Origin of the sequence: Pseudomonas medicaginis (genome assembly GCF_965119365.1) — a bacterium.
Taxonomy (GTDB): Bacteria; Pseudomonadota; Gammaproteobacteria; order Pseudomonadales; family Pseudomonadaceae; genus Aquipseudomonas.
In genome coordinates this window covers 5829031-5884834 of sequence record NZ_OZ221631.1, presented here as the reverse complement: position 1 = coordinate 5884834, position 55804 = coordinate 5829031, and the positions used below count along the sequence as shown (strand labels likewise).

General features: G+C 61.1%; 54 protein-coding genes and 1 pseudogene (1 of these 55 cut by a window edge). 19 read left to right on the top strand and 36 right to left on the bottom strand.

The genetic code is table 11. The annotated features are described in order from the left end of the window. The 10 genes from aauR to ACMTA2_RS25815 all read right to left on the bottom strand — a co-directional run. On the bottom strand, window positions 1-136 hold the start of the coding sequence (aauR, locus tag ACMTA2_RS25860) for a two-component response regulator AauR (protein WP_413792345.1). The gene continues 1193 nt to the left of window position 1, outside the view; only the first 136 of its 1329 coding nucleotides appear in the window; its start codon is at window positions 134-136; its stop codon lies beyond the left edge, outside the window. After that, entirely contained in the window at window positions 133-2034 is a 1902-nt protein-coding gene (gene aauS / locus ACMTA2_RS25855) for a two-component sensor histidine kinase AauS (RefSeq protein ID WP_413792344.1), read from the bottom strand. Before aauS ends, aauR begins: the two co-directional genes overlap by 4 nt. 161 nt (window positions 2035-2195) lie before the next feature. Then, window positions 2196-2930, bottom strand: a complete 735-nt coding sequence (locus ACMTA2_RS25850; protein WP_003204983.1) for an amino acid ABC transporter ATP-binding protein — start codon at window positions 2928-2930, stop codon at window positions 2196-2198. Further along, window positions 2927-3598: an amino acid ABC transporter permease gene (locus ACMTA2_RS25845; protein WP_413792343.1), complete on the bottom strand. Its 672-nt coding sequence runs from the start codon at window positions 3596-3598 to the stop codon at window positions 2927-2929. Before ACMTA2_RS25845 ends, ACMTA2_RS25850 begins: the two co-directional genes overlap by 4 nt. After that, window positions 3598-4344 carry an amino acid ABC transporter permease gene (locus ACMTA2_RS25840; protein ID WP_413792342.1) on the bottom strand — a complete coding sequence of 249 codons (747 nt, stop codon included), beginning with the start codon at window positions 4342-4344 and terminating at the stop codon, window positions 3598-3600. Before ACMTA2_RS25840 ends, ACMTA2_RS25845 begins: the two co-directional genes overlap by 1 nt. 190 nt (window positions 4345-4534) lie before the next feature. Further along, window positions 4535-5449, bottom strand: coding sequence for a glutamate/aspartate ABC transporter substrate-binding protein (locus ACMTA2_RS25835; protein WP_413792341.1), 915 nt, complete (start codon window positions 5447-5449; stop codon window positions 4535-4537). A gap of 449 nt (window positions 5450-5898) precedes the next feature. After that, window positions 5899-7437: a glycerol-3-phosphate dehydrogenase gene (glpD, locus tag ACMTA2_RS25830; protein WP_413792340.1), complete on the bottom strand. Its 1539-nt coding sequence runs from the start codon at window positions 7435-7437 to the stop codon at window positions 5899-5901. A gap of 323 nt (window positions 7438-7760) precedes the next feature. Next, window positions 7761-8516: a DeoR/GlpR family transcriptional regulator gene (locus ACMTA2_RS25825; RefSeq protein WP_413792339.1), complete on the bottom strand. Its 756-nt coding sequence runs from the start codon at window positions 8514-8516 to the stop codon at window positions 7761-7763. Window positions 8517-8601: 85 nt separating this feature from the next. Beyond that, entirely contained in the window at window positions 8602-10107 is a 1506-nt protein-coding gene (gene glpK, locus ACMTA2_RS25820) for a glycerol kinase GlpK (protein ID WP_413792338.1), read from the bottom strand. A gap of 73 nt (window positions 10108-10180) precedes the next feature. Further along, a complete protein-coding gene (locus ACMTA2_RS25815) occupies window positions 10181-11032 on the bottom strand; it encodes an MIP/aquaporin family protein (protein ID WP_413792337.1) in 852 nt (283 codons plus the stop codon). Window positions 11033-11353: 321 nt separating this feature from the next. Between ACMTA2_RS25815 and ybaK the strand changes: the two genes are divergently transcribed. Continuing rightward, complete coding sequence (ybaK, locus tag ACMTA2_RS25810) at window positions 11354-11824, top strand: Cys-tRNA(Pro) deacylase (RefSeq protein WP_413792336.1); 471 nt, start codon at window positions 11354-11356, stop codon at window positions 11822-11824. A 184-nt stretch (window positions 11825-12008) separates the two neighbouring features. Next, a complete protein-coding gene (locus ACMTA2_RS25805; RefSeq protein WP_413792335.1) occupies window positions 12009-12800 on the top strand; it encodes a PhzF family phenazine biosynthesis protein in 792 nt (263 codons plus the stop codon). Window positions 12801-13014: 214 nt separating this feature from the next. Here ACMTA2_RS25805 and ACMTA2_RS25800 read toward each other — a convergent pair whose 3' ends face one another. Together ACMTA2_RS25800 and argF are read right to left on the bottom strand one after the other, a co-directional pair. Then, complete coding sequence (locus ACMTA2_RS25800; RefSeq protein ID WP_413792334.1) at window positions 13015-14124, bottom strand: ABC transporter ATP-binding protein; 1110 nt, start codon at window positions 14122-14124, stop codon at window positions 13015-13017. Then, complete coding sequence (argF, locus tag ACMTA2_RS25795) at window positions 14121-15041, bottom strand: ornithine carbamoyltransferase (protein WP_413792333.1); 921 nt, start codon at window positions 15039-15041, stop codon at window positions 14121-14123. The genes ACMTA2_RS25800 and argF overlap by 4 nt, the downstream gene beginning before the upstream one ends. Window positions 15042-15445: 404 nt before the next feature. Here argF and ACMTA2_RS25790 point away from each other — a divergent pair, with 404 nt between their 5' ends. From ACMTA2_RS25790 to grxD, 3 genes are all read left to right on the top strand, one after another. After that, window positions 15446-15733 carry a hypothetical protein gene (locus tag ACMTA2_RS25790; RefSeq protein WP_413792332.1) on the top strand — a complete coding sequence of 96 codons (288 nt, stop codon included), beginning with the start codon at window positions 15446-15448 and terminating at the stop codon, window positions 15731-15733. A 130-nt stretch (window positions 15734-15863) separates the two neighbouring features. Continuing rightward, window positions 15864-17972 carry a molybdopterin oxidoreductase family protein gene (locus tag ACMTA2_RS25785; protein ID WP_413792331.1) on the top strand — a complete coding sequence of 703 codons (2109 nt, stop codon included), beginning with the start codon at window positions 15864-15866 and terminating at the stop codon, window positions 17970-17972. Between the two features lie 89 nt (window positions 17973-18061). Next, window positions 18062-18403 (top strand): Grx4 family monothiol glutaredoxin, encoded by a 342-nt coding sequence (grxD, locus tag ACMTA2_RS25780; RefSeq protein ID WP_413792330.1) that lies wholly within the window; start codon window positions 18062-18064, stop codon window positions 18401-18403. A 229-nt stretch (window positions 18404-18632) separates the two neighbouring features. Here the strand turns inward: grxD and bfr are convergent, their stop codons facing one another. Both bfr and ACMTA2_RS25770 read right to left on the bottom strand, forming a co-directional pair. Next, a complete protein-coding gene (bfr, locus tag ACMTA2_RS25775; RefSeq protein WP_053124544.1) occupies window positions 18633-19106 on the bottom strand; it encodes a bacterioferritin in 474 nt (157 codons plus the stop codon). Window positions 19107-19304: 198 nt separating this feature from the next. Further along, entirely contained in the window at window positions 19305-19523 is a 219-nt protein-coding gene (locus ACMTA2_RS25770; RefSeq protein ID WP_003178704.1) for a bacterioferritin-associated ferredoxin, read from the bottom strand. 306 nt (window positions 19524-19829) lie between these two features. Here ACMTA2_RS25770 and ACMTA2_RS25765 point away from each other — a divergent pair, with 306 nt between their 5' ends. Then, window positions 19830-20432 (top strand): peroxiredoxin, encoded by a 603-nt coding sequence (locus tag ACMTA2_RS25765; protein ID WP_042729349.1) that lies wholly within the window; start codon window positions 19830-19832, stop codon window positions 20430-20432. Between the two features lie 228 nt (window positions 20433-20660). Here the strand turns inward: ACMTA2_RS25765 and rnt are convergent, their stop codons facing one another. Both rnt and pyrC read right to left on the bottom strand, forming a co-directional pair. Then, complete coding sequence (rnt, locus tag ACMTA2_RS25760) at window positions 20661-21338, bottom strand: ribonuclease T (protein WP_003204947.1); 678 nt, start codon at window positions 21336-21338, stop codon at window positions 20661-20663. Beyond that, complete coding sequence (gene pyrC, locus ACMTA2_RS25755; RefSeq protein WP_413792329.1) at window positions 21335-22381, bottom strand: dihydroorotase; 1047 nt, start codon at window positions 22379-22381, stop codon at window positions 21335-21337. Before pyrC ends, rnt begins: the two co-directional genes overlap by 4 nt. Window positions 22382-22571: 190 nt before the next feature. Here pyrC and ACMTA2_RS25750 point away from each other — a divergent pair, with 190 nt between their 5' ends. Then, window positions 22572-23570 carry a flagellar protein MotY gene (locus ACMTA2_RS25750; protein WP_413792328.1) on the top strand — a complete coding sequence of 333 codons (999 nt, stop codon included), beginning with the start codon at window positions 22572-22574 and terminating at the stop codon, window positions 23568-23570. Between the two features lie 127 nt (window positions 23571-23697). After that, window positions 23698-24915: an argininosuccinate synthase gene (locus ACMTA2_RS25745; protein WP_134925528.1), complete on the top strand. Its 1218-nt coding sequence runs from the start codon at window positions 23698-23700 to the stop codon at window positions 24913-24915. 319 nt (window positions 24916-25234) lie between these two features. On the opposite strand, the pseudogene ACMTA2_RS25740 reads toward ACMTA2_RS25745, so the two are convergent. Further along, window positions 25235-25492: pseudogene (locus tag ACMTA2_RS25740) on the bottom strand (hypothetical protein); the annotation flags it as partial. A gap of 469 nt (window positions 25493-25961) precedes the next feature. Between ACMTA2_RS25740 and ACMTA2_RS25735 the strand changes: the two are divergent. Next, window positions 25962-26588, top strand: a complete 627-nt coding sequence (locus ACMTA2_RS25735; protein WP_413792327.1) for a response regulator — start codon at window positions 25962-25964, stop codon at window positions 26586-26588. 55 nt (window positions 26589-26643) lie between these two features. Here ACMTA2_RS25735 and ACMTA2_RS25730 read toward each other — a convergent pair whose 3' ends face one another. The 8 genes from ACMTA2_RS25730 to metG form a co-directional block, all read right to left on the bottom strand. Next, the gene (locus ACMTA2_RS25730; RefSeq protein WP_003178717.1) at window positions 26644-26826 is read right to left on the bottom strand and encodes a PA3496 family putative envelope integrity protein; all 183 of its coding nucleotides are present in this window, start codon (window positions 26824-26826) and stop codon (window positions 26644-26646) included. A gap of 107 nt (window positions 26827-26933) precedes the next feature. Further along, a complete protein-coding gene (nth, locus tag ACMTA2_RS25725; RefSeq protein WP_413792326.1) occupies window positions 26934-27572 on the bottom strand; it encodes an endonuclease III in 639 nt (212 codons plus the stop codon). After that, on the bottom strand, window positions 27569-28096 hold the full coding sequence (locus tag ACMTA2_RS25720) for an Rnf-Nqr domain containing protein (protein ID WP_413792325.1): 528 nt from the start codon (window positions 28094-28096) through the stop codon (window positions 27569-27571). The genes nth and ACMTA2_RS25720 overlap by 4 nt, the downstream gene beginning before the upstream one ends. Beyond that, a complete protein-coding gene (locus ACMTA2_RS25715) occupies window positions 28089-28700 on the bottom strand; it encodes an RnfABCDGE type electron transport complex subunit G (RefSeq protein ID WP_413792324.1) in 612 nt (203 codons plus the stop codon). The genes ACMTA2_RS25720 and ACMTA2_RS25715 overlap by 8 nt, the downstream gene beginning before the upstream one ends. Continuing rightward, window positions 28697-29683 (bottom strand): RnfABCDGE type electron transport complex subunit D, encoded by a 987-nt coding sequence (locus tag ACMTA2_RS25710; protein WP_413792323.1) that lies wholly within the window; start codon window positions 29681-29683, stop codon window positions 28697-28699. The genes ACMTA2_RS25715 and ACMTA2_RS25710 overlap by 4 nt, the downstream gene beginning before the upstream one ends. Then, window positions 29670-30683 carry an electron transport complex subunit RsxB gene (gene rsxB, locus ACMTA2_RS25705; protein ID WP_413792322.1) on the bottom strand — a complete coding sequence of 338 codons (1014 nt, stop codon included), beginning with the start codon at window positions 30681-30683 and terminating at the stop codon, window positions 29670-29672. Before rsxB ends, ACMTA2_RS25710 begins: the two co-directional genes overlap by 14 nt. Beyond that, on the bottom strand, window positions 30680-31252 hold the full coding sequence (locus tag ACMTA2_RS25700; RefSeq protein WP_413792321.1) for an Rnf-Nqr domain containing protein: 573 nt from the start codon (window positions 31250-31252) through the stop codon (window positions 30680-30682). Before ACMTA2_RS25700 ends, rsxB begins: the two co-directional genes overlap by 4 nt. A gap of 131 nt (window positions 31253-31383) precedes the next feature. Continuing rightward, entirely contained in the window at window positions 31384-33429 is a 2046-nt protein-coding gene (gene metG / locus ACMTA2_RS25695) for a methionine--tRNA ligase (protein ID WP_413792320.1), read from the bottom strand. Between the two features lie 352 nt (window positions 33430-33781). Between metG and apbC the strand changes: the two genes are divergently transcribed. Then, the gene (apbC, locus tag ACMTA2_RS25690) at window positions 33782-34876 is read left to right on the top strand and encodes an iron-sulfur cluster carrier protein ApbC (RefSeq protein ID WP_413792319.1); all 1095 of its coding nucleotides are present in this window, start codon (window positions 33782-33784) and stop codon (window positions 34874-34876) included. A gap of 126 nt (window positions 34877-35002) precedes the next feature. Here the strand turns inward: apbC and ACMTA2_RS25685 are convergent, their stop codons facing one another. Further along, window positions 35003-35761, bottom strand: a complete 759-nt coding sequence (locus tag ACMTA2_RS25685; protein WP_413792318.1) for an SDR family oxidoreductase — start codon at window positions 35759-35761, stop codon at window positions 35003-35005. Between the two features lie 165 nt (window positions 35762-35926). On the opposite strand from ACMTA2_RS25685, the gene ACMTA2_RS25680 reads away from it, so the two are divergent. From ACMTA2_RS25680 to groL, 4 genes are all read left to right on the top strand, one after another. Beyond that, window positions 35927-36658, top strand: a complete 732-nt coding sequence (locus ACMTA2_RS25680) for a HugZ family pyridoxamine 5'-phosphate oxidase (protein WP_413792317.1) — start codon at window positions 35927-35929, stop codon at window positions 36656-36658. Between the two features lie 66 nt (window positions 36659-36724). After that, on the top strand, window positions 36725-37201 hold the full coding sequence (locus ACMTA2_RS25675; protein ID WP_413792316.1) for an FxsA family protein: 477 nt from the start codon (window positions 36725-36727) through the stop codon (window positions 37199-37201). A gap of 243 nt (window positions 37202-37444) precedes the next feature. Further along, window positions 37445-37738: a co-chaperone GroES gene (locus ACMTA2_RS25670; RefSeq protein ID WP_003204913.1), complete on the top strand. Its 294-nt coding sequence runs from the start codon at window positions 37445-37447 to the stop codon at window positions 37736-37738. 50 nt (window positions 37739-37788) lie between these two features. Next, window positions 37789-39432 (top strand): chaperonin GroEL, encoded by a 1644-nt coding sequence (groL, locus tag ACMTA2_RS25665; protein ID WP_053124505.1) that lies wholly within the window; start codon window positions 37789-37791, stop codon window positions 39430-39432. Window positions 39433-39628: 196 nt separating this feature from the next. Here groL and ACMTA2_RS25660 read toward each other — a convergent pair whose 3' ends face one another. Next, window positions 39629-40372 carry a phosphatase PAP2 family protein gene (locus tag ACMTA2_RS25660; protein ID WP_413792315.1) on the bottom strand — a complete coding sequence of 248 codons (744 nt, stop codon included), beginning with the start codon at window positions 40370-40372 and terminating at the stop codon, window positions 39629-39631. Between the two features lie 219 nt (window positions 40373-40591). On the opposite strand from ACMTA2_RS25660, the gene colR reads away from it, so the two are divergent. The 5 genes from colR to ACMTA2_RS25635 all read left to right on the top strand — a co-directional run bounded on the left by colR (window position 40592) and on the right by ACMTA2_RS25635 (window position 44271). After that, window positions 40592-41275: a two-component system response regulator ColR gene (colR, locus tag ACMTA2_RS25655; protein WP_024779529.1), complete on the top strand. Its 684-nt coding sequence runs from the start codon at window positions 40592-40594 to the stop codon at window positions 41273-41275. Further along, window positions 41265-42542 (top strand): sensor histidine kinase, encoded by a 1278-nt coding sequence (locus ACMTA2_RS25650; RefSeq protein WP_413792314.1) that lies wholly within the window; start codon window positions 41265-41267, stop codon window positions 42540-42542. The genes colR and ACMTA2_RS25650 overlap by 11 nt, the downstream gene beginning before the upstream one ends. Window positions 42543-42657: 115 nt before the next feature. Then, a complete protein-coding gene (locus ACMTA2_RS25645) occupies window positions 42658-43326 on the top strand; it encodes a class I SAM-dependent methyltransferase (RefSeq protein WP_413792313.1) in 669 nt (222 codons plus the stop codon). 4 nt (window positions 43327-43330) lie between these two features. Beyond that, window positions 43331-44041 (top strand): lipopolysaccharide kinase InaA family protein, encoded by a 711-nt coding sequence (locus ACMTA2_RS25640; RefSeq protein ID WP_413792312.1) that lies wholly within the window; start codon window positions 43331-43333, stop codon window positions 44039-44041. 2 nt (window positions 44042-44043) lie between these two features. Continuing rightward, entirely contained in the window at window positions 44044-44271 is a 228-nt protein-coding gene (locus ACMTA2_RS25635) for a hypothetical protein (protein ID WP_413792311.1), read from the top strand. A 122-nt stretch (window positions 44272-44393) separates the two neighbouring features. On the opposite strand, the gene ACMTA2_RS25630 is transcribed toward ACMTA2_RS25635, so the two are convergent. The 9 genes from ACMTA2_RS25630 to ACMTA2_RS25590 form a co-directional block, all read right to left on the bottom strand. Then, complete coding sequence (locus ACMTA2_RS25630) at window positions 44394-47420, bottom strand: multidrug efflux RND transporter permease subunit (RefSeq protein WP_413792310.1); 3027 nt, start codon at window positions 47418-47420, stop codon at window positions 44394-44396. A 13-nt stretch (window positions 47421-47433) separates the two neighbouring features. Next, a complete protein-coding gene (locus ACMTA2_RS25625) occupies window positions 47434-48582 on the bottom strand; it encodes an efflux RND transporter periplasmic adaptor subunit (protein WP_413792309.1) in 1149 nt (382 codons plus the stop codon). A gap of 155 nt (window positions 48583-48737) precedes the next feature. Further along, on the bottom strand, window positions 48738-49835 hold the full coding sequence (locus ACMTA2_RS25620; RefSeq protein WP_413792308.1) for a DUF1513 domain-containing protein: 1098 nt from the start codon (window positions 49833-49835) through the stop codon (window positions 48738-48740). Window positions 49836-49837: 2 nt separating this feature from the next. Further along, window positions 49838-50902 (bottom strand): imelysin family protein, encoded by a 1065-nt coding sequence (locus ACMTA2_RS25615; protein WP_413792307.1) that lies wholly within the window; start codon window positions 50900-50902, stop codon window positions 49838-49840. Between the two features lie 28 nt (window positions 50903-50930). After that, complete coding sequence (locus ACMTA2_RS25610; protein WP_413792306.1) at window positions 50931-52358, bottom strand: di-heme oxidoreductase family protein; 1428 nt, start codon at window positions 52356-52358, stop codon at window positions 50931-50933. Between the two features lie 182 nt (window positions 52359-52540). Next, window positions 52541-53881 carry a sensor histidine kinase gene (locus tag ACMTA2_RS25605; protein ID WP_413792305.1) on the bottom strand — a complete coding sequence of 447 codons (1341 nt, stop codon included), beginning with the start codon at window positions 53879-53881 and terminating at the stop codon, window positions 52541-52543. Window positions 53882-53948: 67 nt separating this feature from the next. Then, window positions 53949-54386 carry a Spy/CpxP family protein refolding chaperone gene (locus ACMTA2_RS25600; protein ID WP_413792304.1) on the bottom strand — a complete coding sequence of 146 codons (438 nt, stop codon included), beginning with the start codon at window positions 54384-54386 and terminating at the stop codon, window positions 53949-53951. A gap of 272 nt (window positions 54387-54658) precedes the next feature. Continuing rightward, window positions 54659-55336 (bottom strand): response regulator transcription factor, encoded by a 678-nt coding sequence (locus ACMTA2_RS25595; RefSeq protein WP_413792303.1) that lies wholly within the window; start codon window positions 55334-55336, stop codon window positions 54659-54661. Window positions 55337-55343: 7 nt separating this feature from the next. Next, window positions 55344-55754 carry an SH3 domain-containing protein gene (locus ACMTA2_RS25590; protein WP_060740967.1) on the bottom strand — a complete coding sequence of 137 codons (411 nt, stop codon included), beginning with the start codon at window positions 55752-55754 and terminating at the stop codon, window positions 55344-55346. Window positions 55755-55804 lie beyond the last annotated feature (50 nt).

Sequence of the window (55804 nt, the reverse complement as noted above, 5' to 3'; positions counted from 1 at the left end):
CGTCGACTCGCTCCAGGGCTTCTTCGGCGCTGCCCACGCCGATGCAGGGAATGTCTTCCAGGCTCAAGGCCTGCTGGCAGCCCAGCAGGACGTGGGGATCGTCTTCGACGATCAGTACGCTCAGGTCGTGGTTCATAGCGGCTCGGCAGGTGAAAGGCGGACCAACGGTAGATTGAGGACAAACGTGGTGCCACGTTCAGGCGGGTACTCGACACCCAGGTGTCCACCCGCGGCGGCGGCCAGGCTTGCCGAAAGCGTCAGGCCCAGGCCCAGGCCCTGTTCGCCAGGCTTGGTGGTGAAGAACGGTTCGAACAAATGCTTGCGGGCTTCAGGATCGATGCCGTGACCATTGTCCCGCACCCGCAGGCGATATTTACCATCGGCGGCCTGGCCTTCGAGCCACAGTTTCGGCTCGGGTTGTGTCTGCATGGCGTCCAGGGCATTGCCGATCAGGTTCACCAGGATCTGCTCCAGGCGGGTCTGGTCGATGTGCAACTGCACGTCCTCGAAACCGCTATGGATCTGGATGTCGAGGTTCTCCAGGCGGGCGCCCAGCAATTGCAGCGCGGCCTCGACGGCCTTGCCCAGGCTCGCCTGGCCCTGGTCATCGCCGCGTCGGGCAAAGGCACGCAGGCTGGCGGTGATCCGGCCCATGCGGTCGATCAATTCGTTGATGGTCTTGAGGTTGGTGCTGGCGATGTCCAGTTGGCCGCGCTCCAGGAAACGCACGGTGTTGCCCGACAAGGTGCGCAGCGCCGCCAGCGGCTGGTTGAGTTCATGGGCGATGCTGGTGGACATCTGGCCGATGGCCGCCAGTTTGCCGGCCTGGACCAGTTCGTCCTGGGCCCGGCGCAAGGTCTCTTCGGCCTGGCGTCGCTCGCGGATCTGACCCTTGAGTCGTTCGTTGCTGGCGCGCAGGTCGGTGGTGCGTTCGGTAATCCGACGCTCGAGCTGGTTGTTGGCTTCCTGCAAGGCTTCCCGGGCCGCAAGGCGGGTGGCGATGACCTTGCGCCGTTCGTTCCAGGCGATCAGCAGGAACGCCACCAGGGCGAAAGCCACGGCCACCAGGATGCCTTGGTTGATCGCCTGGCGACGCAGGTCTTCAAGGGGGGTCAGCAGGGTGAAATTCCACGGGGTATCGCTCAAGGGCCGGGTCTGGGACAAGTAGCTGATGGCGCGCTCGTCGGACACCAGTTCGGTGTTGGCCGGGAACGTCAGCTTCTCCATGCCTTCGGCCAGACGTTCCCGGGCCAGGGGCACCAGCTCATTGAGCGGGAACCAGTAATATTGCAGGCTACGGGCCAGGCGTTCCTTGGTCTCGTCGCTCAGGGGACGTACCGACTTGAGCCGTCGCGCCGGGTCGCTGGACAGGATGATGATGCCATTCTCGTCGCTGACGAACGCCTCCAGCCGCGCTCGCTGCCAGCGTTCCTCCATGGCTTCCAGACGCACCTTGACCACGGCGACGCCGATGATCTTGCCCTGTTGCTCCAGGCCATGGGCCAGGTAGTAGCCGGGTTCGCCATTGGTGCTGCCGATGCCGTAGAACCGTCCCGGCTGGCCGCGTACGGCGTTCTGGAAATAAGCACGGAAGGACAGGTCTTCGCCCAGGTAACTGTCGACATCGCGCCAGTTGCTGGTGGCCATGACCCGGCCGGTGGTGTCCATGACGTAGATGGCCCGGCTGCGGCTGCGGCGGTTCAGGCCTTCAAGGTATTCGTTGACGGTCTTGCGATGCTCGGGCGTCGGGTCGTCGAGCAGTTGCGAGACACTCGATTCAAGCTCCAGCAGGCTGGGCAGGTAGGTGTACTTGCTGATCTCGCTCTCGACCGCGCGGGCGTGCAGCTCCAACTGGCGTTCGCCATTCTCGGCGAGGCCACGCACGCCATAGTGCTCGCTGATCCAGAAGCCGAGGTAACCCAGGCCGATCATCAGGGCAATGATCAGCGGCGGCAGGAACAGATGGCGGATCAGACGGGGTTTCACGGCGAGTGATGGCGGCGCGGCGCGATAAAGGATGGGGTCGCATTTCATCACAGAAGCCTTGGGTCAACCACAACACAAATCTACAAGCCAACACTGGATCCTTGTGGGAGCGAGCTTGCTCGCGATGACTGCTTACCGGCCGACAATAATGTTGGCTGACAGTCTGCTATCGCGAGCAAGCTCGCTCCCACAGGATTGGAGCGGTGTTTTTAGTGCTGCAGGATTTTCTCGAGGAAATGCTGCGCGCGTTCGGAGCGGGCGCTGATGTCGCCGAAGAACTCTTCTTTCTTGCAGTCTTCGATGATCTGGCCCTGGTCCATGAAGATCACCCGGTTCGCCACTTTGCGAGCGAAGCCCATTTCGTGGGTCACGCACATCATGGTCATGCCTTCGTGGGCCAGTTGCACCATCACGTCGAGTACTTCGTTGACCATTTCCGGGTCAAGGGCCGAGGTCGGTTCGTCGAACAGCATCACCACCGGGTCCATCGCCAGCGCACGGGCAATCGCCACGCGCTGTTGCTGGCCACCGGAGAGCTGGCCTGGGTGCTTGTGGGCGTGGGCCGAAAGACCGACCCGCTCAAGCAGTTGCAGGCCTTTCTTGGTGGCTTCTTCCTTGCTGCGGCCCAGCACCTTGATCTGCGCGATGGTCAGGTTCTCGGTGATGGTCAGGTGCGGGAACAGTTCGAAATGCTGGAACACCATGCCCACGCGCGAACGCAGTTTCGGCAGGTTGGTCTTCGGGTCGGCGATGGACGTGCCGTCGACCACGATGTCGCCTTTCTGGAACGGCTCCAGGGCGTTCACGCACTTGATCAGCGTGGACTTGCCCGACCCCGAGGGGCCGCACACCACCACAACCTCACCCTTGCTGACCTCGGTGCTGCAATTGGTCAGTACCTGGAAGTCCCCATACCACTTGTTGATGTTCTTGATAGAGATCATACGGCGAACCTTTTTTGCAGACGCTTGACCAGCAGCGAGGCGGCAAAGCTGATTGTGAAGTACACGAGACCTGCGATGATCAGGAACTCATTGGAGCGGCCGATGATGTCGCCATTGGCTCGCGAAGCATTGAGGAAGTCCACCAGGCCGACCGTGTAGACCAGCGAGGTGTCCTGAAACAGGATGATGCTCTGTTGCAGCAGCAGCGGGGTCATCTTGCGAAACGCCTGGGGCAGGATGATCAGGCGCATGGTCTGGCCATAATTCATGCCCAGCGCCTGTGCCGCGCCCATCTGGCCCTTGGGGATCGACTGCACGCCGGCCCGCACGATTTCGCAGAAGTACGCTGCCTCGAACATCATGAACGCCACGACGCAGGAGCCGAACGCACCGATTGGCGTGTCTTCGCCGGTGATCCAGCGCAACACGAACGGTACCGCCAGGTAGAACCAGGTGATGACCAGCAGCAGCGGAATCGAACGGAAATAGTTGACGTAGGCGCCGGCGATATTGGAGATCAGCTTGTTGTGGGACAGGCGCATCAGCGCCAGGATCGTCCCCAGGATGATCCCGCCGACGACACCCAGGGCCATCAGCTTGAGGGTCATCACCATGCCGTTCCACAAGCCGGGAATGGCCGGGATGATGCCAGTGAAGTCGAATTCCATTATTTGCCCCCCACGGAGATCAGGCCGGGCACTGCGACTTTCTTCTCGATCATGCGCATGAGCAACATCAGGCTCATGTTCAGGGTGAAGTAGATCAGCGTCGCCAGGGTAAAGGCTTCGAACAGGTTGGCGGAGAACTCGGCGGTCTGCTTGGTCTGCGCGAGCAGTTCCATCAGGCCGATCAGCGAGGCCACGGAGGAGTTCTTGAAGACGTTGAGGAATTCCGAGGTAAGCGGCGGAATGATGATCCGGTAGGCCTGGGGCAGCAGCACGTTCCAGTAGATCTGCGGCAGCTTGAAGCCCATGGCGCGGGCGGCAGATTCCTGGCCGCGCGGCAGGGCCTGGATACCGGTGCGCACCTGTTCGCAGACCCGGGCGGCGGTAAACAGGCCCAGGCACACGACGACGCTCAGGTAGGCCGAGGTGGTCGGGTTCAGGTCCTGTTTGTACCACTCCTGCATGTCGGCGGGCAGCAGGTCCGGCACCAGGAAATACCAGATGAACAGCTGAACCAGCAGCGGTACGTTACGGAAAAGCTCCACGTAGCAGGTGGCGATACCCGACACCAGTCGGTTCGGCACGGTACGCATCACACCCAGGATCGAACCCAGCAGCAGGGCAATGATCCAGGCGACGACGGCGATGGCGATGGTCCAGCCCAGGCCGGCCACGTACCAGTCGAGATAAGTCTCGCTGCCCACGCCGGTGGACTTGAAGAACACGCCCCAGTCCCAGTTGTAATTCATTAGGGTCTCCCCTCAGATCGTTCGATATACAAATGCCCGCCTGGGGAAACTCCGTTCCCGCCCGGCTTGGGGGCCAGGCACACGCGATCGGCTCGACAGCCACCGGTTCGAGTGTTTCCAGATTTGCCAGCAGGGAGTGACCATCCCCTGAAAGGGTCGGGCCCCTTCAGGAGATAAGGTTAGTCAGAAATCAGGATTTCTTTTCGTCAGCCGCTTTGTCGGTCGGTGTGGCGATCAACTTCTTGAGCTCTTCGCTCATCGGGAAGTTGAGGTTCAGGCCTTTTGGCGGGATAGGCTGCATGAACCACTTTTCGTAGATCTTGTTGATCTCGCCCGAAGCGTAGGTGGCCTTGATGGCGTCATCGACAGCCTTTTTGAATGGCTCGTCGCCCTTGCGCATCATGCAGCCATAGATTTCGTAGGACTGTGGGGTGCCGGTCACGGCCCAGTCATCGGCTTTCTTGGCCTTGGCGGCTTCGCCGGCCAGCAGGGCGTCGTCCATCATGAACGCGACGGCACGACCCGACTCCAGCATCTGGAAGGATTCGCCATGGTCCTTGGCGGAGATGACGTTCATGCCCATCTGCTTGTCGGCGTTCATCGCCTTGAGAATGCGCTCGGACGTGGTGCCGGCGGTGGTCACGACGTTCTTGCCCTTGAGGTCGTCGAAATCCTTGTACTTGGAGTCTTTCTTGGAGAGCAGGCGGGTGCCGATCTCGAAGATGCCAACGGAGAAGTCAACCTGTTGCTGACGCTCGACGTTGTTGGTGGTGGAGCCACACTCCAGGTCCACGGTACCGTTCTGTACCAGTGGGATACGGGTCTGCGAGGTGACCAGGTTGTACTTGACCTGCAGGTTGGGCAGGTCCAGGTCTTTTTTCAGTGCTTCGACGACTTTCATCTGGATATCGTGGGAGTAGCCCACCGGTTTGCCGGAAGCGTCCGCGATGTAGGAAAACGGAATGGAAGCGTCGCGATGGCCAAGCGTGACAACGCCGGACTCTTTGATCTTTTTCAGTGTGCCGGTCAGTTCGGCTGCGAAAACCGGAGTGCTGATCAGAGCGGCAGCCATGGCTGCGCCCAGGAGATGGGGAACGATACGCATCGATGTTTCCTCGACATTGTTTTTTTTATTTCGGCCGGTTCGTCGGCCCTGAGTACTTCGAGATGCCTGGCAGCTCCTGTTGTGTCGGCGTACAGGCATTCGTCTCCAGAAGTGTAGAGCATGACTCGTGCCAGGCCAGGCGCGCGCTTGTAAGCTGTTGTTTTTAAAAGAAGTTAATGTTTTGTTTCAGGTTTTATGTGATCTGATTTGTCCGGTTAGCCGAACTGACTGGCGGGTCTTGTTCGGAAAACCGAATGCCCTGAGGCCGCATTAATCCATTGTGGGAGCGAGCTTGCTCGCGAATGCGGTGTGCCAGTCATATAGATGTTGAATGTGCAGGCGTCATCGCGAGCAAGCTCGCTCCCACAGGGGGGGGCGGTGGTGTATCGCAGAATGCAAAAAGCCCCTGAATCGAGGATTCAGGGGCTTTAGGTTCAGCGGGCTATCGTTCAGGCCGCTTCGATCTTGCGGCGGTTATGCTCGACCTTATCCAGGTACTGCTGCAGTTTCTCCTGCTCGAGCGCGGTGGTGAACAAGCCCAGCTTGCTGCGGCGCCAGAGGATGTCTTGGGCATCGATGGCCCATTCGTCGCTGCACAGATAATCGACTTCGCGGGTGTAGAGGCCTGCGCCGAGGTGGTCACCCAGGTCGCCCAAGTCATGCACGCCCTCGAGCATGCGCCAGGTACGGCTGCCATAGGTGGTGGCCCAGCGGCGGGCGATGTCGGTTGGCAGCCAGTCGAACTTGTCGCGCAACGCCGAGCACAGCGCTTGCGGGGTGGTCATGTTTTCGCCGCCGGGGAGCGCCTCTACGGCGGTCCAGCTCCCGCGCATTTGCGTGAAGTAGGGGGCCAATTGTGCCATGGCCGATTCGGCCAGTTTGCGATAAGTGGTCAGCTTTCCGCCGAACACCGACAGCAACGGGGCTTCTTCGCCGCTGCTTGACAGCGCCAGGGTGTAGTCACGGGTCACGGCCGATGGATTGTCGGACTCGTCGTTGCACAGCGGACGGACACCGGAATAGCTGTGCAGGATGTCGTCGCGGCTGATCTGTTTCTTGAAGTGAGCGTTGACCACCTTCAGCAGGTAATCGGTTTCGCCTTCGGTGATGGTTACTTTGGCCGGGTCACCGGTGTATTCACGATCGGTGGTGCCGATCAGGGTGAACTGGTTCAGGTAGGGGATAGTGAACACGATGCGCTGGTCTTCGTTTTGCAGAATGTGCGCATGCTCGCCTTCATAGAGTTTCGGCACGATCAGGTGGCTGCCCTGGATCAGACGGATGCCGTAAGGCGATTCCATCTTCAGGTCGTCGCGAATGAACTTGGCCACCCATGGACCGGCAGCGTTCACCAGCGCCTTGGCGCGAATCGAAAACAGGCTGCCGTCGGCCCGCTCCAGGTGCAGGTGCCACAGCCCCTTGCTGCGACGGGCGTTCACGCAACGGGTGCGCGTGTGGATGTGGGCGCCTTTTTCACGGGCGGCCATGGCGTTGAGCACAACCAGCCGGGCGTCATCGACCCAGCAGTCGGAGTATTCGAAGCCTTGGGTGATCTCGCTTTTCAGTGCGCTGTCGGCACCGAATTTCAGGCTCTTGGAGCCAGCGAGCTGCTCACGTTTGCCCAGGTGATCGTAGAGGAACAGGCCGGCGCGAATCATCCAGGCGGGGCGCAGGTGCGGGCGGTGGGGCAGCACGAAGCGCATTTGCTTGACGATGTGCGGGGCCTTGGTCAGCAGCACTTCGCGTTCGGCCAGCGCTTCGCGCACCAGGCGGAATTCATAATGTTCAAGGTAGCGCAGGCCGCCATGGATCAGCTTGCTGCTGGCCGACGAGGTGTGGCTGGCCAGGTCGTCCTTTTCGCAAAGGAACACCGAAAGATCGCGACCGGCAGCATCTGCGGCAATCCCCACGCCATTGATACCGCCACCAATGACAGCGACGTCATAGATCTCGGCGAGAGGGGGCGTAGGCAAGGTAGAAGTGGGCATCGGCTGGCCTCGGGCTCTTTTCGTAATATTTGAATTCGAACATAAATGTTCATTTGCGAAAATACTAGCCCATAAAGACGGCAACAGCCAGTCAACTTCGATTGAAAATACTGATCAAGGGAAGCTGAAAGGAAAATTTTCGAACATAAAAATAACGGTCAAGGCGCGGCGTGCACTTGTGGCGAGGGGATTTATCTCCGCTGGCTTGCGAAGCAAGCCTAAACCCGGCGATTCGGTGTCTCAGGCAAGCTGAATGACTGAAGGGGGCTGCTGCGCAGCCCAACGGGGATAAATCCCCTCGCCACAGGGTCTTGCAGGGAAAGTCAGACCACTTCCAGCCGAATCTTGTGCTGGTTCAGCAGTTGCACCAGGGCCGGCACGGGTTGCAGGTCGGTCACCAGGCAGTCGATCAGGCTGATGGGGCCCAGGCGGACCATGGCGTTGCGCCCGAACTTGCTGGAATCCGCCGCCAACAACACTTGTCGGGCGTTGGCGATGATGGCTTGGGAAACCCGCACTTCCTGGTAGTCGAAGTCCAGCAGGCTCCCGTCTTCGTCGATCCCGCTGATGCCTACCAAGGCGAAGTCGACCTTGAACTGGTTGATGAAGTCGACGCTGGCCTGGCCCACCACGCCGCCGTCACGCCGTACGTTGCCGCCGGCGATCAGGACTTCGAAGTCGTCCTTGGCGCTGAGGATCGAAGCCACGTGCAGGTTGTTGGTGATGACCTTCAAGTGGTTGTGATTGAGCAGCGCCCGGGCGATGGATTCGGTGGTAGTACCGATGTTGATGAACAGCGAGGCGTGGTCGGGAATCTGGGTGGCGATGGCCTCGGCAATGCGTTGCTTTTCGTCGCGCATCTGGTCGGCGCGCATGGCGTAGGCGGTGTTTTCCACGCTTGAATCGTAGGCGGCGCCGCCGTGATAGCGACGCAGCAGGTTCACTTCCGCCAGTTGATTGATGTCGCGGCGGATGGTTTGTGGGGTGACGACGAATAACTGCGCCATTTCCTCGATGCTGACATAGCCGCGTTCGCGGACCAGTTCGAGAATTTGCTGCTGGCGGGGAGGCAGATTCATGGGGCTTCCTTTGGGCTGCCATACAAAATTTGCCCATGATGCCGCAGGAATCCACTCCCGACCAGTTGCAGAACTTTATCGGGCCTTATTCGGCGTCTTCGTGGGGCTCCCAATCGCGGGTGCGGCTGACCGCCTTCTGCCAGCCGGCGTAGAGCTTTTCTTTCGCCAGCTCGTCCAGTTGCGGTTCGAATTCGCGCTCGATCACTGCTTTGCCGCGCAGTTCTTCCAGGCTGCCCCAGAAACCGCACGCCAGGCCGGCCAGGTACGCCGCCCCCAAGGCTGTGGTTTCGCGCATTTTCGGCCGCTCGACCCGGGTACCGAGGATGTCGGCCTGGAACTGCATCAGGAAGTTGTTCGCCACCGCCCCACCGTCGACGCGCAGGGCCCTGAGGCGTTCTCCCGAGTCCTGCTGCATGGCGTCGAGTACGTCGCGGGTCTGGTAGGCAATCGACTCCAGCGCTGCGCGAATGATGTGATCGACCCTTACGCCGCGGGTCAGGCCAAACAGCGCGCCACGGGCGTAGGGGTCCCAATACGGTGCCCCCAGGCCGGTGAAGGCGGGCACCAGGTACACGCCGTTGCTGTCCTTGACCTTGTTGGCAAAGTATTCGGTGTCCAGGGCGTCGTTGACGATCTTCAGTTCATCGCGCAGCCATTGGACCGTGGACCCGCCATTGAACACCGCGCCTTCGAGGGCGTAGGCGACTTCGCCGCGGGGTCCGCAACCGATGGTGGTGAGCATGCCGTGATTGGACTTGACCGCCTTGCTCCCGGTGTTCATCAACAGGAAACAACCAGTGCCGTAGGTGTTCTTCGCTTGGCCCGGCTCCACGCACATCTGACCGAAGAGGGCGGCCTGCTGGTCGCCGGCAATGCCACCGATGGCAATGCCGCTCTTGGTGCGGCCGTAGATCTCCGAGGACGACTTCACCTGCGGGAGCATTTCCCGTGGGATGTCGAGGATCTCGAGCATCTTCGCATCCCACTCCAGCGTGTGGATGTTGAAGAGCAGGGTGCGCGAGGCGTTGGTGTAGTCGGTGACATGGACCTTGCCGCCGGTGAATTTCCAGATCAACCAGCTGTCGACGGTGCCGAACAGCAGTTCACCGTTGCGCGCGCGCTCGCGGCTGCCTTCGACGTTGTCCAGGATCCATTTGAGCTTGGTGCCGGAGAAGTACGGGTCGGTGACCAGGCCGGTGGTCTGGCTGATGTATTGCTCGTGGCCGTCGCGCTTGAGCTGCTGGCAGATCTCGGTACTGCGACGGCACTGCCACACGACGGCGTTATAGATCGGCCGGCCGGTGGTCTTGTCCCAGACCACGGTGGTTTCCCGTTGGTTGGTGATGCCGATGGCGGCCACCTGGTCATGGTGCAGGCCGGCCTGGGCGAGGGCTTCGACCATGACCGCGCTCTGGGTGGCGAAGATTTCCATCGGATCGTGTTCGACCCAGCCTGCCTGTGGGTAATGCTGGGCGAATTCGCGCTGGGCGGTGCAGACCACGTTGGCGTCACGGTCGAAGATGATCGCCCGCGAGCTGGTCGTACCCTGGTCGAGGGCAATGATGTAGTTCTTGTTCTGGATATCGGTCATGTCGATTGCCTTGGGACTTGATAGGGAAGAAGCCACGGTGCAGGCTCGGTGGCAGACGCCTGCGCCGACTGTTTCAGGATGTTCTGGGCTTGCCGTCAATGGCCGGTCTTGCATCCTTTGTAGCCGTTATGGCGCTGGGCAGGTGGCGGGCAATCAACCCGCGATAGGCCGCAGCACCGAGGCATGCACCCACGATCGGCGCAAAAATCGGAACCAGGAAGTACGGGATGTCGCGTCCGCCCGTGAGGGAAATTTCACCCCAGCCTGCGAAGAAAGTCATCAGTTTAGGACCGAAGTCCCGCGCCGGGTTCATCGCAAAGCCTGTCAGCGGCCCCATGGAGCTGCCGATCACGGCAATCAGCAGGCCAATGAGCAGCGGCGCCAGCGGGCCACGGGGCAAACCATTGTTGTCATCGGTCAGGGACATGATCACCCCCATCAGGATGGCGGTGATGATCGCTTCCACGAGGAAGGCTTGGCCAGTGGACAGTGCCGCGTGCGGGTAGGTGGAGAACACCGAGGCCAGTTCGAGGCTCATCTCGGTGCCGCGAACCATGTGCCGGGATTGTTCGAAATCGAAGAATAGATTGCTGTACAGCGTGTAGACCAGGAGGGCGCCGCAGAAAGCGCCGGTCACTTGGGACGCTATATAGAAAGGCAGCTTGCGTTTCTCGAAGTCGGTGAACAGGCACAGGGCGATGCTGACGGCGGGGTTGAGGTGGGCGCCGGAAATGCCTGCGCTCAGATAGATCGCCATGCTGACGCCGACGCCCCAGATGAGGCTGATTTCCCACAAACCGAAACTCGCCCCCGCGACCTTGAGCGCCGCGACGCAACCGGTGCCGAAAAAGATCAGCAGGCCCGTTCCCAGGAATTCGGCCAGGCATTGGCTGGACAGGGACGGCTGTTGTAAAGCAATAGTCATTCAAACCTCGGTTTTTGTTGTTTTGCAGCGCATTCGGGACAACACGATTGCGCGATTTCCACCGAGGCAGGATCCCCATCCTGATCTCGGGTTGCTGTCTGAGACATGTAATGTGGCTTTCAGTTTCGAAAAAATATAGACAAGAAACGCTGGTGTCAAAGGTCGAAAGTGAACCATTGGTCACATTTCAACTATTCGTGCTGTGAATGACGCTGCCCCAGGAGGGCGACACCGGTACGGGACGTGCAGCCGCAAAGCCTTTTCACAGGCGATGGCTTAGAATCCGCTCACTCTTTTTTGATTTCCTTATCAGGAGCGGCCATGACACCCGCGTTGGATCTGCTTAAGAAAGTGCGCGCCGAACATCGTATCCACAGTTATGAACACGATCCCAAAGCGGCGTCCTACGGCCTGGAAGCGGCGGAAAAGCTCGGGCTGGATCCGGCGCAGGTGTTCAAGACGCTGTTGGCGGCCAGTGAAAAAGGTGAGCTGTTGGTGGCGGTAGTGCCTGTGGCCGGGAGCCTGGATTTGAAAGGGCTGGCCCATGCCGCCGGGGTGAAAAAAGCCGAGATGGCCGACCCGGCCGCCGCGCAGCGTTCGACTGGTTATTTGCTCGGTGGTATCAGCCCGCTGGGGCAGAAGAAGCGTTTGCGCACGTTTATCGACAGTTCCGCACAGCCGCTCGTCAGCATGTTTGTCAGTGCGGGGCGGCGAGGGTTGGAAGTCGAGTTGGCGCCTTCGGTATTGAAGGAGCACACCGGGGCGACCTTTGCTGATATTGGACGGGCTTGATAGCAGGGCGGCGGCTGCGCAGCCAAGTGGGAGCAGCACCCTCGCCATGGAGGGCAAGCTTGAACTTGAGTGGTCGTTAGAGCCTTTATCCTGAACTGTAGGATGAAAATACTGCTGATCTGTCGCTGGATAAACCGTACCGCTACACCCCATGCTGGCGTATCAAAAAATAAGGAGAAAGACCATGCAGCTTGCGTTTCATCAGGTCGATGCGTTCAGTGACCGGCCATTCGGCGGCAACCCGGCGATGGTCTATCGGCTCGACGGCTGGCTTGCCGACGACCTGATGCAGAAGATCGCCGCCGAACATAATCTGGCTGAAACTGCGTTCCTGGTGCGTGAAGGCCAGCATTGGCATATCCGCTGGTTCACCCCCACCACTGAAGTCCCGCTGTGCGGACACGCCACGTTGGCCAGCGCCTACGTGCTGTTCGAGGTCTATCACGAAACCGTCGAGCGCCTGGATTTCATCTGCCGCTCCGGTTCCTTGAGCGTGACGCGCGAGGGGGATCGGCTGTGGCTGGATTTTCCGGCCGTCGTGCCTGCCGAGTTGGGCGCGTCCCTGGCCGTGCAGAATGCTTTGGGCGTCGAAGCGGTGGATGTGCTGAGTTCCAACGAACTGTTCGTGGTGCTGGAGTCGGAGCAGGCGGTGCTCGATTGCAAACCGGACATGGCGGCCTTGGCAAAACTGCCCTGGCCCGGTGCTATCGTCACCGCGCCGGGGAGCAAGCATGATTTTGTCTCGCGCTATTTTGCTCCGGCGATCGGCATCAACGAAGACCCAGTGACCGGCTCGACCCATTGCAGCCTGATTCCATACTGGTCCAAGCGCTTGGGCAAGCACGGGCTGACGGCTTACCAATGCTCGGCCCGGGGCGGGGCGTTGTTCTGCCGATTGGAGGGTGAGCGGGTTAAGATCGGCGGACATGCGACGTTGGTGGCCAGTGGGACGTTGACTCTGCACTCAAGCCAATGAGATCAACTGTGGGAGCGCGCTTGCTCGCGAAGGCGTCGGCACATCCAACATCACCACAAACCGACCCACCGCTTCGCGAGCAAGCTCGCTCCCACATGGGATCGCGGGTGTTCACAGCATCTGCACACGACCCAAAAACCTGTGGGAGCGAGCTTGCTCGCGATAGCGATGGGGCAGCGTGCATCGGTGCTGAATGTGCCCGTTCCCACAATGGTCAGCTGGCGGTGCTATGGCGCCGCACACTGCTGTCCACCGGCGGGATATGCGCCGCGGTGCTGCCTGAAGCCTGGAACAGCACCAGGTGTTCAGCCGCCACGCGGATGCCGACATTGGCGCCGACCTGATGGTCGGCATGGCTGGGGAAGATCGATTCCAACTGCGCGCCTGTCGGTAATTGCAAGCGATACAAGGTTGAAGCGCCCAGGAAGGTCTTGCCGACGATTCTGGCGGTGAGCGGGCTGTCCGGTGCGTAGACGATATCGTCCGGGCGCAGCAGCACGTCCACCGCTCCGCCGATCGGCCAGGTGTAGGCCCGGTTGCCGCGCAGGATGCCCAACTCGGTCTGTACCGATTCCGGGCTGTCGAGTTGGCCGCGAATGAAATAGCCCTGGCCAATGAAGCTGGCGACAAATGGCGTCAGCGGTTCGTGATACAGGTTGTAGGGCGTGTCCCATTGTTCCAGGCGACCTTCCCTGAAAACGCCGACATGGTCGCTCACGGCGAAGGCTTCTTCCTGGTCGTGGGTGACCAGGATCGCGCTGGTGCCGCGGGCCTTGAGAATGTCCCGCACTTCATGGCTGAGCTTGCGGCGCAACTCGCCATCGAGGTTGGAGAACGGCTCATCGAGCAACAGCAACTGCGGTTCCGGCGCCAGCGCACGGGCCAGGGCCACGCGCTGTTGCTGGCCGCCGGACAGTTCATGGGGAAAACGCTGGCCCAGGTGTTTCAGGTTGACCAGTTCCAGCAACTCTTCGACGACGCGGTCCTTGTCCGGATGCTTGCGAATGCCAAAGGCAATGTTCTGTGCCACGCTCAGGTGGGGGAACAGGGCGTAGTCCTGGAACACCATGCCGATGCGGCGCTTTTCCGGGGCGAGGGTGAAGCCGGCACGGGAGATGGTTTGCCCGGCCAGTTGGATCTCACCCTCGTGCACCGGCTCGAAGCCGGCGATGGCGCGCAACGTCGTGGTCTTGCCGCACCCGGACGAACCGAGCAGGCAACCGATATCACCGGCATTGAGGTGCAGGTTCAGGTTCTGCACGACACGCTGGTCCTGGTAACCGCAGGCCAGGTTGTGCAGGTTCAACAGCAGGGCGTGGCTCATGCGTGGTGATACGCCGGCTCGACCAGGAACTCGAGCAAAGCCTTTTGCGCATGCAGGCGGTTCTCGGCCTGGTCCCAGGCTACCGAACGTGGGTCATCCAGCAGGTCCATGCTGATTTCCTCGCCCCGGTGGGCCGGCAGGCAGTGCATGAACAACACCTGGGCATCCGCCAGGTCGAGCAGGGCCCGGTTGACCTGCAGTGGCGCGAACAGCGCCAGGCGCTTGGCGGTTTCTTCTTCCTGGCCCATGGAGGTCCAGACGTCGGTGCTCACCAGGTGCGCACCGGCCACGGCCTGTTTCGGGTCACGGACGATGGACACCCGGTCCCCGGCCTTGGCCAGCAACTCGGCATGGGGGTCAAAACCTTCGGGACAGGCAATGCGCAGTTGGAAGTCGAATTGAATCGCCGCTTCTATATAGCTGTTGCACATGTTGTTGCCATCGCCGATCCAGGCCACGGTCTTGCCCTGGATCGAGCCTCGGTGCTCGAGAAATGTCTGCATGTCGGCCAGCAACTGGCAGGGGTGCAGGTCGTCGGACAGGCCGTTGATCACCGGTACGCGGGAATGGGCGGCGAACTCGGTCAGGTTGCTGTGGGCGAACGTGCGGATCATCACCGCGTCCAGCATGCTCGACATGACGATGGCGCAATCGCCGATGGGTTCGCCACGGCCCAGTTGGGTATCGCGAGGCGACAGGAAAATCGCCTGGCCCCCCAGTTGGATCATGCCGGCTTCGAAAGAGATGCGAGTGCGGGTCGATGACTTCTCGAAGATCATCCCCAGCACACGGTTTTTCAAGGGCTCGAACAGTACGCCGCGATTACGCAGGTCCTTGAGCTCCACGCCTCGACGGATCACGCCGAGCAACTCATCGGGCGTGAAATCCATCAGGGAGAGAAAGTGCCTTGCGCTCATGATTGACTACCTTTTTGTAACGGACCGCAGATGCTCAAAGCCTTGTTTAATGAAAAAACGGGCGAGACCTGCGGCAAAAGCCGCACGGGGCGACGAAATAGGGGAAGGCGCGATCTTATAATTAAATGTCGCGTCTTACCAATAGGGCTACGGTTTTTGGGGATTTCAGCGAGGCCATCACGCGAATGCGATGGCATGTTTGGAGCCGGTTTCCTGACAGCAGCGGTCCATTTGTACACTGGCGTTGCTCGCCTTGGCAATCAAGCGCGGCGGGCATGCCATGGTTGATGGTCGGTTTATGTCGTGTCATCCCTTCCTTGCGCCTGTCTGCTGGTGGTTGTGAAACATTTCCTAATGCAAAAGGCCTGGGTTATAAATGAGCCACAGCGGCACAGGAGCCCGAAATGGATTCGAAAGAGCAACAATTAATGGAATTGCTGGGGCTGACCGCACGCTCGCTGACACACCTGACGGCTTCTGTGACCTCCATGTCATTCGAATTGCTGCGCAGCGATGATGAAGTGACCAAGGCCGCCGGCCGTCGGATGATCGACCGCATGGCCACGATCAGCAGCGGCCTCGACGAGCATTGGCGCTTGATTGGCGAGCTGACCGGCGTACCCATCGCCCAGGAACAGGTAGAAACCGTCGAGGAAATCCAACTGCTGGCACCGCCTCCCGAGCAGCCCTGACGCCAGTCATCGGTGGGCCTGATGCCCGGCGATTCACAGGACGAACGTCGCTGGCGCTGCCGGGAATCGCGCGCCATAGTTTTGTTCCCGCGGCCGAAAGTGCCCGCCACGAATAAAACAGAGACTGGCCATGACCAAGACTCTCCACCACCGTGCGTGCCACCTGTGTGAAGCCATCTGTGGCTTGACCCTCGAAACCACCGAAACCGAAGGCCAGGGCCTGGCGATCACCTCGATCAAGGGCGATGCGCTGGACACCTTCAGCCGCGGTCACATCTGCCCCAAGGCAGTGGCCCTGCAAGATATCCAGAATGATCCGGACCGCCTGCGCCACCCCATGCAGCGCATCGGCAACGAATGGCAACCCATCGCCTGGGACGATGCCTTCGCGTTGGTGGCCGAGCGCCTGGCGGATATCCAGGCGCGCCACGGCCAGAACGCGGTGGCGGTCTACCAGGGCAACCCCAGCGTGCATAACTATGGGCTGATGACCCACAGCAACTACTTCCTGGGCCTGTTGAAGACCCGCAGCCGTTTCTCGGCGACCTCGGTGGACCAACTGCCCCATCATTTGACCAGTCACCTGATGTACGGCCACGGCCTGCTGCTGCCGATTCCGGACATCGACCACACCGACTTCATGCTGATCCTGGGCGGTAATCCACTGGCTTCCAACGGCAGCATCATGACCGTGCCTGATGTGGAAAAGCGCCTCAAGGCGATCCAGGCCCGTGGCGGCAAAGTGGTGGTGGTCGATCCGCGCCGCAGCGAAACGGCGGCCATTGCCGACCAGCATGTCTTTGTCCGCCCGGGTGGCGATGCCGCGCTGCTGTTTGGCTTGCTCAACACCCTGTTCAGCGAAGGCCTGACCCGTGACAGCCATCTGCCGGTGGACGGCCTGGACGAGGTGCGCGCGGCTGTTTGCTCCTTCACCGCTGAAGCGATGAGCCCGCTCTGTTCGGTGCCGGCCGTGCAGATCCGCCAATTGGCCCGGGACTTTGCCGCCGCGCCGTCAGCGGTGTGCTATGGACGGATGGGGGTGTCGACCCAGGCCTTCGGCACGCTGTGCCACTGGCTGATCCAGGTGATCAACCTGGTGACCGGCAATCTTGATCGGGTGGGCGGCGCGCTGTGCACCGAGCCGGCGGTGGACTTGGTGGCCACCACCTCAGGTGGGCATTTCAATCGTTGGCAGAGCCGGGTATCCGGGCGTCCCGAGTACGCCGGGGAACTGCCGGTGTCGGCCCTGGCCGAGGAGATGCTCACCGAGGGCGAAGGCCAGATTCGTGCGCTGGTCACCGTGGCCGGCAACCCCGTATTGTCCACCCCCAATGGGCGGCAATTGGAGCAGGCCCTGGACGGCCTGGAGTTCATGGTCAGTGTCGATTTGTACATCAACGAAACCACGCGTTACGCCGACCTGATCCTGCCCTCGACGTCGGCCCTGGAAAACGATCACTACGACACTACGTTCAACCTGTTCGCGGTGCGCAACGTGACCCGTTTCAACCGGGCGATCCTGCCCAAGCCCGAGGGCGCGCTGCACGACTGGGAAATCTTCGTCGGCCTGGCCAAGGCCTTCGCCGCCCGGACCGGCAAAGCGCTCAAACCGACCATGCCGCCCGCGCAGATGATCGATTTCGGCCTGCGCAGCGGTGCGTATGGCGATGCCTCGCCGCACAAGCTGTCCCTGGCGACCCTGTTCGACCATCCCCATGGCATCGACCTTGGAGCACTCAAGCCCAACCTGGCCCCGCGGTTGAAAACCGAAAACCAACGGGTGCAGGCCGCGCCGGCGGTGGTTCTTGCCGACCTTGCGCGCTTTGCCGCGTTGCAGGCGCCAAAGCCGGATGAGCTGCTGATGATTGGCCGCCGCCATGTGCGCAGCAATAACTCCTGGATGCATAACTTCCATCGACTGGTGAAGGGCAAGCCGCGCCATCAATTGCTGATGCACCCGGACGACCTCGCCTCTCGCGGCCTCGTCGACGGGCAGCGGGTGACCGTCAGTTCGCGGGTAGGGGCCATTGAAGTCGAGGTGCTGGGCAGCCTGGACATGATGAAAGGCGTGGTCAGCCTGCCCCACGGCTGGGGCCATGCCCGACCGGGCGTGCAGATGACCATTGCCAGCGGGCAGCCAGGCTCCAGCGCCAATGACCTGACCGATGATTGTCAACTCGATGAGCTATCCGGTAACGCGGCGCTCAACGGTGTACCGGTCAAGGTGGCGGCTGCGTAGAATTGTCTCTGAGCAGCACGTTCTGCTTTCCGTTACAATGCGCCACCGTGTCGACAACTGACGTCGCAAAGTTTAAGCCGAGGTGCTCCGTGGATATCATCGAAACGATTAAAGACCAGATTGCCAACAACACCATCCTGCTTTACATGAAAGGCTCGCCGAACGCGCCACAGTGCGGCTTCTCGGCCAAGGCTGCTCAGGCTGTGATGGCGTGTGGCGAGAAGTTCGCCTACGTGGACATCCTGCAGAACCCGGAAATCCGCGCCAACCTGCCCAAGTACGCCAACTGGCCAACCTTCCCGCAATTGTGGGTGGGTGGTGAGTTGATCGGTGGTAGCGACATCATGACCGAGATGGCCGCTGATGGCTCCCTGCAAACCACGATCAAGGCAGCGGTAGAAAAGGCGGCGGCGAACAAGGCCGAAGCCTGATCCGCGATGATCTGTGTTTGCCACGCATGATGGGGTGAACGCGGACGTGTGGGAGCGGGCTTGCTCGCGAATGCGATGGATCAGTTGGCACTTCTTTACCTGACTCACCGCATTCGCGAGCAAGCCCGCTCCCACAGTGGTTTTGGGTAGGACCTGGGAATCCAGGCAATAAAAAGCCCCGCCTCTCGAAAGAGGGCGGGGCTTTTTAGTGGCTTGCTGTCGGGGAAGGTTACTCTTCGCCCATCTGCGATTGCAGGTAGTTCTCAAGACCGATTTTGTCGATCAGACCCAGTTGGGTTTCCAGCCAGTCGATGTGCTCTTCCTCGGATTCGAGGATATCTTCCAGCAGTTCACGGCTACCGAAGTCGCCAACGCTTTCGCAATGAGCGATAGCGGCCTTCAGGTCGGCATGGCCGGTGCGCTCGATGCGCAAGTCGCATTCCAGCATTTCCCGGGTGTGCTCGCCGATGTGCAGCTTGCCCAGGTCCTGGACGTTTGGCAGGCCCTCGAGGAACAGGATGCGCTTGATCAGCTTGTCCGCGTGCTTCATCTCGTCGATGGACTCGTGGTACTCGTGCTTGCCCAGCTTGTTCAGGCCCCAATCCTCGTACATGCGTGCATGCAGGAAGTATTGATTGATCGCGACCAGCTCATTGGCAAGGATCTTGTTGAGATGCTGGATGACTGTAATGTCGCCTTTCATGATGAGGCCTGCCCTGTAATAGCTGTGTATAGGGCGGAGTTTGAGCCGCGCATTTATCAGTGTCAAACCTAAGTTATTGAATAATAAATGAAAATTAATCGGAATAAGAATGTTTGTGTTCCGCGTCTGGACGCTAACCATTTGATTTACAGACATAAAAAAACCGGACATTGAGTCCGGTTCCTTGAAAAGCTGTCTTTACGCGGCAGTAAATTCTACCGGGTAGGGGATCGAGGCCTGTGCCGTCTGCACCTTGGCGAGGGTTTCACGCACCACTTCCTTGGCCAGGCAGGCACATTTGCCGCATTGACTGGCTACGCCGGTGGCCTGGCGGACTTCACGATAGCTGCAGCAACCTTCATAGATCGCTTCGCGGATTTGTCCGTCGGTGACGCCAGTGCAGAGGCATACATACATAAGTGAGAACCGTCGCTGGTTGTGACTCAATTGAGACGGATCTTAATGTTAACGAGAATGATTGTCAAAGTGGTTTCTCAAGGTCTTGCGTCAGGGCGAGGTCAGGCTGACGAACGGTTTTATCCAGGAGGGTGACGGGGAGGGACAGCGATTTTTCGATGCCACCGAAAAACCGTTGAAGACAGTCCAAATGCGCGGTGTATGATGGTCGGCCCTTGCAAGCGGGTTCGTGTCACAGGGCTGTCGCCTGAGGGTGGCAGGCTGGCCCGGACCGTGTTTTCACGCTATTACATCAGGAGATATCCAATGAGCGTACTCGTAGGCAAACAAGCCCCGGACTTTACCGTTCCAGCCGTCCTCGGCAACGGTGAGATCGTCGACAGCTTCACCCTGTCCTCGGCCATCAAAGGCAAATACGGCCTGGTGTTTTTCTATCCACTGGACTTCACCTTCGTCTGCCCGTCCGAGCTGATCGCACTGGATCACCGCATGGATGATTTCAAGGCGCGCAACGTTGAAGTGATCGCGGTTTCGATCGACTCGCACTTCACCCACAACGCCTGGCGCAACACCCCGATCAACAATGGCGGCATCGGCCAAGTGAAATACACCATGGCTGCCGACATGAAGCACGAAATCGCCAAGGCCTATGACGTTGAGTCCGAAGGCGGCGTGGCCTTCCGTGGCGCGTTCCTGATCGACGACAAGGGCGTTGTCCGTTCGCAGATCATCAACGACCTGCCGCTGGGTCGTAACATGGAAGAGCTGATCCGTCTGGTCGATGCGCTGCAATTCCACGAAGAGCACGGCGAAGTCTGCCCGGCCAACTGGAAAAAAGGTGACAAAGGCATGACCGCATCGCCTGAAGGCGTTGCCGCTTACCTGGGCGAGCACAGCGACAAGCTGTAAGCGCAAAGGCATAAAAAAACCGGCCCTCGATGGGCCGGTTTTTTTATGGGTGTTCAACCAGATCATCGGCTGAAACACAGAGCCTTGTGGCGAGGGGATTTATCCCCGCCGGGCCGCGAAGCGGCCCCAAACCTGCCAATTGAGTTTGCCTGGCTCACCTTTCTGGGACTGCCGCGCAGTCCAACGGGGATACATCCCTCGCCACAAGTGAGCCAAGCCAGGTTGATGTCAGTCGTCGAAATCCTGCCAGCCACCCATTTCTTTCCAGCGATTGACGATGCCGCAGAACAGCTCGGCGGTCTTCTCGGTGTCGTAGCGGGCCGAGTGAGCCTCGCGGCCATCGAAATCGATGTCGGCCGCCTGGCACGCTTTCGCCAGGACGGTCTGGCCGTACGCCAGGCCAGCCAGGGTCGCGGTGTCGAAGCTGGAAAACGGGTGGAACGGGTTGCGCTTCATGTCCAGGCGCGCGACGGCGGCGTTGAGGAAGCCCAGGTCGAAGCTGCTGTTGTGGCCGACCAGGATCGCTCGCTTGCACCCGTTGGCCTTCAGCGCCTTGCGCACGCCACGGAAGATGTCGGTCAGGGCCGTTTCTTCACTGACTGCCATGCGCAACGGGTGATCGAGCTTGATCCCGGTGAACTCCAGGGCCGCCGCTTCGACGTTGGCGCCTTCGAACGGCTCGACACGGAAGAAGTAGGTGTGGTCAGGGAACACAAAGCCTTTTTCGTCCATGCCGATGGTGGTCGCGGCGATTTCCAGCAAGGCGTCGGTGGCGGAGTTGAAACCACCGGTTTCTACGTCGACGACGACCGGCAGGTAGCCACGGAACCGCGCGGCCATGGGGTGACGGGCGCCGCCCGAACCACCGTTGCCGTCCAGTTCGTCGTCGAAATGATCTTCACTCACGCGTTTTCCTCCAGCAGGCGCCAGCGCAGTTTTTCACCGGCGCGCAGCGGGATGACAGCCAGATCGCCGAAAGGCAGGCTGGCGGGGGCGGTCCACTCATCGCGAACCAGGGTAATACGATCGGTGTTCACCGGCAGGCCATAGAAACGTGGGCCATGCAGGCTGGCGAAGCCTTCGAGTTTGTCCAGCGCGTTGCGCTGTTCGAAGGCTTCGGCGTACATCTCGATGGCGGCATAGGCGGTGTAGCAACCGGCGCAACCGCAGGCCGCTTCCTTGGCGTGCTGGGCGTGGGGTGCGGAGTCGGTGCCGAGGAAAAACTTGGCACTGCCGCTGGTGGCGGCGTCCAGCAAGGCTTCCTGGTGGGTATTGCGCTTGAGGATCGGCAGGCAATAGAAGTGCGGCCGGATCCCGCCCACCAGCATATGGTTGCGGTTGTACAGCAGGTGATGGGCGGTAATGGTCGCGCCGACGTTGGCCGGGGCCTCGTTGACGAACTGCACGGCATCGCCGGTGGTGATGTGTTCGAACACCACCTTGAGGGTCGGGAAGCGCTCCACGACGCGGCGCATGTGCTCGTCGATGAAGATTTTCTCGCGGTCGAATACGTCTACGTCGCCCCGGGTAACTTCACCATGGATCAACAACGGCATGCCGACTTCGGCCATGACTTCCAGCGCCGGGAAGATCTTGTCGATACTGGTGACGCCGGAATCGGAGTTGGTGGTGGCACCGGCCGGGTACAGCTTGGCGGCATGGACGAAGCCGCTGGCCTTGGCCTCGCGGATTTCTTCGGGCTGGGTGCGGTCGGTGAGGTAAAGCACCATCAACGGTTCGAAGCGGCTGCCAGCCGGGCGTGCGGCGAGGATACGCTGGCGATAGCCGTCGGCTTCGGCGGCGTTGCGCACTGGCGGAACCAGGTTAGGCATGATGATTGCGCGCCCGAAGGTGCGCGCGACATCGGCGACGGTATGGGTCAACACAGCACCATCGCGAAGATGAATATGCCAGTCGTCGGGACGCAGCAGGGTCAGGCGGTCGGACATTGGGGGGCTTCCAGGCGGGTCAAACTGTGGGAATGCTACCGGAAAAGACCGATTCAGGCACCCGCTATCAAGTTCTGGCGCAACTTACCGATAGCTCCTACAGGTGTGCCACGAATCCGTGTAGTGCGCCGGACAGGCGTCATGCCCTCGGCATGCGTCGATCTTTGTATAAAAGTCAGTGGAGCCTCCCGTGCGCCAGCGTTATCTAGCCTTGCTCAGTGTGTTTGCCAGCCTTCCCGCCATGGCGCTCACTTTCCAGACCCGTCTGGAGAGCATTGAGTGGACGGTCGAAGGCGACAAGTTCGAGTGCCGGCTGAGCCAGCCGATCACTGATTTTGGCAGTGGCGAGTTCGTGCGCCGGGCGGGCGAACAGGCCACGTTCCGTCTCAAGGCTTATAACCCGATGCTGGGCGGCGGTTCGGCCACCCTGCTGGCGGCCGCGGCGCCGTGGCAACCGGGGCGCGGCGACATCAACCTGGGTTCAGTCAGGATCGGCAGTGGCGACGTATTGTTCAACAGCTCCCAGGTCCAGGCCGGGCGCCTGATCAGTGGGCTGATGGAGGGGCGCAGCCCCGTGGTACGCCGCAACAGCGAGGACGGGCGGGTTTCGGAAGTGCGTCTGCTGCCGGTGCGCTTCAGCAAGGCGTTCAATGACTACCAAGGCTGTGTGGCGAAACTGTTGCCGAAGAATTTCGAGCAGGTGAAACAGACGCAAATCGGTTTTCCTGGCGAAGCGGTCGATCTCGATGCCCACGCCAAGGCTCAGTTGCAAGTGATGCTCGACTTCATCAAGGCCGATCCGAGCGTCAATCATGTCGAGCTTGATGGTCACTCCGATAACAGCGGCAACCGCCTGACCAATCGCGAACTGTCTCGCCGTCGGGCGCTGGCGGTCCAGGACTTCTTCAAGGCCAATGGTTTCCAGGAGTCGCAGATTACCCTGCGTTTCCACGGCGAGCGCTATCCCCTGGTGCCTAACACCAACGCTGCCAATCGCGCCAAGAACCGTCGCGTGGTCGTGCGCCTCGAGCGCGTGGCGGCTAGCCAGGCACCGGCACCCCAGGCACCCCAGGCACCCGCCGCGCAGCCGGCGCCCGCTGCCGGTCCTGCCAAGCCACCGGCGCCAACCGCGGCGCCGGCCAAGACACCGGCACCCACACCCGTCGGGGCAACGGCGCGGACCTCCTGATTGGATTTTACCGTCGCGCCGTCGACATAATCTGTCGCTTCGTCGTCATAAGCTGTCGCGCCTCTGTAAATTATCCGCGCTGGACGTTAGACTTCCCGGCTTTCCGTACAACCCGTGGAGTGATGGCATGGCGGACGTAAACAAGGTCGTTCTGGCGTATTCCGGCGGCCTGGACACTTCGGTGATCCTCAAGTGGCTGCAGGACACTTATAACTGCGAGGTGGTGACCTTCACCGCTGACCTGGGGCAGGGCGAAGAGGTCGAGCCTGCACGCGCCAAGGCCCAGGCCATGGGCGTCAAAGAGATCTACATCGATGACCTGCGCGAAGAGTTCGTCCGCGACTTCGTGTTCCCGATGTTCCGCGCCAATACCGTTTACGAAGGCGAGTACCTGCTGGGTACGTCCATCGCCCGTCCGTTGATTGCCAAGCGCTTGATCGAAATCGCCAACGAAACCGGCGCCGACGCCATTTCCCACGGCGCCACCGGCAAAGGCAACGACCAGGTGCGTTTCGAGCTGGGTGCCTATGCCCTCAAGCCGGGCGTGAAAGTCATTGCCCCGTGGCGTGAATGGGACCTGCTGTCCCGTGAAAAACTGATGGATTACGCCGAGAAGCACGCGATCCCGATCGAGCGTCACGGCAAGAAAAAATCCCCGTACTCGATGGACGCCAACCTGCTGCACATCTCCTATGAAGGCGGCGTGCTGGAAGACACCTGGACCGAGCACGAAGAAGACATGTGGCGCTGGACCGTCTCCCCGGAGAAGGCTCCCGATACTCCGCAATACCTGGAGCTGACCTATCGCAACGGCGATATCGTCGCACTGGACGGCGTGGAAATGACCCCGGCCACCGTGCTGGCGACCCTGAACCGCATCGGCGGCGAGCACGGCATCGGTCGCCTGGACATCGTCGAGAACCGCTATGTCGGCATGAAGTCCCGCGGCTGCTACGAAACCCCGGGCGGCACCATCATGCTGCGCGCCCACCGGGCGATCGAATCGATCACCCTGGACCGCGAAGTGGCTCACCTCAAGGATGAGTTGATGCCCAAGTACGCCAGCCTGATCTACACCGGCTACTGGTGGAGCCCTGAGCGTCTGATGCTGCAACAGATGATCGACGCTTCCCAGACCAACGTGAACGGTGTCGTGCGCCTGAAGCTGTACAAGGGCAATGTGATCGTGACCGGGCGCAAGTCCGACGACTCGCTGTTCGACGCCAACATCGCGACCTTCGAAGAAGACGGCGGTGCCTACAACCAGGCCGATGCGGCCGGTTTCATCAAGCTCAACGCCCTGCGCATGCGCATCGCGGCGAACAAGGGTCGCAAGCTGTTCTGACCCTGGTTATCAAAAAAAACGGCCTGCCTTGAGCAGGCCGTTTTTTTTGCCCTCTGTTCTGTACGTACGGCCTGCTGGTGGCGGCGCTGCCTCTTCATTCATCCTGCCCGTGGGCCGCGAGGTCTGCGTGGTGGTAGATGACGTACACGATGATGCTGGCGTGCTTCAAATGCACTGATCGACAGGGCTCGATCGGGCGCTGGGATTGGCGGCACAGAATGCAAAGGGTGTCTGGCGGTTCATGCCTGGATCGATGAAGGGTTGCCCGCCGCCGAGGGTCCTTGCCCGACCGGCACGGCAGTCGTTTGCGCCGACAGGTCGCGTCATCCAGGGTCTTCATGAAGTGTTTGTTCTTGCGAAAATCCGAAGGTGAATACAAGGAGCGATAATTGAAGTTGAGGGTGATGAAAAAGAGCAGCAATAGATAAAAAGGAAAGCTGATCAGGAACCAGAGGTAATACTCCCGGTCCTGATCATCCAGGAACGGCAGGGAAATGGCCGCGGAAGTTTCGGATAAAGTTGCGAATATGGCGATAAGGGTCATGGGGTTGGTAATAGTCTTCAAAGGTTTGTTCATGGTTAATGCTCATGGAGTATTCATGCTCGGTGAATTAATGGGGAATAGTGTCGATGGGTAAGTAATAAGGTATAGCCAGCCCATCCGGGGGCGCCGATATTTTTTATCGGACGCCTGAACGTCTCTTATATAGGATTCCCGCAGTTGAAGTGAGTACTGGTAGTTTTAACAGTAAATAATTCGGTTACTCTTTATGAATGAAGTGTTTCCCGGTTGCCTGTCCGCGGGTGGGGAACGCGCTGAAAGGGCGCATTATTGATAGGGGTACCGGACTGTCAAGGGCAGTCGGTCCTTCTCCGTAAAAAACGCAGGACACATTTTTCCTGCCGGGATTTGTAGGAATTTTCTGTATAGCTTGTAGGTTCTGTCTCTCGGTGCGAGCGGTCAGGGGGGGGCGGCATGCCAAGGTAGAAATGACTAGGCTATTGTGCGTGCTCTAAAAATTCGAACAGCGAAGTTGGATTTGCCCATGAATAAAGTGCTGATCGTGGATGATCATCCCGTCATTCGTCTTGCTGTACGTTTGCTGATGGAGCGTCATGGTTATGAGGTCGTTGCCGAAACCGACAACGGCGTCGATGCGTTGCAACTTGCTCGTGAACTTATGCCCGATATCGTCATTCTCGATATCGGTATTCCGAAACTGGACGGGCTGGAGGTCATTGCCCGTTTGGGGGCCATCCCTTCCTCCATGAAGGTATTGGTACTGACTTCCCAGGCGCCTGGACATTTTTCGATGCGCTGCATGCAAACGGGGGCGGCCGGGTATGTCTGCAAGCAACAGGACCTGACCGAGTTATTAAGTGCAATAAAGGCAGTACTGTCCGGCTACAGTTATTTTCCCAACCAGGCGTTGCATACGGTGCGGTCGAGCCTGGGTAATGCCAGTGAATCCGATATGGTCGATCGGTTATCGGGGCGGGAGATGATGGTCTTGCAGCAGCTGGCGCGCGGCAAGACCAACAAGGAAATCGCCGATGGAATGTTCTTGAGCAACAAGACGGTCAGTACTTACAAGACCCGTCTGTTATTGAAGCTCAATGCCCGTTCGCTGGTCGACCTGATCGAACTGGCGCAGCGTAATGGGTTGGTGTGAGGGGACCGGCCACACGTACTCAGTAAAAAGCCTCCATCAGGGAGGCTTTTACGTGTCAGAGGTCAAAGTCGTAATCGGCCAGTTGTTTCTGTAAGCGACGTTCTTCCAGCAGGTTATCGATGGTGCGGCGCTTGCTCAGGTTGGTTTTCGCCACTTCCACGACCACGGGTTCAACGTCGTCGGCCTCAACGGCGATGAATTCGTCTTCTACATCGAGTTGTTCTTTGCCAGCACTCATGGGTTCGACTCCAGGCTAAGACTGCCATTGGCGCTCCTTATATCGATAAACCACGGGCGGGTAAAAAAGATTTTTTCAATCGGTGGATCAATAAAAGCAATAGCGCCTCAATCGTCCGAGGTCTTGTGCTTGTATTCGCATAAATCTTCGATCCGGCAGCTGCCACAGCGGGGCTTGCGGGCCAGGCAGACGTAGCGCCCGTGGAGGATGAGCCAGTGATGGGAGTCCAGCAGGTATTGCTTGGGAACAAACTTCATCAACTTGTTCTCTACCTCCACCACGTTTTTGCCGGGGGCCAGTCCTGTCCGGTTGCTGACCCGGAAAATGTGGGTGTCGACTGCCATGGTCAACTGCCGAAACGCGGTGTTGAGCACGACGTTGGCGGTCTTGCGGCCCACGCCGGGAAGGGCTTCCAGTGCTTCACGGGTCTGCGGGACTTCACTGCCGTGGCGTTCGATCAGCAGACGGCAGGTTTCGATCACGTTTTTGGCCTTGCTGTTGAACAGGCCGATGGTCTTGATGTACTCGGACAACCCTTCGACGCCCAGGGCGTAGATCGCTTCCGGGGTGTTGGCGACCGGGAACAGTTTGGCCGTGGCCTTGTTGACGCCGACGTCGGTGGATTGGGCCGACAGGATCACCGCGATCAGCAACTCGAACGGCGAGCCATAGGCCAGTTCGGTTTTCGGTTCCGGGTTGTCCTCGTGAAAGCGACGGAATATCTCCAGGCGTTTTGCGGCGTTCATGGGCGCGGCGTTTCCTCGATGGTTGAAGGGGAATTGGCAGCTGTCCAGGCTTGTCGGGCCGCCAACAGCAGCCCGAGCAGAATGAACCCGCCAGGGGCGAGCAAGGCCAAGGGGAGGCCACTGCCGATCAGCTCGCGCACGGCGCCCAGGCCGATCATCAGGAGGCCGAATACACCAGCCAGCCTGAGGCGTCCAGGCAAGCGCGATTGGACGAAGACACCCGCATGTTCCAGGGCCACGCAGCTCAGGGCGATCCAACCCATGTACAGGGGACGGTACAGTTCGAGTGCCCAGGCCTGAACGACCAAGCTTGTGCAGGTGGTCAGGGAGGCGGCCAGCACAATGGCGGCGAACAGTCGTTGCCAAGCGGCCAGGCGCTGTCGGACAAGCCCCATCGCCAGGCCTTGGCAGAAGAAAATCAAGGCCCAGGCCAGCCATAGCGTCAGTGCGCCGATCAGCGAATCGCTGGCGCCAATCAACGGGACGAGCAGCAGGCCGTGCATCAGGCCCCATGGCTTATTCATTCTCAGGCACTCCCGTCAACCGAGCCTTGTGCTCGTCGAAGTAACGCAACGCGTCGTGAACCGCCTGGAGCACCGCCCGGGACGTCACTGTTGCGCCGGCCAGTTGATCGAACTGGCCCTGGTCCTTTTTCAAGGCCCAGCCGCTGTCGTCAGGCGCCTGGCGTGATTTGCCGGTGAAGGCCTGCATCCAGGCGTTTGGCCAGCCGGCAATCGCCGCGCCCAGCCCGGGTGTTTCGGTCTGGCGCAACGTCTTGACGCCCAGCAACCGGCCTTGTGGATCGATAGCGACCAGCAACTCGATGCTGCCTTCATAGCCCAGCGCCTGGCTGCGCAGCAGCACGGCGCTGGGTTGGCCGTTGCGGCTCGCCAGGTAGCCGCCCAACAGTGTGCTATGGGCCAAGGTCACCGAGGCGGTGAAAACGGGGTGCGCCAACGGCTGGTTGTCATAGCGGTCAGTGGGCAGCACGTCGAGCAACGTCCTGTTGGCCAGCGCTTGCTGCTGGGCCTCGATGCGCCCGGCCGTGCCAAGGTGCGTGAGGTAAGTGGCACCGCCACCGAGGCCGATCAACAGCATCAGGATTGCCACGCCGCCGGGATTCTTCATGGCAGTGGCCGCCGTTGTCGTGCCTCGGCAAACCGGTCCAGTGCCGGCACGCCGAGGTTCATCAGCAACACCGCGAACGCAACGCCGTCCGGATAACCGCCCCAGGTGCGGATCAGATAGACCAGCAATCCCATGCCCGCGCCAAATAGCAGGCGGGCGAGGGGGGCCTTGGCGCCCGAGACCGGTTCGGTCGCGATAAAAAACGCGCCGAGCATGGTCGCGCCACTGAACAGATGAAACAGGGGTGAGCCATGGGAGTCGGAGCCCGACCCGTTCCAGCACAGCAGGCTGACGATGAACAGGCTCGCCAGCATTCCCACCGGCGCATGCCAACTGAACACCCGCTGCTGCAACAGAAACAGACCGCCTGCCAGGAAAGCCAGGTTGACCCATTCGGCACCTCGGCCGCCGAAACGCCCGAACGCCGGATCGCTGCCGAACAGTTCATCGATGGTCAGGCTCGTGTTGGTGCGCAGGCTGTCCAACGCCGTCGCCCCGGCCCAGGCATCGGGCGCCGGATGAGTGCCGAACACCTGCTGCAAGCCTTCAAGCAGGCCCATGCCGTGGGGGGCGGGCCACTGGCTCATGTGGACAGGGAAGGCCACCAGCACCAGGGCGTACCCGAGCATCGCCGGGTTGAACGGGTTGCTGCCGACGCCGCCCCACAGGTGCTTGCCGAACAGCAAGGCGCAGGCGGCCGCCGTGACGGTCAGCCACCACGGGCAATACGCCGGCAAGGCCAGGGCCAGCAGCGTGGCACTGACCAGCGCGCTGCCATCGCTCAGTTCGGGTTTGAGCGGCCTACGGCGCAAACGCAGCGCCAACGCCTCGACTGCCAGTGCGGTGAGGCCTGACAACAGCAGGTTGAGCGCCACGCCCCAGCCCTGGAACCACAACAGCGCCAGCACGCCGGGCAACGTCGCCAGCAATACTCGGGTCATCGCGGGCCGCAGCCGTTCGTCCATTGGCTCAGGAAGCGGCATGGACGTCCACCTGGCGTTCGGCATCCTTCACCGCTTGCTCCAACGCCTGCAGTTGTTCATCCGATGCCGCTGCCGTCCGGGCTTTGCTGAGTTCGGCGCGGCGCATCGCCAGTTGGATCTTGGCCCGCTTCAGTTCGGCGCTTTGTGCCGGCGCCGGGGCTGGAGTGGCCGCTGGTGCAGCGTTTTCCAGTTGGCCCAGGGCCTGTTCGGCGGCTTCGAACTGGCGTTGCAGCACGATCAGTTGCGATTGCTGCTCGAAGGTCGGCGGATGGCCGAACGCCTTCAAGGATTTGTTCAACTGCGCCCGGCTCATGGCCAGGTCAACCTTGGCTTTTTTCAAGGCCGCATCGGCGGTGGCGGCTTTTTGCGCGCGCACGCGTTCCAGCGCGGCCTGTACGGGATCGAGTGGCTGCGCCTGTTCCACGGCCTGGGCTGCCCGTTGGGTTCGAGCCAGACGTTCGGCCTGGCGCTGTGCTTCTTCACGACGCAGGCGGGCATTGCGTTGTTCGAAGCGGTGCCGTGCGTGATTGCGTTTGGCGGTTCGCGCCTGCTGCTCGGCGGCGCTGAAGGCCAGGCCGCCGACAATCGGTAGCACGCTGGCCGTCGGTAGAGGCCGCATCTCGATGCAGTCGACCGGGCAGGGCGCCACGCACAGGTCGCAGCCGGTGCATTCATCGATGAGGACGGTGTGCATCAGCTTTGCCGCGCCGACAATCGCGTCCACCGGGCAGGCCTGTATGCATTTGGTGCAGCCGATGCATTCGGCTTCGCGGATAAAGGCGATTTGCGCCGGGGCCACGCCGCGGCTGGTGTCCAGTTCCAGTACCGGTATGTTCATCAGTTCGGCCAGGGCCGCGATGGTTTCACGCCCACCGGGCGGGCATTTGTTGATCGGCTCGCCCTGGACGATGCCCTCGGCGTAGGGCTTGCACCCGGGATGGCCGCACTTTCCGCATTGGGTCTGCGGCAGCAGGGCGTCGATACGTTGAATCAGGCTCATGTTTTGACCAGCCCGCGCAATCCGAGAAAGGCCACCGCCATCAGTCCGGCACTGATCAACTGAATCGGCAGGCCCCGAAAGGGCAAGGCAATAGCGTTATGGAAGGTACGCTGGCGCAAATCGTCGAACAGGCTCAGCACCAGCCAGAAACCGAGCCCGGCGCCCAGGCTCAGCGCCATGGCGTGGCCCAGGCCTTGGTCTTCCTGGGCGTTGAGCAGCGTGACGCCCAGGATGCCGGCATTACCGAGCAAAAGCGGCCACAACCCGTCGAACGGCATTGTTGGCAGCCAACGTGCCAGCAGGCGTAGCAAGGGCCCGATGAGCAAGATGCTCAAGGACAGCCATGCCAACAGGCGCAGGGAGGTCAGGTCTGTCGGTACGAGCAGCCCATGATCGACCAGATAACCCAGGGTACCGACGATCAGCATCAGGCACGCCGTTGCCAGGCCCAGGGCGTGTATTTGCTGTCTACCGTTGGCCGCCAGCAGCGGGTCGACGGCCAGCGGCCAATGCAACACCAGGTTGTTGATCAGGGCAGCGCTGAACAGTGTGAGGACGATTTCGGTCATGGGCGTGTGGGCGATAAAGGGCCTGTTACAAGATTAGGCATTATCCGGCACGCCGGGAGCGTGGGCCAGATATGAAAATCCCACAGCCACCCTGCAAGGCGACTGTGGGATCGGTGCAGCAGGCGGTCGCGTTACTTGATCCGCTGGCCCGGCTTGGCGCCGCTGTCAGGGCTCAACAGGTAGATTTCCTCGCCGCCGGGGCCCGCCGCCATCACCATGCCTTCGGAGACACCGAAGCGCATTTTGCGCGGCTTGAGGTTGGCGATCATCATCGTCAACCGGCCTTCGAGCCTGGCGGGGTCTGGGTAGGCACTCTTGATACCGGAGAACACGTTGCGTTGCTCGTCACCGATGTCCAGGGTCAGGCGCAGCAGCTTGTCGGCCCCTTCGACGGCTTCGGCCTTGACGATCAGCGCCACGCGCAGGTCAACGGCGGCGAAGGCATCGAAGTCGATCTCCGGCGACAACGGGTCCTTGGTCAGCTCGCCGTTGCCGGTTGGGGCGCCGGTGTCGGTCTGGCTGGCGGCCAGGTCCTCCTTGGACGCGTCGATCATGGCTTGGACCTTGGCGGGGTCGATACGGGTCATCAACGGCTTGAACGCGTTCAACTGATGATTGCTCAGCAGTGTCTGGTGATCGTTCCAGGTCAGCGGCGCGACGTTCAGGAACGCTTCGGCATCGGCGGCCAGCAACGGCAGCACCGGCTTGAGGAAGATCACCAACTGGCGGAACAGGTTGATGCCCAGGGCACAGATGGCCTGGACTTCGTCCTGCTTGCCTTCCTGCTTGGCCAGGGACCAGGGTGCCTTGTCGGCGATCCAGGCGTTTGCGCGGTCGGCCAGGGCCATGATTTCGCGCATGGCACGGGCAAAGTCGCGACTCTCATAGGCTTCGGCGATGCTTGGCGCGGCCGCCAGGAAGGCGTCGGTCAGTTCCGGCGCGGCATTACCGGCGACCAGGACGCCGGCGTTGCCCTTGTGGATGAACCCGGCGCAACGGCTGGCAATGTTGACCACCTTGCCCACCAGGTCGGAGTTGACCTTTTGTACGAAGTCTTCGAGGTTCAGGTCCAGGTCGTCTACGCCGCGGCCGAGCTTGGCCGCGTAGTAGTAGCGCAGGTACTCGGGAGACAAGTGGTCCAGGTAGGTCCGGGCCTTGATGAAGGTGCCGCGGGACTTGGACATCTTCTGGCCGTTGACGGTCAGGTAGCCATGGACATTGATGCCGGTCGGCTTGCGGAACCCGGCGCCTTCGAGCATGGCGGGCCAGAACAGCGCGTGGAAGTTGACGATGTCCTTGCCGATGAAGTGATACACCTCGGCGGTGGAATCCTTGCCCCAGAACGCGTCGAAGTCCAGCTCCGGCGTGCGGTTGCAGAGGTTCTTGAAGCTGGCCATGTAGCCGATCGGCGCATCCAGCCAGACGTAGAAATACTTGCCGGGTTCGCCGGGGATTTCGAAGCCGAAGTACGGCGCATCGCGGGAAATATCCCACTCTTGCAGGCCGGAATCGAGCCATTCGGCGAGCTTGTTGGCCACTGCGTCGTGCAGCGTGCCGCTGCGGGTCCAGGTTTGCAGCATCTGCTGGAAATCCGGCAGCTTGAAGAAGAAGTGCTGGGAGTCCCTGAGCACCGGCGTGGCGCCGGAAATCGCCGATTTCGGGTCTTTCAGGTCGGTCGGTGCGTAGGTGGCGCCGCATTTTTCGCAGTTGTCGCCGTACTGGTCCTCGGTGCCGCACTTCGGGCAGGTGCCCTTGATGAAGCGGTCGGCCAGGAACATGTTCTTTTCCGGGTCGAAATATTGGGTGACCGAACGGGTGGCGATATGCCCGGCGTCACGCAGCTTCAGGTAGATCTGGCTCGACAGCTCACGGTTTTCTTCGGCGTGAGTGGAGTGGAAGTTATCGAAGTCCACCAGGAACTCGGCAAAGTCGGCGCTGTGTTCGGCCTGGACGTTGGCGATCAGTTGTTCCGGGGTGATGCCTTCCTTTTCCGCGCGCAGCATGATGGCCGAACCGTGGGCGTCGTCGGCGCAGACATAGATGCACTGGTTGCCGCGATGTTTCTGGAAGCGCGTCCACATATCGGTCTGGATGTATTCCAGCATATGGCCGAGGTGAATCGAACCATTGGCATAGGGCAGGGCGCTGGTGACGAGGATCTTGCGTGGCTCGGACATGGGGCTCGGCTACTTGATGAAACGGAGGTCGGCCACTATAAAGCGCCGGGAAATATATTTCACCCCACTGGCCTGTTTCCGCATGCATCGGTTGGGAGCGGCAAAGGCCTGAGCCAGGCACAATCTGTGGTGAGGGGATTCATCCCCGCTGGGTTGCGCAGCAGTCCCAAAACATTCGAGCCAGACCAACCTGACTCACCGAGGCGCGAGGTTTTGGGGTTGCTTCGCAACCCAGCGGGGATGAATCCCCTCGCCACAAAAGGTGTTCGCTCTGCTGTAATCGGGTCGCCACGCGGGAGCGCGCGGCGTAGGATAGCGGCCTGTTTTTCCAGTCTTGCTATCGGAGTTGCCCATGAGCGCCGTCAACCGCGCAGCGGTGGAAACCGTCCTTCGCCAGTACACCGACCCCTATTTGAACCAGGACCCGGTCAGCGCCGGGTGCGTGCGCGCCATCGACATCCAGGACGATCGTGTGAGTGTCCAGCTGGAAATCGGCTACGCCGCCGACCTGTTCAAGGGCGGCTGGGCGCAGATGCTGCAGATGGCGCTCGAAGGCCTGGACGGCGTGACGGCCGCGACCGTCCAGATCACCAGCGTGATCGCCGCGCATAAGGCCCAGGCACAGGTCCCCGGGCTGGCGAATGTCAAGAACGTGATCGCCGTGGCGTCGGGCAAGGGCGGCGTGGGCAAATCCACCACCGCCGCCAACCTGGCCCTGGCCCTGGCCCGTGAAGGGGCGAAGGTGGGGATTCTCGACGCGGACATCTACGGCCCGAGCCAGGGCATCATGTTCGGGATCGCCGAGGGCACCCGGCCCCAGGTCAAGGACCAGAAATGGTTCGTGCCGCTGCAATCCCATGGCGTGGAAGTCATGTCCATGGCCTTCCTGACCGACGACAACACGCCGATGGTCTGGCGCGGGCCGATGGTGTCCGGGGCCTTGCTGCAACTGGTCACGCAAACCGCCTGGGGCGACCTGGATTACCTGGTGATCGACATGCCGCCGGGCACCGGCGATATCCAACTGACCCTGGCGCAGAAAGTCCCGGTGGCCGGTGCGGTGATCGTCACCACTCCCCAGGATCTGGCCCTGCTGGACGCGCGCAAGGGCGTGGAGATGTTCCGCAAGGTGAACATCCCGGTGCTGGGTGTGGTGGAGAACATGGCCGTGCACATCTGCTCCAATTGCGGACATGCCGAGCACCTGTTCGGTGAGGGGGGCGGAGAAAAACTGGCGACCCAGTACGGCGTTGAATTGCTGGCTTCGCTGCCGCTGTCGATGGTCATCCGCGAACAGGCCGACGGTGGCAAGCCCACGGTCATCGCCGAGCCGGACAGCCAGATCGCCATGGTCTACCAGGAGCTGGCCCGCCACGTGGGCGCGCGAATCGTGCTGCAGGAAGCCGCATCACCGGCGATGCCGAACATCACCGTCAGCGACGATTGATAGAGTGAAACCCTACCCACTGTGGGAGCGAGCTTGCGCGCGATAGCGGCGTATCAGTCGCATCAAGGCTGACTGAACTGACGCTATCGCGAGCAAGCTCGCTCCCACATTTGGTTTGCGGTGACCTTAGATCCGCAACCCGCCATCCATCTCCAGGATCCGACCGGTGTAGTAGTCGTTCTCGAAGATATACGCCGCCGAATGGGCGATCTCTTCGGGTTTGCCCATGCGCTTGAGCGGAATTCCCGAGGTCATTTTTTCCAGGGCCTCGGGTTTCATGCCCAGGGTCATATCGGTTTCGATGAAGCCCGGCGCGATGCCGGCGACACGGATGCCGTAACGCGCCAGTTCCTTGGCCCAGGTCACGGTGGCGGCCGCCACACCGGCCTTGGCGGCCGAGTAGTTGGTCTGGCCGACATTGCCGGCGCGGGAAATCGACGAGATATTGATGATGGCGCCGCTGTTCTTCAGCTCGACCATTTTCGCTGCCACTTCACGGGTGCACAGGAACACCCCGGTAAGGTTGACGTCGATCACGGCTTGCCACTGGGCCAGGCTCATCTTGGTCATTTCGCCATCCTTGACCTTGAGCAGCAGGCCGTCGCGCAGGATCCCGGCGTTGTTGATCAGGCCGTGGATCGCGCCAAAGTCCTCGGCCACCCGGGCAACCATATCGATCACCTGATCTTCATGGGCGACATTGCACAGGTAGGCTCGTGCCTCGACGCCCTTGGCTGCGCAGGCGGCCACCGCCTGGTCGAGTTTTTCCTGGTTGAGGTCCACCAGCGCCAGCTTCGCGCCTTTACCGGCGAAATACTCGGCCATGGAACGACCCAGGCCCTGGCAACCGCCAGTGATAATGATTACTTTGTCAGTGAGTTGCATTCTCATGTCCAGATGGCGCAGCGGTGAAGGGGGAACCTGTTGGAGGCCTCTCGATTTGCGGCGGTATGGTCCGGCTGCACACGAGCACTGTCCCCTAGGTGTATCGGAACATTACTCCAGTCGCCCGGCCGCTTTCTAGACGAATTTCATAAAAGGAGTCATAAATTGAGCGTTGAAGCTGCCAAGCATGCCCGGGAACTGCTGCTCAAGGAGTACCGTGGAATGCTCTCCACCCATTCCAAATCCATGCCCGGCTTTCCGTTCGGCTCCGTCGTGCCGTATTGCCTGGACGCACAAGGCTGGCCGCTGATTCTGATCAGCCGCATCGCCCAGCACACTCACAACCTGCAAAAAGACCCCAAGTGTTCGATGCTGGTGGGCGAGCGGGGCGCCGAGGATGTGCAGGCCGTGGGGCGTCTGACCTACCTGGCCGAGGCCCGCAAACTCCAAGACAGCGCCGCCATCGAAACGGCTGCCGAACGTTATTACCGCTATTTCCCTGACTCGCAGAACTACCACAAGGCCCATGATTTCGATTTCTGGGTGCTCGAGCCGGTGCGTCATCGCTACATCGGCGGCTTTGGCGCCATCCACTGGATTGACCAGCTCACCCTGGCCAATCCCTTCGCCGGCAAAGCCGAAGCCAGCATGGTCGAGCACATGAACGCCGATCACGCCAAGGCCATCGCCCATTACGTGGAGCTGGCCGGGTTGCCGAAAAGCGAACCGGCGCAACTGGTGGGCATCGACAGCGAGGGCATGCACCTGCGCATTGGCCAGGGCCTGCACTGGCTGGCGTTTGCGACGCCTTGCAACACGCCGACACAAGTGCGCGAAGCCTTGGTTTATCTGGCTCACGCCGAACAATGGCCGAAAAATGCCGAGGTCGACGCTTGAATTCACGAAAGGGCGACGTCATTTAAGGTTTCATAGCAAGGCATTCTTGCGTAGAGGAACCCTTTGATGCGCCCTTTTTTGTTGCTCTTTCTGCTGTTCCCGGTGTTGGAGCTGTTCGTATTCGTCAAGGTCAGTGGTGCGATCGGGTTTTTCCCGGCGCTGCTGCTGGTCATTCTCGGCTCGATGCTCGGCGTGTTCGTGCTGCGCATTGCCGGCCTCGCCACGGCGCTGCGTGCCCGTGAAAGCCTGAACCGTGGCGAGCTGCCTGCCCAGACCATGCTCGAAGGCCTGATGCTGGCCCTGGGCGGCGGCCTGTTGATCCTGCCAGGCTTTATCAGCGATGTGCTGGGCCTGGTCATGCTGTTGCCGTTCACCCGTCGGTTGCTGGCCAATAAAATGCGCCAGCGCGCCGAGGAGCAGGCGATGCGTCAGCGCGCCTTCGCCGATGACCTGCAGCCACGCGGCGGTCCTGCTCCGCGCCAGCCTGTGGGCCGCGAACCCGACGTGATCGAAGGCGAATTCGAACACCGGGATTCCAAGTAAAACCCTCGACACGGCGCCTTCGGGCGCCGTGTCCGTTCTGGCTGCGTGAAGAAAAAAATTTCTGCCCTCGCCCTTGTAATCCACTTGTACGCCCTTATGTAACGGTCACCGCAAGGTTTCCGGTGGCGACACCGGACAGACTTCCGCGGTTCGACTGACGAACCGCACCCGGCTTTGCCGGATTTGTTAAACCCGCCGGGACTACACCGGCCGATGAAAACCAAAAATTAGGAGAGATCGACAATGAAGCTTCGTCCTCTGCATGACCGCGTCGTCATCCGTCGCAGCGAAGAAGAGAAGAAAACCGCTGGCGGTATCGTCCTGCCAGGTTCGGCTGCCGAGAAAGCCAACCACGGTGAAGTTCTCGCTGTAGGTCCAGGCAAGGCACTGGAAAACGGTGAAGTACGTGCGCTGGCCGTGAAAGTGGGTGACAAGGTTGTGTTCGGCCCTTACTCCGGCAGCAACACAGTGAAAGTCGACGGCGAAGACCTGCTGGTAATGAGCGAGAACGAAATCCTCGCTGTTCTCGAAGGCTGATTCCCCCGCCCATTTTCCCGTTACTACAAAGTATTTAAGGAATATCGATCATGGCTGCTAAAGAAGTTAAATTCGGCGATTCCGCCCGCAAGAAAATGCTCGCCGGTGTCAACGTCCTGGCTGACGCAGTAAAAGCGACCCTGGGCCCGAAAGGCCGTAACGTGATCATCGAGAAGAGCTTCGGCGCTCCGACCATCACCAAGGACGGCGTTTCCGTAGCCAAAGAAATCGAGCTGAAAGACCGCTTCGAAAACATGGGCGCGCAACTGGTCAAGGACGTTGCTTCCCGTGCCAACGATGACGCCGGTGACGGCACCACCACCGCGACCGTACTGGCTCAATCGATCGTCAACGAAGGCCTGAAAGCCGTCGCTGCCGGCATGAACCCGATGGACCTCAAGCGCGGCATCGACAAGGCGACCATCGCCATCGTCAAAGAACTCAAAGCCCTGTCCAAGCCTTGCGCTGACACCAAGGCTATCGCCCAAGTCGGCACCATCTCGGCCAACTCCGACAACTCCATCGGCGACATCATTGCCGAAGCCATGGAAAAAGTCGGTAAAGAAGGCGTGATCACCGTTGAAGAAGGCTCGGGCCTGGAAAACGAACTGTCGGTCGTAGAAGGCATGCAGTTCGACCGTGGCTACCTGTCCCCGTACTTCGTCAACAAGCCAGACACCATGACCGCCGAGCTCGACGGCCCGCTGATCCTGCTGGTGGACAAGAAGATCTCCAACATCCGCGAAATGCTGCCAGTGCTGGAAGCCGTTGCCAAGGCCGGCCGCCCACTGCTGATCGTGGCTGAAGACGTTGAAGGCGAAGCCCTGGCGACCCTGGTTGTGAACAACATGCGTGGCATCGTTAAAGTCGCAGCCGTCAAGGCTCCAGGCTTCGGCGACCGTCGCAAGGCCATGCTGCAGGACATCGCCGTCCTGACCGGCGGTACCGTTATCTCCGAAGAGATCGGCCTGAGCCTGGAAAGCACCACCCTGGAACACCTGGGTAACGCCAAGCGCGTGATCCTGTCCAAGGAAAACACCACCGTGATCGACGGTGCTGGCGTCGAGGCTGACATCCAGGCTCGCGTGACTCAGATCCGCGCACAAGTGGCCGAGACTTCGTCCGACTACGACCGTGAAAAACTGCAAGAGCGTCTGGCCAAGCTGTCGGGCGGCGTTGCAGTGATCAAGGTTGGCGCTGGTTCCGAAGTTGAAATGAAAGAGAAGAAAGCCCGCGTTGAAGACGCCCTGCACGCTACCCGCGCAGCCGTCGAAGAAGGCGTGGTGCCTGGCGGCGGCGTGGCACTGGTTCGTGCCCTGCAAGCCATCAGCGAACTCAAAGGCGACAACGATGACCAGAACGTGGGCATCCAGTTGCTGCGTCGCGCTGTAGAAGCGCCGCTGCGCCAGATCGTTGCCAACTCCGGCGACGAGCCAAGCGTTGTGGTCGACAAGGTCAAGCAGGGTTCGGGTAACTACGGTTACAACGCTGCCACCGGCGAATACGGCGACATGATCGAAATGGGTATCCTGGACCCGGCCAAAGTGACTCGTTCGGCTCTGCAAGCGGCTTCGTCGATTGCCAGCCTGATGATCACCACCGAGGCGATGATCGCTGAAATCAAGGAAGACGCTCCAGCTGGCGGCGGTATGCCAGACATGGGCGGCATGGGTGGCATGGGCGGCATGATGTAAGCCAGCCTTACCCCTGTAGCGAAAGACCCCGCCTGCGAAAGCAAGCGGGGTTTTTTATTGCCTTGGATTCATGACACGGTGTCAATCCCCTGTGGGAGCGAGCTTGCTCGCGATAGCGGTGGGTCAGTGCCGAATACAAGAGCTGACACATCGTAATCGCGAGCAAGCTCGCTCCTACATTGGGATGTGGTTCAGTTCAGGCATTGGCGGGACTGGTTACAGCGACACGCTCAGCAACGGCGGCCGGGCGGTACAAGATGTAGTAGTAACACCCCAGGCCAATCAGCCAACAGAACACCGCCGTCCACACGTTGTGGGAAAAGAAGTGCGCCCCTTGCATCATCCGCCCCAGGGAAAACACCGTTCCTAGCGTAAAGGCGAGTACCAGGGCTTGGCGGGCCAGGCGTGGACGGCGGTCGCGCAGCACAAAAAACAGCGCAAACAACGTGAACCCGGTGGCGGCGTGACCGCCGGGCCAGCATCGACCGGGTTTGTCCGTGGCCGGACGTGGGCTCAGCAGTTCGCTATAGGTTTCCTTGCCACCGAATTCCTTCAGGCTCCAGGGACATTGCACCGCCGTCACCGCTTTCATCGGGGTGACGAAGGACGTCGCCAGTGCCAGGGACAGCACCAGGCAACCCAATTCCCGCTTGAACGGTTTGAGCCGGGCGATGAAAAACGCACCGATGAACCCAAGAATCGCCAGCATGGAAAATGCGATCACCACTTCTTTGGCCCGGTCGTGCAGGATGTCTTCCAGAAAAAAGCTGTGGCGACCGATAAATCCACCCGCCATCGGGTCGTAAAACAGCTTGGCCAGGTCCATGTCCAACGTGGTCAGCTCCAGTAACACCAGAATCGCTGCGACAACGGCAGGCAGGCCGAGGGCAATCCAGAAATTCAGGGGCCTGGAAGCGGGGCGGATGGCGGTGGAAACCATGGCAGTACCTTTGGTGGTGGGAGGCGTAAGCAGCGCGATGCGCAGTCTGGTCTGCGTTGCGTCGGGACGGTGTGAATGTTGGGTGAAAAACTCGTCAATGCCTTGCAGTCCGGCTGTGGGTCCAGGCTGCCACAGCCGATACAATCCTAGCCGTGAGCCAAACTTGGCCGTAAGCTGCGCGGGCCAAGATGGCCGTTAACTGTGTATGCAGAGGTGCCCATGCGAATTCTACTGGTCGAAGACAACCGCGACATTCTCGCCAATCTGGCCGATTACCTGGGGCTCAAGGGCTACACCGTCGATTGTGCCCAGGATGGTTTGTCGGGGTTGCACCTGGCCGCGACCGAGCACTATGACCTGATCGTGCTCGACATCATGCTGCCGGGCATCGACGGCTACACCTTGTGCAAGCGCCTGCGCGAAGACGCTCGGCGCGACACACCGGTGATCATGCTCACCGCCCGGGATCAGTTGGACGATCGTTTGCAGGGCTTCAAGTCCGGGGCCGATGACTACCTGATCAAACCGTTTGCCCTGTCGGAACTGGCCGCACGGATCGAAGCTGTCATGCGTCGAGCCCAGGGCGGTGGCCGCCGTGCCTTGCAGGTCGGTGACCTGAGCTACGACCTCGATACCCTGGAAGTGACCCGTGAAGGCAAGCTGCTCAAGCTCAACCCCGTGGGCCTGAAACTGTTGGCGGTACTGATGCAGAAAAGTCCTCACGTGTTGCGCCGCGAAATCCTCGAAGAAGCGCTGTGGGGCGACGATTGCCCGGACAGCGACAGCTTGCGCAGCCATGTCCATCAACTGCGCCAGGTGATCGACAAACCGTTCGAAAAACCCTTATTGCACACCGTGCACGGCGTCGGCTATCGCCTGGCCGAGGGCCGCGATGGAGTTTAAGCAGAGCCTCGCCCAACGGATCATCATCGCGTTTGCGCTGATGAGCGCATTGGTGGCTGGCGCGTTCGCCATGGGTATCGTGGCGACGGTCCATTTGGTTGAAGAAAAACTGATTTCCGCCGGGCTTGGCGGTGATCTGCAACGCCTGTTGTTGATGGACAGCGTCTCGGACTGGAGCCATCGACCGGAACCCGACCAGTTGTTTTATTTCAGCGGCGGCCCGGGTGACTTCGAGTTGCCCAAGGACTTGCGTCATCTGGAGCGCGGCTTTCACGAGGTGTTTCGCGAGCAGTTGTCCTACCACGCCATGGTCGAGATCGTTGACGGCCGGCACTACGTGTTGCTGCAAGACCAGAGCGACTTCGAAGAGCGCGAACGGGTGCTGTTCGCCGTGGTGCTGGTGGGCTTCGTGCTCAGCCTGGCGCTGGCGGTGTTCTTGGGTTGGGTCCTGGCCCGTCGGGTGATGGCGCCTGTGGTTCGCCTGGCCCGGCAAGTGCGCCATCGGGACCAACTCCTCGGCCTCGCGCCGCCGCTGGCCCCGGATTATGCTGCCGACGAGGTGGGTGAACTGGCCGTGGCGTTCGACGCCACACTGGGGCGCTTGCGCCAGGCCCTGACCCGCGAGCGCTTGTTTACCAGCGACGTGAGCCATGAGTTGCGCACGCCGTTGATGGTCCTGGCGACCTCCTGTGAGTTGCTGCTGGAGAACCCGGCGCTGGACCCTCGCGGTCGTACCCAGGTCGAGCGCATCAATCGAGCCAGCGAAGAGATGCGCGAGTTGGTGCAGACTTTCCTGATGCTGGCCAGGTCCGAACGCGAAGACAACGGCATGTCGCCTCGTCTGACCCTGGGGCAGGTGGCCGAGGAGCTTCTCGGCGTGTGGCGCGCGCCCATCGAATCCAAGGGCCTGGCACTGATCTTCGAACCCGGGCAACCCCTCGATACCCTGTATAACGCCACGTTCCTGACGGCCGTGATGGGCAATCTGTTGCGTAACGCCCTGCACTACACCGATCAGGGCTTCATCCGCCTGTCGTTGAGCGCTACCGGTTTCGTCGTGGAGGACAGCGGCGTGGGCATTCCCGAAGAGAAGCGCGAGGCGATGTTCGAGCCGTTCGTGCGCGGTAACGAGCAGCGCGGCGAGGGGTTGGGACTGGGACTGTCGCTGGTGCAGCGGATCTGTGAAAACCAGGGCTGGACCGTGGGCCTCAGCACGATGGAGCCCAGCGGCTGCCATTTCGAAGTGCAGTTGAACCCGACGGGATGAGTGTGCGTGCGGACAAATCTTGTAACTATTGGTGGCGTCTACATGACTTTGTTTTCACAACGCGATGACATGTCGATTCATAAGGTGGGGCCGATCTGTAATGGAGGCCCCCTCAATGCCCAACCCCATCAAGCTGGATTTTTCCGAAAAATATGACGAGCAGCATGCTCGCAAATATTTCCAAAAGCATCGCAGCGGCATGAGCCGTCGCCTGTCCAACCAGCGGGATCAACAGCTGGCCCGCCGAGCGTTGGCGCTTGTCGGCGATCCGGGGTTGGTGTTGGACCTGCCTTGCGGTGCGGGGCGTTTCTGGTCCTTGCTGGCCGAAAAGCCGAACCGGGTGATCATCGGTGCAGACAATTCCGAGGCCATGCTCAGGGCGGCCATGACGGCTCAACCGGCCGATGTGGTGAAACGGGTACAACCCTTGCACACATCTGCGTTCGACATTGCCTTGCCTGATAACGCCGTCGACAGCATTTTTTGCATGCGGCTGCTGCATCACATCGGTGAATCCGCGCATCGTCTGGCGATCCTCAAGGAATTCGAGCGGGTCAGCCGCGACAGCGTGATTGTTTCATTGTGGGTCGATGGCAATTTCAAGGCCTGGAAACGCAAGCGCCAAGAGCGCAACCGTGGGCAGAAAGACTACCAGAATCGATTTGTGTTACCGGTTGCTACAGTAGAAGAGGAATTTCGCCAGGCCGGGTTCCGTATCCAGGAACGACTGGATTTCCTACCGCTCTATGCCATGTGGCGAGTTTATGTATTACGCAAGAGGTAAAAGCATGGTTGTGCAGGTAGCAGAGGCGTCAGGAATTCCGCGGGACCGCTTCGATTATTTTTGGAGCTTGCAAGGTGAATGGGTAGAAGAGCCCAACGTACGGCGTGGCGGCGAAAGCGGCGTACAACGGATCACCAGCAAGGACGGTGAGTTGCTGTATGCCAAGCGCCAGACCGGACACATCTATCGCAGTTGGCTGCACCCGTTCGGTCGTCCGACGGTGTTGCGCGAGCAGGATGCGCTCCTGGCGTTGCCTCGACTCAATGTACGGGTGCCCGAGCTGGTGTTCTGTGGGGCCCAGCCGGACCCGGAGCATAAATGGCGGGCGTTGCTGGTGACCCGTGCGCTCGAAGGTTTCGAGGAGATCGAACACTGGTATGCCGGCGGCGGCCGCGAGCGTCATGGCGAAGCGGTGCATGACCAGATCCTCCGGGAGCTGGCTGAAAACCTGGCCCGCATGCACAAGGGCCGTTGGCAGCACAGCTGCATCTACATCAAGCATGTTTTCGTGCGCGTGACCGGGGAGGGCGAGGCGGCCAAGCCTGAGGTGGCCCTGTTGGATCTGGAGAAGTGTCGCCAGCGCCTGACGGCCCGGCGTGCGGCTTCCCATGACCTGAAGCAATTGCGGCGCCATTCGTCGTTCAGCGATGTCGACTGGAAAAAACTCGTCTACTTTTATGAAGCGGCGTTTGGCAGCGCTATCAAAGGTTTATAGCCATGAAACTAGAAATTGCTAGAGGTTTGTTTTTAGTTGGAGCCCTGGCAGTTGCATCGATGGCGGTGGCTGTATGGGAGCAGCCACGCTCGCAGATCCTCAGTGTTTCCGGTGCGGGCGCGCATTGTCCCCTGCCGCGCGTGGCAAAGGCCAGCGAAGCGATCCGACCGGACGATGATCTGTTGCTGTTCATGTTCAGCCTGTCCCAAGGGATGAGGCCACAGAGTTGAAAGCCCTGAAACCCAGATAAAGGCCTCCCCCGTGCGAGGCCTTTATTTTTGGCGTTTTTACCAGCCCCCCAAAAAAACCAGTCAAATACCCACCCGTGGCGAGGGGCTTGCTTGAACAGCCCTCAAGCCTTGTCCGGCTTGGCCAGCAACGTGTAGACGCAAGGCAGCACGAACAGGGTGAACAAGGTGCCAATCGACATGCCCGTGGCGATCACCGTACCGATGTCGAAGCGGCTCACTGCCCCGGCGCCCGTGGCAAAGATGAGCGGCACCATGCCGAACACCATCGCCGCGGTGGTCATCAGCACCGGCCGCAGGCGAATCGAGGCGGCTTGTTCCACGGCTTCGCGCGGCGTCAGGTTCTGTTCCCTGCGCAACTGATTGGCGAACTCGACGATCAGGATCCCGTGCTTGCTGATCAGGCCGATCAGCGTCACCAGCCCCACCTGGGTATAGATGTTCATGCTCGACCAGCCGAGGAACAACGGAATCAAGGCGCCGCAGATGGACAACGGCACGGTCACCAGGATCACCAGTGGGTCCCGGAAGCTTTCGAACTGCGCGGCGAGCACCAGGAAGATAATCGCCAGGGCCAGGGCAAAGGTTACCCACAACGCGCTGCCTTCCTGGACGAACTGGCGCGAGGCCCCGGCGTAATCGAAGGCGAACCCCACCGGTGCTTCTTCCCGGGCGATCTGGCGGACGGTCTCGATGGCCTCGCCCATGCTCACGATGGGGAAGCCTGAAATCGTCACCGCATTGAGCTGCTGGAACTGGTTCAGTTGTCGCGGTCGCGCCCGGTCGCTGACCTTGATCAGGGTCGATAGCGGTAGCGATTCACCCTTGGCATTTTTCACGTAGTAATTGTTCAGCCAGTCGGGGTTGTCCCGGAACGGTCGTTCGACCTGGGCAATGACCTTGTAGCTGCGGCCTTCGAGGGTGAAGCGATTGATCTCCGACTCCCCCAGCAGCGTCGCCAGGGTACCGCCCAGGTCCTCCATGGAAACGCCCATCTGGGCGGCCTTGGCGCGATCGATATCCACCACGACTTCTGGCTTGTCGAACGCAAGGTCGATGTCCATGAAGGCGAACTTTCCGGATTCCAATGCGCGCTTCTTGACCCGGTCGGCGACCTCCAGCAGCGTCGCATAGTCCTTCGGTGAGTTGATGACGAACGCGAACGGCAAGCCTTCGCCAGTGCCCGGCAGTGAGGGCAGGTTGAAACCGAAGATCTGCAAGCCAGGCACGCTTTCCAGCTTGGCCTGGACCTCCGGCAGGATTTCCATCTGGGTGCGGCTGCGTTCGTTCCAGGGTTTGAGCAGGAAGCCGCCGATGCCCGACTGTACGCCGTTGTAGCCATTGATCTGGAACGAGGAGTAGTACTCCGGGAACTCCTTGAAGATGGTAATGAAGTGATCGGTGTAGGTGTTCAGGTAGTCGAGGTTGGTTGGCTGCGGGGCGCTGGCCATCATGAAGATGATGCCCTGGTCCTCGTCGGGGGCCAGTTCGGACTTGGTGAACATGATCAGCACCGGGATCAGCAGCAGGACGATCACGGCGAACACCAGCACCACTGGCCGGGTATTGAGCGTGCCATGGAGCATGCGCTGGTAACGGCTCTTCAAGCGTTCGAAAATCATGTCCAGCCGATGGGCCAGCCCCGAGGGATTCTCCTCGTGGCGCAGGAGCAGGGCGCACATCATCGGTGACAAGGTCAGGGCGACGATCCCGGAGATCACCACCGCTCCGGCCAGGGTCAGGGCGAATTCCTTGAACAAGGCGCCTGTCAGGCCCTCGAGCAGGCCGATCGGCGCATACACCGCTGCCAGGGTGATGGTCATCGAGACCACCGGCATGGCGATTTCCCGGGCACCTTCTATCGCGGCGTCGAATGGGGTCTTGCCTTCCTCGATGTGCCGGTGAATGTTCTCCACCACCACGATGGCGTCGTCCACTACCAGGCCGATGGCGAGCACCATGGCCAGCAGGGTCAGGAGGTTCATCGAGTAGCCCATCAACTGCATGAAGAACATCACGCCGATCATCGACAGCGGGATGGTCACCACCGGGATGACCACCGAACGCAGGGCGCCGAGGAACAGGAACACCACGACGATGACGATCAGCACCGCCTCGAACAGGGTTTTTACCACCTCGTCGATGGATGCCTGGATGAACAGGGTGGCGTCGTAGGCGATCTCGGCCTTGAGGTTGGCCGGGAGCTGGGCCTCCATGTCCGGCATGATCTTGCGCACTTCCTTGATCACATCCAGCGGGTTCGCACCGGGCGTAGCCTTGATCCCGATGTACACCGAGGGTGTGCCACCAAAGGAGCTGATGGTGTCGTAGTTCTCGGCGCCCATTTCCACGCGGGCCACGTCCCGCAGCAACACGCGGCTGTCGCCGTCGGTCTTGAGCGGGATCGCGGCGAAGGCCTCGGCGGACTTGAGTTCGGTGTTGGCGTTGATGCTGGTGACGACGTACTCGCCCTTCACTTCACCGGCGGCGGAGAGGAAGTTGTGCTGGCGCACGGCATTGGTCACGTCGGCGGCGGTCAGGCCGAAGCCGGCGAGCTTGACCGGGTCCAGCCACAGGCGCATGGCGAAGACCTGGTTGCCGAGGATCTCGGCCTCGGCCATGCCGGGCAGTGTCGCCAGTTTGGGCTGGATCACTCGGGACAGGTAGTCAGTGATCTGCGGGTTGTTCAGTTCCTTGCTGAAGAAGCTGATGTACATCAGGGCCGAGGCGTCGGCGGCCTCGCGGCTGAGGACCGGGTCCTCGGCGTCCTGGGGCAGTTGGTTCTTGACCTCGTTGGCCTTGGCCAGCAGCTCGGTAAAGAGCCGGTCGCTGTTGGAGCCGATGCGGGCATAGACCGAAATCACCGAGAAATTCTGGCGACTGACCGAGGTCATGTAGTCGATGCCCTCGGCACTGGCCAGGCTCTGCTGCATCGGCTGGGTGATGTAGCCCTGGATGGTCTCGGCATTGGCCCCGGGGTAGGCGGTGGTCACCGTGATCAGGGCGTTCTCCATTTGCGGATACTGACGCAGGGGCAACTTGCTCCAGGCCTGGAAGCCCAGCAGCACGATCAACAGGCTGACCACGGTGGCGAGCACCGGACGGCGGATGAACGGATCGGTAAAAGCCATGGGGGTTCCTTGATCAGTCCGCGCGCGGCGGGCTGTTCTGTTCGGTCAGGGTCTTGTCGTCGCTGATGGCGATCGGCGTACCGTTATCGAGCTTGAGCTGGCCGGCGATCACGACTTGTTCGCCACTCTGCACGCCTTTGGACACCAGCACCTGCCCATCGCGTCGCTCGCCGGTTTCTACGAAACGCCGTTCAGCGATCAGGACCGGCTGGCCCTTGTCGTCTTTCTCCAACGTGCCGTCGGCGGCTTTCTTCTGGGTCACCACGTACATGGAGTTGCCGTAGAGGGTGTACGTCACGGCGCTTTCCGGCACGACGATTCCGGCCGCCACGTCCGGCAGGATGACCTGCAGGTTGGCGAACATGCCGGGCAGCAGCTTGCCATCGGGGTTGGCCAGGGTGGCGCGCACCAGCACGTTGCGGGTGCTGTCCTCGACCTTGGGATTGATCGCGCTGATGGTGGCGACGAAGTTTTGCCCGGGATAGGCCGAGACACTGACGTTGACCGACTGGGCAACGGCGAGCCGGGGCACGGTTTGCTCAGGGACGTAGAAGTCCACGTAAAGGCTGCTGAGGTCCTGCAGGGTGGCAATCACCGTGCCGCTGGCCAGGTAGTCGCCAACGTCCACCTGGCGAATGCCGATGGTGCCGCTGAATGGCGCCAGAATCTGTTTTTTTGCCAGCGAAGCCTTGAGCTGGTTGACCGTGGCCTGGTTCTTTTTCAGTTGCGCCGAGAGCCGGTCGAATTCGCCCTTGGAGATCGCCTGGCTGCCCACCAGTTGTCGGCCGCGACCGAAATCCAGTTGCGACAGGCCAAGGTCGGCCTCGGCGGTTTCCAGCAGGGCGCTTTCGACTTCACTGTCCAGTTGCAGGAGCGGTTGGCCGGCCTTGACCTTCTGCCCGGACTGGAACTGCACCTTCTGCACGGTCCCGGCGATTTCCAGGCTCAGGTCCACGCCTTGCAGCGCCTTGAGGCTGCCAACGGTGGGCAGGCGGGCCTGCCAGGGTTGCTGGGCGGCCGTGGCCACGGCCACGCTGACCGGCGGTTTAGGTGCAGAAAACATCTGGATCTGCTGGTAAACGGAGAAGGCCTTGTAGCCGGCGAGCAACAACACCACCAGCAGGACAACACCCAACATGATCAGCATGCGGCGTCGCAGCATGTTCCACTTCCTTGGAAAAGAACTGAGAGAAAATACAGATAGGCGGGCACATTACTCCGAGTGTGCGGGCGTTTCCAGATGTTGGCGGGTCGGTGTTGCGTGGGACTTTTCCGAAAAAACAGGGAGCTCGGCGCCGATGGCCTTCGCTCCCCTGTTCAGGCCAGATGCAAATGGTTGTCCCAGAGCCCGGCCGGCAGATCCAATGGTTTTGCAACCAGTTGTGTCTGCCGGCAATCGTAGTAGCGGCATCGCCCTTGGCCCGACGTCACGACAAAACCGTTGGCCACCGCGCCCACGCCGGCACAGTCTGGCAGGGGGGCATCGAGGCGGACTTCGCCACTGTCCAGGTCCCAGATGAAGAAGCGGTTGCCGCGCGGGGCGGTCAGGGCCACCAGGCGCAGGTCGCTGTGCACAGCAACGCTGGCGGTGTAGTGCCCCATGGCCTGTAACTGTTCTTCGGGCACCGGGAATGCCTGGAACGGCTGCCCCGGTCGCTTGATCGCCACCAGCTCCGACGATTCGTGGGCCGCCCCCATGAACTGCTGGCCCGAGACGATGGTGCCGTCACTGGCGATGCCCAGGTGGCGCACGCTGTTCATCGATTGGCCGAGGGTTTCCTTGCTCAGCAGGGTGCCATCGCGTTGCATCAGCACCAGGCTCGGTGCCATGGCGTCGAGGTTCATTTCGACCCGGCTCTCGGCCTCGGTGCGAATGCCACCATTGGCGACCACCAGCGTCTCGCCGTCGGGCATCCAGGACACCTGGTGAGGACCGATGCCATGGGTGGGGATCTCGCCGCTGTGCACCAGCCGCTCGCCTTCGAAACGGTACACGCCCAGCAGGCCGCGTCCCGGGTCGGTGGTGTCGTTCTCGGTGGCATACAGCCATTCGCCGCTTTTATGGATGACCGCGTGGCCGTAGAAATGCCGGTTCGGCAACGAGGCGATGGTTTGCAGCAGCGTCCCGTCGCGCAGGTCGATCAGGTAGCTTTCGGTGCCCGGGCGACGGGCGACGAACAGCGCAATCGGCTGTGTCGGATGATGGACGATGTCATGGCAGCGCTGGCTGACCTGGGTGGCGAACACCTGCGTGCCGTCGAGTCGATAGCCGACGGCGTAGTGCTTGCCGTCGCCATCGTCCCGTGCCGACAGCAAGAGTGGGTGCTTGTCCTTTTGCTTGAACAGCGTCCAGCCGCCCAGGGTGATCGCACCGAGCAGCAAGCTGCCCAGCGCCAGGACCTGACGTCGAAACATGATCAGTCACCGTCGTTGGCATTGAAGCCCAATTGAATGCCCAGCGCCTTGGCCAGTTCGCCTTCGTGCAGGCGATGGACGACGTTGAGGCTGTCGTACAAATCGTTGAGTTGCTGGCGCCCGGCGTCGTCGTTGAGCATTTCGGTCAACGAGCGCTGGCTGCCGGCGAACAGTTTCAACGAGGCATCGTAGGCAGCGTCGATCTTGTCCGCCAACGGTTTCTGGTCGCTTGGCAGCAGGCCGCGCAGGCCCTTGTTGTCCACGCCGACCCAGACGGTCCTGGCGGCACTCAGGCTGGCCTCCAACCCTTGCAACGACGACTGGCTGCGCCAGGCATCGGCCTGGAAGGGCTGAGGTACGCCCTTGCTCTGGCGGCCCATCGGCGTGCCGAGTTTTTTCTTCAGCGTGTCCAGGGCGGTGACCTGCACGCGCAGCAGGTCGGCGATGGCTTCGTGGGAGTCGGCGTAGCGCTGGTTGGGGAACTTGCTCATCTGGGCGAGCATGCCGTCTTGGGTGTTCCAGCGCGACAGGATCTCTTCGGCCAGTTGTTTCTGGCGTTCACCGATGGCGATGAGCAGCGGGCAGTACTTGGCTTTCTGTGCGCTGTCGGCCATGTCGATTTTTGCGTCGAACAGCAAGTACTCGTAGGCCGAGAGCCCTTGCACGACAACGCTGGACTTGGCCAGGCCGGCGGCATCGATCTGTGGCTGGCTGTTGACCAACTGTTCCACCTGACGGCCCACCAGGTTTTTCTTGTCCGGCCAGAACTGTACCTGCCAGGTACGGTTGCCCTCGGCCAGTGGGCCGATCAGCAGGGGTTGCAACTCGGCCCAGGCTTTTTGCGCCTTGAAGAAGTCGGCGCGGGCGGTCTCCAGGTTTTCCTGGCCTTGGCAGAACGCCAGGGCGCTGGTCGCCAGTTGCCGGTCGGCGTCGACCCAGCGGCTGTAGGTCGGCAGGATCACTTGCTTGGCGATGGCGGCCGAGGTGACGGCTTGCGGGTCCTGGGGCGAGCAAGCCCCGAGGGCGAGGGCGGCGAGGCTGGTGAACAACAGCTTGGGACGGAACATGTCAGGCTCCCATTTCTGGAAAAGGCATTTAAAGGGAATTCAGAAAGGCCAGCAACGCAGCGCGCTGCTCGGCATTGAACGCTAAAACCTGGCGCTGCGACGCTTGTGCTTCACCGCCATGCCACAGCACGGCTTCGAGCAGGTTGCGGGCACGACCGTCGTGCAGGAACTGGGTGTGGCCATTGACTGTTTCGGTCAGGCCGATGCCCCATAGCGGCGGGGTCCGCCAGTCACGGCCGCTGGCCTTGAATTCGCTGCGGTTGTCGGCCAGGCCTTCGCCCATGTCATGCAGCAGCAGGTCGCTGTAGGGGCGGATGACCTGGTTCGCCAGCTCCGGTTCGGCAGCGTTGGCGGCAGTGGTGTATTTCGGCGTATGGCACGACTGGCAACCGGCCTGGAAAAACAGATTCTTGCCTGCCAGCACCTGGGGCGAATTCACGTCGCGACGGGCCGGTACAGCCAGGTTGCGGCTGTAGAACAGCACCAGGCGCAGGATGTTGTCGCTGACTTCCGGCTCACCGTCCGGACCATTGCCGCTAGGCGCGCGCTTGCAGTCGACCTGGGTCTGGGTGCAGTCGTCGAAGGGCCGCAGGCTCGTGGTCAGGCCCATGTCACCGGAGAACGCGTGGACGTTCTGTTGATTGAGGTTGGGCTGACCGGCTTTCCAACCGAAACGCCCCAGTACGGTTTTCTGTTGTACATCGTCCCAGACCTGGTTAGGGCGACCGGCGATGCCGTTGTTCTCCCGCGCCTGGGCTTCGGCATTCGCCAGGAGCGCCGCGTCGGGGATGGCCTCCAGCAGACCCAAACCGATCATCGGCGGCGCAACACGGGCGGAAAAGCGCGTGTCGGGGTGCATCGGGCCATACCCCAACTGGGTGATCTGCAGGTTCGGCTTGCGCAGTTCGACGACGGTGCCGTCCTTGAAACGTACCGGGACCTGTGTGTAATCGACCCGCACCTTGCCTTCGGGGACGACACCGGGCACCGACATGTCCTGCAATTGCCCACCGTAAACCGGCTCCGGCACCACCCCCAGTCGTTCGATGACCTTGGCATAGGCCGGTGTGTCGGGAATCGACAGGCGCACCAGCATCGACGCCGCGCTGCTTGCGTCCGGCGCCGGCGGATGGCCGCGACCGTCCTTGATATGGCAGTTCTGGCAGGCGTTGGTGTTGAACAAGGGCCCGAGGCCGTCCCGGGCGGTGGTGGTCGAGGGGGCGATCACCCAGGGGCTGCGGAAGAAACTGTTGCCGACGCTGAAATCCACACGCCGTGAGGGCGGCAGGTTGGCCGAGGGCAGGGAGAAGGCGTTCTGGTCGGCCTTGCGTACCGTCGCGGCGCCACCGGAACGGGTCTCACCCGGTTCGGCCTGGGTAAAGCGCGGGGCATCATCGCAGGCACTCAGGCCCAGGGCCATGAACAGTGCGCATAGACGAAGAGGCAACGACGGCATCGGGCAACCTGGGAGATGAGTGAAACGAGGGCGCAAAGTCTAACAGGGCGGAACAGTTTGAATAAGAGGAATTATCGTTTGGTTTGACTCATGGTTGATCCAGTGTGGGGAGGGGATAAATCCCCTCGCCACAGGTCTACCGTGTGTTCGGTCCTGCCCTTTAGAGGGTGGCATTTGAAAGGTTATGGCTGGACGACAGCCCCTGGCACCAGCGGCAGTTCCAGGCTGGCGATGAAGCCGCCCCCGGGATGATTGGCCAGCGCCAGCGTGCCGCCATGACGCTCGGCGGCGCGGCGCGCGATGGCCAGGCCCAGGCCATGGCCGGCGGCGGTCTGGCCGGGGGCGCGGTAGAACGGCTCGCTCAACTGGCCCAGGTGTTCGGGCTCCACGCCCGGCCCGTGGTCGCGCACGCTGATCAGGATCCGCTCCCCCTGATGCAGCGCGCGGATCTCGATCGGTTGTCCGACGGGATTGAAACGCTGGGCGTTGCGCAGCAAGTTGTCCACCGCCCGCTCGATCATGGTTGGCCAGCCCTTGAGGGTCAGGTTCGGCTCCGTTTCCAGCTGCACGTTTTGTTCGGGTGAAGCCAGTTGCGCATCTTTTTGCAGGGTGATCAGCAGGCCGTTGAGGTCCACCTCCTCGGCGCTGGCGTTGTCGGCATCGACCCGGGCCAGTACCAGGATTTCGCTGATCAGCGCTTCCAGGCGGTCGCATTCGCGGGTCAGGCGCGGCCAGAGCTTTTCACGCTCCTCGGGGCTGGCCCGTTCAGCCAATGCCAAGGCGATGCGCAGCCGGGCCAGAGGCGAGCGCAGTTCGTGGGACACGTCCCGCAGCAGTTGTCGCTGGCTGGCGATCAGGCTCTGCAGGCGAGCGCCCATGCGGTTGAAGTCGGTGGCCAGTACGCCGAACTCGTCCCGTCGGTTGGCCAGCTTGGCGAGGCTGTTCTGCTGGTAGGTGGCCTGGCCCAGGTCATGCACCGCGCCGCGCAGTCGACTCAGCGGGCGAGTGATGGAGAACGTCACCAACAGGCTGAACAAGGTCAGCACCACCAGCGCGATCCCCAATGCACTGAGCGGCCACAGCAGGCTGTCGCGGTGCCAGGCGTCCAGTTCGGGGTGGGGGATGCGGTAGATGAACAGGAACGTGTCACCGCTTTTGGTACTGGTGAACTCGTCGGTCAGCCGCCGCCAGGGCAGGCGTCGCTCGTCGTTTTTCTGCCGGGCCTCGAAGGCCGCGGCGCGATGTGGAAAGGTGCCGCGCACCACCGGGTCGCCGCTTTCGTTGAACACCTGGACGTCGATGTGATACTGGCGCTTGCGTTGTTGCAGGATGTCCTGGGCGGCGTCTTCGCCCTGGCTTTCGTAGGTTTGCGTCCACTCTTCGGGCAGGGTGTTGAGGCCCGGATGACGGCTGAGAATCCAGGCGTCCTGGTTCAGCATGTGGCCCATCAGGATCGAAAGTCCTGCAACCAGGGTGATAGCCAGCCAGAAACTGGCCAGGATGCGCCAGAACAATGAACGCACGATAAATCCTCGAAAACAAAGAAAGCCCAACGGCGATTGGCCGTTGGGCTGGGGGCGCTTCAGTGCATTATTGCGCTTTTTGCGGCTGTTGCGCTTTCCAGGCCTTGAACTCAGCCCACTCGGCGCGACGCTCGGCCTGTTTCTTCTGGATCGCGTCGAATTCCTTTTGCTGCTCGGGCTTCAACAATCCGCGGATCTGGGCATCGACCTTCTGATGCCGGGCCTGCATTTCATCCTGCATGGCTTTCTGGTCGGCTGGCGACAGCTTGGCCAGGTACTTGTCGACCAGTTCGCGTTTTTTGTGACGTTGTTCGTCCATGATCCGGCGGATCTGCTGGCGTTGTTCGTGGGTCAGGTCCAACTGGCTGTACGGACCTTTGCCGTGCATCTGGCCGCCGTGACGCGGGCCGTCCATCGGCCCCATCGGGCCGGCGTCTCCAGGCATGGCCATGGCAACGGTTGGCAGGGCGGCAGCGAACATCAGAGCGATAAGGGTCTTGCGCATGGTGTGTCTCCTTGTCTCATTCCCGGTCAGTTCCGGATGTGTGCAGATTACGGAGATCAAGGTCAGCGGCGGTCAGGGGTGGGTAAAGCTTGGGTAAAGAGGGTTTGGTGCGATCCTGACAAAACGCTCGGAACGACCCTGTGGCGAGGGGATTTATCCCCGATGGGCTGCACAGCGGCCCCTGAGGTCTATGGGATGTAACCGGTGATAGAAAGATTTTGGGGGTGCTTCGCACCCCAGCGGGGATAAATCCCCTCGCCACAGAGGGGATTTTAAAGGCTGTAGTAGTAACCCCGGCTACGCAGCGCCACGATGCGTGGGCGACCGTCAGCGTGGGGGCCGATCTTCTTGCGCAGGTTGCTCACGTGCATGTCGAGGCTGCGGTCGTACAGGGTCAGCTTGCGACCCAGGGCGATCTGCGCCAGTTCCTGCTTGTCCAGCGGCTCGCCCGGCTGCTTGAGCAGCGCTTCGAGCAGGCGGCTTTCGGAAACGGTGAGGGTCTGTTCCTGTTCGTCGATGCTGACCACGCCACGCACCGGGCTGAAGGTCAGGTCGCCCAGTTCGATCTGGCTGGGTACGGCCGTCGGGTGGCTGCGGCGCAGCACGGCGCGCAGGCGGGCGGTCAGTTCCCGTGGATCGCAGGGCTTGGCCAGATAGTCGTCGGCGCCCAGCTCCAGGCCAAGGATGCGGTCCAGCGGTTCACCCCGGGCCGACAGCATCAGCACCGGCAGTTCCGGGTGATCGCTGCGCAATTGCTTGAGCAGTTCCAGGCCACTGCCGTCGGGCAGCATCACGTCCAGGACCACGGCAGCCGGGGCGGTTTCGGCCAGGGCCTTGCGGGCACTTTGGCCATCGTGACAGGCTCGGGCCTGAAACCCTTCCTGGCTCAACCAGCTTACGAGGAGCTCACACAGCTCCTGGTCATCATCTATCAGTAACAGCTCGCTCATGACTCACTCAATTTAGCCATTGCCGACGTTGTCTACGTCCACCGCTGGCAAAGATACCGCAGAGCAAGGCCAATAGCGCTACCCCGGCGCCGATGACGAACCATTGCTGTTGATCGGTCAACAGGCGTGGCAGCGGGCTGGCCTGGGCTTCCTTGAGTTGCAGCTTCAATCGCTGGTTCTCCTGGCGCAGCCGGGCCAGCACGGCGCTTTCGCGTTCACTGTCGGCATTTTGCAGTTGTTTGCTCAGTTCTTCGCGCTGGCGTTCGCTGTCTTTCAAGCGTTGCTGCAATTCGGCGATCTGGCCGCCGGCGCTCAGGGACAAGGGCGCCGAATGACTGCCCTCGGTGCTTTCCTCGCCATGGGCGGGCGCTCCGATCGCCAACGACACCAACAACAGGCACAACGGACCTTTGCGCATTGCAACTCCTGAATTCCAATCGAGATTAGACAGGTTGTCGGCAGGCGAAT

Bases quoted from the DNA above. Each gene is read 5' to 3' on its own strand.
- aauS (WP_413792344.1), bottom strand. From the start codon at position 2,034: ATGAAATGCGACCCCATCCTTTATCGCGCCGCGCCGCCATCACTCGCC.
- ACMTA2_RS25850 (WP_003204983.1), bottom strand. From the start codon at position 2,930: ATGATCTCTATCAAGAACATCAACAAGTGGTATGGGGACTTCCAGGTA.
- ACMTA2_RS25845 (WP_413792343.1), bottom strand. From the start codon at position 3,598: ATGGAATTCGACTTCACTGGCATCATCCCGGCCATTCCCGGCTTGTGG.
- ACMTA2_RS25840 (WP_413792342.1), bottom strand. From the start codon at position 4,344: ATGAATTACAACTGGGACTGGGGCGTGTTCTTCAAGTCCACCGGCGTG.
- ACMTA2_RS25835 (WP_413792341.1), bottom strand. From the start codon at position 5,449: ATGCGTATCGTTCCCCATCTCCTGGGCGCAGCCATGGCTGCCGCTCTG.
- glpD (WP_413792340.1), bottom strand. From the start codon at position 7,437: ATGCCCACTTCTACCTTGCCTACGCCCCCTCTCGCCGAGATCTATGAC.
- ACMTA2_RS25825 (WP_413792339.1), bottom strand. From the start codon at position 8,516: ATGAATCTGCCTCCCCGCCAGCAGCAAATTCTCGAACTGGTCCGCGAA.
- glpK (WP_413792338.1), bottom strand. From the start codon at position 10,107: ATGACCGATATCCAGAACAAGAACTACATCATTGCCCTCGACCAGGGT.
- ACMTA2_RS25815 (WP_413792337.1), bottom strand. From the start codon at position 11,032: ATGACTATTGCTTTACAACAGCCGTCCCTGTCCAGCCAATGCCTGGCC.
- ybaK (WP_413792336.1), top strand. From the start codon at position 11,354: ATGACACCCGCGTTGGATCTGCTTAAGAAAGTGCGCGCCGAACATCGT.
- ACMTA2_RS25805 (WP_413792335.1), top strand. From the start codon at position 12,009: ATGCAGCTTGCGTTTCATCAGGTCGATGCGTTCAGTGACCGGCCATTC.
- ACMTA2_RS25800 (WP_413792334.1), bottom strand. From the start codon at position 14,124: ATGAGCCACGCCCTGCTGTTGAACCTGCACAACCTGGCCTGCGGTTAC.
- argF (WP_413792333.1), bottom strand. From the start codon at position 15,041: ATGAGCGCAAGGCACTTTCTCTCCCTGATGGATTTCACGCCCGATGAG.
- ACMTA2_RS25790 (WP_413792332.1), top strand. From the start codon at position 15,446: ATGGATTCGAAAGAGCAACAATTAATGGAATTGCTGGGGCTGACCGCA.
- ACMTA2_RS25785 (WP_413792331.1), top strand. From the start codon at position 15,864: ATGACCAAGACTCTCCACCACCGTGCGTGCCACCTGTGTGAAGCCATC.
- bfr (WP_053124544.1), bottom strand. From the start codon at position 19,106: ATGAAAGGCGACATTACAGTCATCCAGCATCTCAACAAGATCCTTGCC.
- ACMTA2_RS25770 (WP_003178704.1), bottom strand. From the start codon at position 19,523: ATGTATGTATGCCTCTGCACTGGCGTCACCGACGGACAAATCCGCGAA.
- ACMTA2_RS25765 (WP_042729349.1), top strand. From the start codon at position 19,830: ATGAGCGTACTCGTAGGCAAACAAGCCCCGGACTTTACCGTTCCAGCC.
- pyrC (WP_413792329.1), bottom strand. From the start codon at position 22,381: ATGTCCGACCGCCTGACCCTGCTGCGTCCCGACGACTGGCATATTCAT.
- ACMTA2_RS25745 (WP_134925528.1), top strand. From the start codon at position 23,698: ATGGCGGACGTAAACAAGGTCGTTCTGGCGTATTCCGGCGGCCTGGAC.
- ACMTA2_RS25735 (WP_413792327.1), top strand. From the start codon at position 25,962: ATGAATAAAGTGCTGATCGTGGATGATCATCCCGTCATTCGTCTTGCT.
- ACMTA2_RS25730 (WP_003178717.1), bottom strand. From the start codon at position 26,826: ATGAGTGCTGGCAAAGAACAACTCGATGTAGAAGACGAATTCATCGCC.
- nth (WP_413792326.1), bottom strand. From the start codon at position 27,572: ATGAACGCCGCAAAACGCCTGGAGATATTCCGTCGCTTTCACGAGGAC.
- ACMTA2_RS25720 (WP_413792325.1), bottom strand. From the start codon at position 28,096: ATGAATAAGCCATGGGGCCTGATGCACGGCCTGCTGCTCGTCCCGTTG.
- ACMTA2_RS25715 (WP_413792324.1), bottom strand. From the start codon at position 28,700: ATGAAGAATCCCGGCGGCGTGGCAATCCTGATGCTGTTGATCGGCCTC.
- ACMTA2_RS25710 (WP_413792323.1), bottom strand. From the start codon at position 29,683: ATGCCGCTTCCTGAGCCAATGGACGAACGGCTGCGGCCCGCGATGACC.
- rsxB (WP_413792322.1), bottom strand. From the start codon at position 30,683: ATGAGCCTGATTCAACGTATCGACGCCCTGCTGCCGCAGACCCAATGC.
- ACMTA2_RS25700 (WP_413792321.1), bottom strand. From the start codon at position 31,252: ATGACCGAAATCGTCCTCACACTGTTCAGCGCTGCCCTGATCAACAAC.
- metG (WP_413792320.1), bottom strand. From the start codon at position 33,429: ATGTCCGAGCCACGCAAGATCCTCGTCACCAGCGCCCTGCCCTATGCC.
- apbC (WP_413792319.1), top strand. From the start codon at position 33,782: ATGAGCGCCGTCAACCGCGCAGCGGTGGAAACCGTCCTTCGCCAGTAC.
- ACMTA2_RS25685 (WP_413792318.1), bottom strand. From the start codon at position 35,761: ATGCAACTCACTGACAAAGTAATCATTATCACTGGCGGTTGCCAGGGC.
- ACMTA2_RS25675 (WP_413792316.1), top strand. From the start codon at position 36,725: ATGCGCCCTTTTTTGTTGCTCTTTCTGCTGTTCCCGGTGTTGGAGCTG.
- ACMTA2_RS25670 (WP_003204913.1), top strand. From the start codon at position 37,445: ATGAAGCTTCGTCCTCTGCATGACCGCGTCGTCATCCGTCGCAGCGAA.
- groL (WP_053124505.1), top strand. From the start codon at position 37,789: ATGGCTGCTAAAGAAGTTAAATTCGGCGATTCCGCCCGCAAGAAAATG.
- ACMTA2_RS25660 (WP_413792315.1), bottom strand. From the start codon at position 40,372: ATGGTTTCCACCGCCATCCGCCCCGCTTCCAGGCCCCTGAATTTCTGG.
- colR (WP_024779529.1), top strand. From the start codon at position 40,592: ATGCGAATTCTACTGGTCGAAGACAACCGCGACATTCTCGCCAATCTG.
- ACMTA2_RS25650 (WP_413792314.1), top strand. From the start codon at position 41,265: ATGGAGTTTAAGCAGAGCCTCGCCCAACGGATCATCATCGCGTTTGCG.
- ACMTA2_RS25645 (WP_413792313.1), top strand. From the start codon at position 42,658: ATGCCCAACCCCATCAAGCTGGATTTTTCCGAAAAATATGACGAGCAG.
- ACMTA2_RS25640 (WP_413792312.1), top strand. From the start codon at position 43,331: ATGGTTGTGCAGGTAGCAGAGGCGTCAGGAATTCCGCGGGACCGCTTC.
- ACMTA2_RS25635 (WP_413792311.1), top strand. From the start codon at position 44,044: ATGAAACTAGAAATTGCTAGAGGTTTGTTTTTAGTTGGAGCCCTGGCA.
- ACMTA2_RS25630 (WP_413792310.1), bottom strand. From the start codon at position 47,420: ATGGCTTTTACCGATCCGTTCATCCGCCGTCCGGTGCTCGCCACCGTG.
- ACMTA2_RS25625 (WP_413792309.1), bottom strand. From the start codon at position 48,582: ATGCTGCGACGCCGCATGCTGATCATGTTGGGTGTTGTCCTGCTGGTG.
- ACMTA2_RS25620 (WP_413792308.1), bottom strand. From the start codon at position 49,835: ATGTTTCGACGTCAGGTCCTGGCGCTGGGCAGCTTGCTGCTCGGTGCG.
- ACMTA2_RS25615 (WP_413792307.1), bottom strand. From the start codon at position 50,902: ATGTTCCGTCCCAAGCTGTTGTTCACCAGCCTCGCCGCCCTCGCCCTC.
- ACMTA2_RS25610 (WP_413792306.1), bottom strand. From the start codon at position 52,358: ATGCCGTCGTTGCCTCTTCGTCTATGCGCACTGTTCATGGCCCTGGGC.
- ACMTA2_RS25600 (WP_413792304.1), bottom strand. From the start codon at position 54,386: ATGCGCAAGACCCTTATCGCTCTGATGTTCGCTGCCGCCCTGCCAACC.
- ACMTA2_RS25595 (WP_413792303.1), bottom strand. From the start codon at position 55,336: ATGAGCGAGCTGTTACTGATAGATGATGACCAGGAGCTGTGTGAGCTC.
- ACMTA2_RS25590 (WP_060740967.1), bottom strand. From the start codon at position 55,754: ATGCGCAAAGGTCCGTTGTGCCTGTTGTTGGTGTCGTTGGCGATCGGA.